The organism is Streptomyces sp. NPDC057428, assembly GCF_042803195.1.
Taxonomy (GTDB): Bacteria; Actinomycetota; Actinomycetes; order Streptomycetales; family Streptomycetaceae; genus Streptomyces.
On record NZ_JBHVCT010000006.1, the window covers coordinates 57,068 to 114,180 of the forward strand.

The following is a 57,113-nucleotide window of genomic DNA, read 5'->3' on the forward strand; positions in this document are numbered from 1 at the left end:
GAAGCCGCCCGGCTCCTCGTCGTCCGCGTCCTCCAGGTACGGCAGCAGCGGGAAGTCCCGGGCCGGTGGTGCCGTCCGGGCCGCGTCCAGGGCCTCCAGCGGGGTCACCCACGCCGACACGGAGGTGGCGAAGGACTTGCCGAGGAACGGGCCCAGCGGCACGTACTCCCATGCCTGGATGTCCCGCGCCGACCAGTCGTTGAGCAGCGAGAGCCCGAAGACGTGCTCCCGGAAGTCGCCGAGGGCGACCGGTGAGCCCTGTTCGGAGGGGACGCCGACGACGAAGCCGACCTCCGCCTCGATGTCCAGCTTCACCGACGGGCCGAACACGGGGGCCGGGTCGGTGGGGGCCTTCCGCTGCCCGGAGGGGCGCACCACGTCCGTACCGGACACCACGACGGTGCCGGCCCGCCCGTGGTAACCGATCGGCAGGTGCTTCCAGTTGGGGGTGAGGGCCACACCGTCCGGCCGGAAGATCCTCCCCACGTTGGTGGCGTGGTGCTCGCTGGCGTAGAAGTCGACGTAGTCGGCGACCTCGTAAGGCAGGTGCAGCCTCACCGCGTCGAGCGGGTGCAGCAGCGGCTCTATGTCCGGGCGGTGCGCCGGGACGGTCACCCACGCGGTCAGGGCCCGGCGGACATCGCGCCAGGCGGTCCGGCCCGCCGCCAGGAGCGGCATCAGGCTGGGCTGCGCCAGCAACTGGGCGTACGGCGAACCGAGCGCGTGTGCGGCAGCGCCGGCGTCCAGCACGTGATCGCCGACGCGGACGCCGACTCTGCGGTCCGCGGGGTGTCCCCGGGTGGAGAACACGCCGTACGGAAGGTTGTGCGGGCCGAAGGGATCGCCCTCGGCCAGATCGAGCGGGCTGCTCTGCTCGGGCATCTGTTGCTGCCTCGCTTTCCAGGTCGCTTGAGGGACACGTTACGTCGGCGCCGATCTTCGGCGGCAGTGCCGTCAAGTAGGCGTAATGCCCGGAAAGTTACGTGATAACCCTGGTCATCCGGCTGTCCGCGGGATGCGTTTCTCCCAGGTCCGGTGGAAGACGATCTCGTCGCCGTCCTTGCAGACGACCTCGTCGGACGTGATGAAGTCGTCCGCGTCCGCGCTCAGCTCCGACCGCGTCTCCACCCGTACGTCCCAGGACATCTCCGGCCGGTGCAGCCGGATCGTCCAGTCGGAGCGGGCCCTGGCGGACAGCGGGTCGTCCTGCTGGACGGTGTACGTCTCCAGGGCGTCCTCGGTGAACTCCAGACCGTCCGGGTGGACGCGCGTGCCGCCGTAGCGCGGACCGACCTCCAGCCGCCACTCGCCCTTCGCGACGTCGCGGACCACCAGGCTCTCCGGCCGCTGCTCGTCGAGCGTGACCGGACGGACGACGCCGAGCGGCTCGGCCTGCTCGGGTTCTCCGAACGTGATGGCAGGGTCCTCGGTGTGCCGGCGCACCGGGAGTTCGACGAGACTGCCGTCCGCGTCGAGCGTGAACCCCGCCGAGCCGGCCTGCGGCCAGATCCACGGCCAGTACGACGACGAGACGGCGATCCTGATCCGGTGACCGGGCGGGAAGGTGTGCCCGATCCCGTTGAGCTCGAAGGTGACGTCCTCGGTCCCGCCGGCCGGCCAGTCATCGGCGCGGTCACGCCCGTGGCGCGCGGCCAGATTGAGGGCGCCGCGGGTCACCAGGGTGGAGGAGCCGTCCGGCGCTACGTCGCAGAGCCGGGCGATGGCCTGGCCGTGCGGTGCGTCCATCCGGACGCGGAGCCGCACCCTGGGCCGGCCGAGGATCTCGATGGGGGACTCCTCGACGGGGAACTCGAAGCACACCGACTTGGCGTCCTCGTCGCGCTGGTCGGGCGGCAGGTCCGCGTCGTTGCCGAAGGGGAGGAACCGGCCCGCGTCCAGCCCGGTCTGCTGCGGCGAGCTGACCGTCTGCTCCCCGCCGGCCAGGGCGTACGCCACCGGGGTGACGTTCTCGGACGGCCACGTGGCGTCGCCGACCCAGCGGCCGGGCAGCGTCGGGTAGACCGTGGCCGGGGGGTGCGAGCCGCTGATCCAGGACCGCAGCAGGGGCTCGTTCATCACCCCGGTGTCCTCGCCCTTGAGGTGCTGGTCCCACCAGCGCAGCGTCTCCTGCAGGAAGCCGATCGCGGGCCCGGGCGGCAGCCCTTGGTCCGGGTACTGGTGCGACCAGGGGCCGATCAGACCCCGTACCCGCGAGGGGTCCAGGTGCTCGACGAGCCTCAGGACGGTGTCGCGGTGGGGGTCGTGCCAGCCGCCCACCGCCAGGACCTTCGCCTTGATCGCGCCGTAGTCCTCGCAGACGCTGCCGCGCGTCCAGTAGTCGTCGCGGGTCTGGTGCGCGAGCCATGTGTGGATGAGCGGCTCCACCGCTTCGAGCCTGCTCAGCCACATGTCCCGCCAGTCGTCGCCCACGTCCGCCGGGTCGGGCGGGCGTGAGACGAAGGCGAGCATCGTGGAGGCCCAGGCGTGCATGTCCACGCCGAGCACGGAGCCGCCCATGTAGTGGACGTCGTTGTCGTAACGGTCGTCGGACGAGCAGACGGTGACGATCGCCTTCAGGGGTTCCGGTGCGAGCGCGGCGATCTGGAGCGAGTTCGACCCGCCCCAGGAGATGCCGAACATGCCGACCCGGCCCGAGCACCACTCCTGCCGGGCGAGCCAGTGCACCACGGCGACCCCGTCGGCGAGCTCCGTCGCGTCGTACTCGTCGCCCGGCATGCCCTGGCTGTTGCCGTGCCCCCGCACGTCCACCCGTACCGAGGCGTAGCCGTGGCCCGCGTACCAGGGGTGGCGCTGCCGGTCGCGCGGGGCCGTCCGGTCGCTGAGCCGGCAGGGCAGGTACTCCAGCAGGGCGGGCACCGGTTCATCGGTGACCGGCCGCCAGATCCGGGCGTAGAGCTGTGTGCCCCCGGCCAGCGGGATGTAGAGGTCCTCGTGGGTGGTCTCGTACGGGAATTCGGTCCGGATCTGCATGGGGGGCCCTCGGTGGACGGGGTGCGTCGTGCGCTTCAGCCAGGGAGCGGCGGCGGTGGCGGCCGGTGTGGCCGCCACCGCCGTAGCGCCGTCGACACCGGAGTGAGCGGGGGTGGAGACCTCGCCGTACAACTTCACGGTCTGTGCCTGGTCCCCGTTGGCGAGGGCCGGGGAGAGGAACCACGGCGCCGTCGTCCGGCTCGCGAACGCCTGGGGGTCGAGCGTCGTGGTCCCAGGTCCTCACCGCCGTGGGTACCGCCATGGCGTAACGACCGCAGGCGATGAGGATGCCGCCGTACGGGACCCCGTCGGCGAAGAAGGGGACCAGGATCGCCTGCATCCCGAGGAGCGAGAACCGCTCCCCGACCTCCAGCCCGGACAGGGGCATCGGACCCCTCTGCCGGCCGAAGAAGGGGTGGTCGTCCTCGGGGGGCGGTCCGGCCGTTCCGGCACCGGTCGTGGCGTGGGACAAAGCGGCAACTCCTGATCGTATGAGCTGAACCCGAACATACCGGCGGTGGCGGGAAGGCGCCCACGGTGATCCAAAGGGGACCGGATACGCTGGCTCGAGTGAGGACAACGACACATCGACATTCCGTGTGATCGTCAGCAGACAGGAGATCCCCTCGTGACCGTCGTCGGGCCGTTCGGACTGCGCGTGCGGGACCAGGCGCTTGAGGCAGATGTCCAGGCCGGTCTGGCCGCTGTCGAGGCGGGCCTGCTGGCTGCCACCAAGAGCGAGGTCCCGTTCATCACGGAGGCCGCACAGCACCTCGTCAGCGCGGGGGGCAAGCGATTCCGGCCGCTGCTGGTCATGCTCGCCTCCCAGTTCGGCGACCCCGACGCACCGGGAGTCGTCCCCTCGGCGGTGGTCGTCGAACTGACGCACCTGGCGACGCTGTACCACGACGACGTGATGGACGAGGCGGACGTACGGCGCGGGGTGGACAGCGCGAACACCCGCTGGGGGAACTCCGTCGCCGTCCTGACCGGTGACTTCCTCTTCGCGCGCGCCTCGCACATCCTGGCCGACCTCGGACCCGAGGCCGTGCGCATCCAGGCCGAGGCGTTCGAGCGTCTGGTGACCGGCCAGATCCTGGAGACCGCGGGCCCGCGGGACGGCCGCGACCCGGTCGACCACTACATGGACGTGCTGAGCGGCAAGACCGGTTCTCTGGTCGCCGTCTCCGGCCGGTTCGGCGCCCTGATGGCCGGCGCCGACGAGTCCGTCGTCGACATCCTCACCCAGTACGGCGAACGCCTCGGTATCGCTTTCCAGCTCGCAGACGACGTCCTGGACATCGCCTCCGACTCCCACGAGTCCGGCAAGACGCCAGGCACCGACCTGCGTGAGGGCATTCCCACGCTGCCGGTGCTCCACCTGCGCGCACGGGCCGCGGCCGACGGCAGGCCGGAGGACCGGGAGCTCCTGGAACTGCTGGACGGCGACCTCGCCGACGACGGCAGGCTGGCCGAGGCACTGCTCGGTCTGCGGGCCCACCCGGCGCTGGAGCAGGCACGACGCGACACCGTCCGCTACGCCCAGGAGGCACGGGCGACGCTGGCACCACTGCCCGCGTGCTACGCGAAGGCCGCGCTGGAAGAACTGTGCGACGCCGTGGTGCACCGCGCGGGCTGACCCCCTAGGGGTGCCCGCACTCTCCGTGCTCCGGGGTCATCCCGGAGAGGTACGCCGAGTTGCTCCCGAGGGCTGACGCTTGTCCTCGCCCGATTTGGTCAGATGGATAACAACCACTCCTGACCACATCGGGTGAGAATGGCGGCGGGGAGTGGACCAGTGCAACGGGATGGCAGCCGCCGACCACGGAGGTAGAGCACACATGGCACCGAACGACAGCGCGGAGACCAACGGCGAGGCCACGGGGACTGTCGTGGGCCGCCGGAAGAAGGCGCGTTACATCGTCCCGTTCGCGGTGGCGGGAGTGGCGGCGGCGACGATCGGGCTCGTCCCGGCCCTCGCCGCGTCCGGCGACCCGGAACTGCCGGACATCACGGCGCAGGAACTCATCGAGAAGATCGCCGCGTCGGACCAGGAGCAGCTCTCCGGCACGCTGAAGATCAGTACCGACCTCGGAATCCCCTCACTCGGCGGTATCGCGAGCAGTTTCGCGCCGGACGCGGGCGGCGGGGACGCGAGCGCCGCACCCGAGAGCAAGCTGATGGAGCTGGCGTCCGGGACGCACACGCTCCGCGTGGCAGCCGACGGACCCGACAAGCAGCGCCTGTCCATCCTCGGCGAGGGCTCCGAGTACAGCCTCGTCCACAACGGGGACGACGTCTGGGGCTACGACAGCGAGAGCAACGAGGTCTACCACGCGAAGGCCGAGGGGGCCGAGCGGCCGGGCGGGAAGCACAAGGCGCCCGAGGGCGTTCCCGCCACGCCGAAGGAGCTCGCCGACAAGGCCCTCGCCGCCGCCGGCGACACCACGTCCGTCACGGTCGACGGCACGGCGCAGGTGGCGGGACGCGACGCGTACCAGCTGCTGATCAAGCCGAAGCAGTCCGGTTCGACGATCGGTTCCATCAGGGTGGCCGTCGACTCGGCGACCGGCGTGCCGCTGAAGTTCACGCTGGCCACGAGCTCCGGGGGCAAGGCCGCCGTCGATGCCGGCTTCACGAAGGTCGACTTCTCGAAGCCCGACGCGTCCTCCTTCTCCTTCACCCCGCCGAAGGGCGCCAAGGTCACCGAGGCCGACGAACTGAAGGCCGCGGCAGGGAAGGACGGCGCGGCCCGCAAGGCGCCGAAGGACCTCGGAGCCCTGGAGGACTTCAAGGGCCTCGACGTGATCGGCGAGGGCTGGAACGCCGTCGCCGAGATCGACGCCCCGGGCGGCGCGGGCCTTCCCGCCCAGGGCTCCGGCGACATGCCGGCCCAGGCGCAGCAGTTCCTCGACGCGCTCGGCGACAAGGTCACCGGCGACTTCGGCTCGGGCACGGTCTTCAAGACGCGCCTGGTCAACGCCCTCCTGACGGACGACGGCAAGGTCTACGTCGGCGCCGTCACCCAGGACACCCTGGTGAAGGCGGCCGACGCCGCCGAGTAGGACGCCCCGGTGAAGGCGGCCGACACCGCCGGACAGTGCACACACAGGGCCGCCGCCCCGCCGTACGCTCCGTGCGGCGGGGCGGACCCGTATACACGGCGGGGGGCCAGGACCGGGAGGGCGCATGACCGACACAGCGGCGGCGACGGCGCGGCCGGACACGGAGCCCGGGCCCGGCACCGTGATCGAGACGCACGGGCTCACCAAGCGCTACCGGGGCGGCCGGTCGGCCGTCGACGGACTCGACCTCACCGTCCCCGCGGGCAGCGTCTTCGGCTTCCTGGGGCCCAACGGCTCGGGCAAGACCACGACGATCCGGATGCTCATGGGACTCATCACCCCGACCTCCGGCACCGCCCACGTCCTGGGCCGGCCCATGCCGGACGCGGCCCGCGCGGTGCTTCCGCATGTCGGGGCGCTCATCGAGGGCCCGGCCCTGTACGGGTTCCTGACGGGCCGGGACAACCTCCTGCGCTTCGACTCCGCCGATCCCGCGGCAGACCCCCGCACCAGGCGGGCGCGGGTGGACGGCGCTCTGGAGCGGGTGGGTCTCGCCGCCGTCGCCGGGAAGAGGGCCAAGGCGTACTCGCTCGGGATGAAGCAGCGTCTCGGGCTGGCCGCGGCGCTGCTCCAGCCGCGCAGACTGCTCGTGCTGGACGAGCCGACGAACGGTCTCGACCCGCAGGGCATGCGCGAGATCCGGGGCCTGGTCCGCGAACTGGCGGCCGGGGGCACGACCGTCTTCCTCTCCTCGCACCTGCTCGACGAGATCGAGCAGGTCTGCACGCACGCGGCGGTCATGGCCCGGGGCCGGCTCGTCGTCCAGGGCCCCGTCACCGCGCTGGCCGCGGGCACCCGCGGCCGGCTCGCCGTGACCACCCCCGACCCGGGCGACGCCGCCCGCATCCTCACGGAACACGGGGCGACCGGCGTCACGGCCGACGGGGACCGGGTGAGCGCCGACGCTCCGCCGGCCGGCGTGGACCTCGCCGACATCAACGAGACCCTGGTGCGCGGCGGTGTACGCGTGCGCGCCTTCGGCGTCGAACGGGCCTCGCTGGAGGACGCCTTCGTCGCACTCACCGGAGAGGGATTCGATGTCGCAGGCTGAACTCACGGCGGTACTCGTGTCCCGCGAGCCCCGGCGCGCGCTGTGGACCCTGGGGATTCTCCGCTCCGAACTGACCGTCACCCTGCGCAGGTGGCGCACCCTGGCCCTGCTCGGTGTGCTGGCAGCCGTCCCCGTGCTCATCGGGGTCGCAGTCCGGATCGAGACGGGTGAGGGCCCGGCCGGAGGTCCGGGTGGCGGGGGCGGCCCGGCGTTCCTCTCGCAGGTCACCAACAACGGGCTGTTCCTGGTCTTCGCCGCGCTCTCCGTGACGCTTCCCGTCTTCCTCCCGATGGCCGTCGGTGTCATCGCCGGTGACTCGGTCGCGGGGGAGGCGGGCGGCGGCACCCTGCGCTATCTGCTGGTCGCCCCGGCGGGCCGCACCCGGCTGCTGCTCGCGAAGTACACGTCGGTGCTGGTGTTCTGCCTGGTCGCCACCCTCGTCGTGGCGGCGTCGGCGCTCGTGACGGGAGCCCTGCTCTTCCCGGTCGGCGAGGTGACGACGATCTCCGGGACGCGCATCGGATTCGGCGAGGGACTCGTGCGGGCCGGCATGATCGCGCTCGCGGTGGCGGTGTCGCTCGCCGGGTTCGCGGCACTGGGGCTGTTCGTGTCCACGCTCACCGACAGCGGGATCGCGGCGATGGCGGCCACGGTCGGGGTGCTCATCACCGTGCAGATCCTGGACACGATGCCGCAGCTGCACGGGATCCATCCGTATCTCTTCCCGCACTACTGGCTGTCCTTCTCGGACCTGCTGCGTGACCCGTTCTACTGGGACGAGATGGTCAGGAACCTCGGTCTGCAGGCGCTGTACGCCGCGGTGTTCGGCTCGGCGGCGTGGGCGCGCTTCACGACGAGGGACATCAGCGTCTGAAGCGGCAGCAGCGTCAGTGTCCGAGTGGTCCGGCACGGGCCGTCCGCGCCGTCGGCCGGTCGAGCCGTCCCCCGATCGGCTCGTCGCGGCCCGAACGGCACGAACGGTGCGGTGCACGGAACGTTACGACACGGTACGTTCCGTTTCCAGCCTGGTCATTGTTCGACTTTTGGCGACGACCTGTCAACAAGCGGTGGGTGGAATCCCCCTATGCTCACCGAATGATCACATCGCAGAGTTCCCTGCGCCGCAGCGAGAGATCGCGACGGGCGACGCTGGACGCCGCTCTGGAGCTGTGCGCGGAGAACGGGTACGGCCGGGTCACCATCGAGGCCATCGCGGCCCGCGGCGGTGTGAGCAAGAAGACGATCTACCGCTGGTGGCCGTCCAAGGGGGCGGTGATGCTGGAGGCGTTCGCCGAGGTGTTCATCGGTGCCACTCCCTTCGTCGACACCGGTGACATCGTTGCCGATCTGCGGACTCACATCGACGGCGTGGTGCGGATGGTCTCCACGCCGCCGTACGGTCCCGTCTACGCGGGAATCCTGTCGGAGCTGCACGACGACGAGGTGCTGGCGCGCGCCGTCCGCGAGCAGCTCGTCGACCCGCGCTTCGACGCCGCCGTGCAGCGCCTGCGCCGGGCCCAGGAACAGGGGCAGGTCCCGGCGGGCGCGGATCTGCCGCTCATGGTGGAGATGCTCTACGGCCCGCTCTACTACCGGAACCTGCTGCGGAAGCCTCCGATGGACGAGGCGAGGGTCGCGACCCTCGTGGCCCACGCCCTGAGGTCCGTGGGCGCGGCGACGGACGGCGTCGCCCCACGCGCCCCGGACGCCGTGGCCCCCGGCGGCGCCGGCTGAGACGTCGGTGATCCGGGCCGGGCGGACCGGGGCGAGCGGGCGCGCGGGCTCAGGCGAAGAGGCGCTCCAGCACCACCGCCACACCGTCGTCGTCGTTCGAGAGCGTGATCTCGTCGGCCGCAGCCCTGAGTTCCGGGTGCCCGCCGGCCATCGCCACCCCGTGGCCGGAAAGGCGGAACATCGGCAGGTCGTTGGGCATGTCGCCGAACGCCACGGCGCCCGCGGGGTCACGGCCGAGCAGTTCCGCGGCCAGGGCCATCCCGGTGCCCTTGTCCACGCCGTAGGGCGCCATCTCCACCGTGCCCGGCCCCGCCATCGTGACGGACGCCAGGTCGCCGACGGCGCCGCGGGCGGCCGCCGCCAGTTCGTCGTCCGTCAGCTCGGGGTGGCGTATCAGGACCTTGATGACCGGTGCCGCCCACAGCTCGGAGCGCCGGTCGGTCCGCTGCGCGGGGAGTGAGGGGTGCGGCATGCGGTACCCCGGTTCGATCAGCGTCCGGCCGTCCGCTCCGTCCTGGTCCACCGCGGCGAACACCTGCCCCACCTCGGCCTCGATCTTGCCGAGCGCGGTGTCGGCGAGTTCCCGGTCCAGGGTCACCGACCTCAGCATGCGGGCCGACCCGGCGTCGTAGACCTGCGCGCCCTGCCCGCAGACCACGAGGCCGTCGTAGCCGAGGTCCGCGAGCAGGGCGCGTATGCCGGGAACCGGGCGGCCCGTGACGATGAGATGGCGCGCGCCGGCCGACGCCGCGCGGGCGAGGGCGGCGCGTGACCGGGCGCTCACGGTGTCGTCGGCGCGCAGCAGCGTGCCGTCGAGATCCGTGGCGACGAGGGTGTGAGCGGCGGGTGGCGTGAACATGAGGTCAGCCTAGAGAGATCGCCGCTCCGCCGTGCGCCGCTGACCTGCGCGGACGGTGTACGGACTCAGTGCACGCAGAACTCGTTGCCTTCGGGGTCCAGGAGTACCTGCCACGAGCCGCCCGGCTCGTCGACGATCCGCAGCACGCTCGCGCCCAGACCCACGAGGCGCTCCACCTCGGCCTCGCGCTGCCCGTGAGCCGTGTGCACGTCCAGGTGGAGGCGGTTCTTGACCGTCTTCGGCTCGGGGACGCGCTGGAAGAGCAGCCGGCGTCCGAGGCCGGTCCCGCTCTTCTCCTCGTAAGGGTCGTCCGGGTGCCGCACGGCGGCGAGATCGCGCCAGGCCCGGCGGCCGTGCGGCTCCACCGTGCTGGACTCGGGTACCGCTCCGGCGGTGAGCAGCTCCTCGATCAGGGCGCTGTTGTCCTCGACGAGGTAGCCGAGGGTCTCGGCCCAGAAGTCGGCCTGGGCGTGCGGTTCTCCCGCATCGATGACGACTTTCCAGTGCAGGGTCATGGAAACCGGTTGTACTGGTTAGCTGATAGGTACGGCAACGGGCGCGCCGGAACCGGGACTTGTTCTCCGTATACCGAGGGCCGCGTCTTCCGGTTCGACCCGGGCGCACCGTGCCCGGGCCGAGGGGAGCGGCGAAGCCGGGGCGTGAGGGCTGCGGCCGTCAGCGGGGCGAACAGGTGGCGCAGACGTGCCCGCCGAGCGACGCCAGCAGTTCCGCGGCCGCCGCGCGCACCGCGGGATCACTGTCCCCGGCCAGCCGCTCGGCGGTTGCCCGCCCGGCCAGGACCGCCAGATGCGCGTCCCTGGTCCACGCCGGCTGATGGGCGTGACCGCCGGCGAGGATCGTCCCCAGCAGACCGAGTACGCCGACCCGCTCCTTCACGGTCTCCATGGCGGCGAGTTCCCACAGGAACGGCACCGTGGCCACCGTCGCGTCGAACACAGCCATCGCTGCTATCCATCGCCCCAGGTCGCTCAGCGCGTCCTCGGCCGATTCGCTGTCGCCCCAGGCGATGCGTGACAGCATGCCCGGGACCTGGGAGGCGGAGCCCTGGGCATGGCGAAGCTCATGCCACTGAACGTGCCTCATGTCCCCCAGGATCGTCCCCATCCGGGCACTCAATCAGCCTTTGGGCCCCCCGTCCACCATGCCTGCCGCACTCGTCGGATCCGACTGTGCAGCCCCGTCCAGCACGTCCAGGTACCGCCGCACCGAGTCGTGTTCGTCCGCCCCCGCGATCAGCCCGACGTGGTTGTCGTACTGGTGGGAGCCGAAGGTGGCATGATCCGGTCATGAGCCTCACCGCGCGACAGCTCGCCCTGGCCATGTTGGACCGTCAGCTTCTGCTCGAGCGCCAGCGCCTCGATGTGGCGGAGGCGGTTCGCCGGGTCTGCGCTCTGCAGGCACAGGCACCAGCGTCGCCGTACCTGGCGCTATGGAACCGTGTGCAGGACTTCGCGCCCAAGGATCTCGACGCAGCGTTCGTGCACGGCCGGATCGTGAAGGCAACCCTCATGCGGATAACGCTGCACGTCGTCCATGCCGAGGACTACGAGCCCTACCGCGCCGCCATGCTGAGCACCCTGCGGGCGTCACGAATTCACGACCGCCGGTTCACCGCAACAGGGCTGACCCCCAACGACGCCGACGCGCTGCTCCCCGAGCTCGCGGGGTTCCTGGAGCGGCCCCGCACCGGCGTCCAGGTAGAGGACGAGGTCACAGGGAGGCACGGCGAGCACGCGCACCGCGTGTGGTGGGCGCTACGTACGTTCGCGCCATTGCATCATGCGCCGACCGGCGGCCCGTGGTCGTTCACACAGCCGAACTCCTACCGCGCCTCGTCGGCGGCCCCTGCGGCCGCGCCGCAGGAAGCCGACGCTGGGGTCCAGCGCCTGCTGCTTGCCTACCTGCGCGCGTTCGGACCCGCGTCAGCTCAGGACTTCGCCCGGTTCACCCTGCTGACACGCACCGCGATAACCAAAGCGCTGCATGAGCTCGGCGACCAGGTGGTGCGGGTTTCAGGCCCCGGCGTCGCCGCCCTGTTCGACCTGGCCGACGCTACTGTGCCCGCCGATGACACCTCGGCGCCGCCGAGGTTGCTGCCGATGTGGGACAGCACGCTGCTGGCTCACGCCGTCCCCGGGAGACTCATGCCCCCGGAGTACCGCCCCCTGGTCGTCCGGCGTAACGGCGATGTGCTGCCCTGCCTGCTCGTCGACGGGCAGGTCGTTGGAGTATGGCGCGCAGCCGACGGCGGGCTGGAACTGACCGCCTTCCGCAGGCTCGGCAAGGTTGCGTGGCAAGGTCTGACCGAGGAGGCGGAAAAGCTGTCAGTGCTGCTCACCGACCGCGATCCAGCCGTCTACCGGCGCTACGGACACTGGTGGGACAAGGGATTTCCCGGGGTCGAGCGGATGATCGTCAAGGGCTGACCGCGCCCGGCGAGCGCGGCCTGGTCGGTGAAACGGCGCTCGTTCTGGTAGCAGGAGCGGCAGATCGCCCCTTCCTCTTCAGAGCGGGTGACTATGTGGCCGTCTTTCCCGCAGCATGAGCACGGCCGGAGCGCGGTCCGGCTGACGCACCAGTCACATGCGCTGCCTTGGGGAGTGGTGCGGCCCCCGAAGCCCTGGAACAGGCGGGGTGGGCGCGACCCGGTCACCGAGTGGTGGCAGGGGGCGTCGGGGCGAGTCAGGGTGCAGGCGTCCGGTCGGGGGCGGCCGCTCCGGCGCCCTTGTCCGGCGGGAGGCCGGGATCCGCGCCCACGGGAGCCCCCGCCTGGGCCGCCTTCACGGCGAGGCGCAGCGCCTCGGCCCTCGTCCGCCGGGCTGTCCGCAGCGCGTCCCAGGTCAGCAGCGTCAGTGCCACCCAGACCAGCCCGAAGCCCGCCCACCGCTCCGGCGGCATCTCCTCGTGGAAGTACAGGATGCCGAGCCCGAACTGGAACACCGGCGCCAGGTACTGCAGCAGGCCCAGCACGGACAGCGGTACCCGGATCGCTGCGGCGCCGAAGCAGACGAGCGGGATCGCGGTGACGAGGCCGGTCGCGGCGAGCAGGGCGCCGTGGCCGCCACCGCCGGCCAGGAACGTCGCCTCGCCGCGCGCCCCGAGCCACACCAGGAAGCCGGACGCGGGCACGAACAGGACCGCGGTCTCGGCGGCCAGGGACTCCAGGCCCCCCATGCCGACCTTCTTCTTCACCAGCCCGTACGTCGCGAACGAGAACGCCAGCACCAGCGAGATCCACGGCGGCTGCCCGTAGCCGATCGCCAGCACGAGCACCGCGGCGAAGCCGGTGCCCACGGCGGTCCACTGCGCGGGGCGCAGCCGCTCGCCGAGCAGCAGAACGCCCATGGCGATGGTGACCAGCGGATTGATGAAGTAGCCGAGCGACGCCTCGACCACATGGCCGTTGTTGACCGACCAGATGTAGAGGCCCCAGTTGACCGAGATCACCGTCGCGGCGACCGCTATCAGCCCCAGCGTCCGGGGCCGGCGCACCAGTTCGCCGATCCACGCCCAGCGACGCAGGGCCAGCAGTGCGATTCCGACGACACCCAGCGACCAGACCATCCGGTGAGCGAGGATCTCCACCGCTCCCGACGGCTCCAGCAGCGGCCAGAAGAGGGGTACGAGGCCCCACATCCCGTACGCGCCGATTCCGTACAGCAGGCCTGCTCGCTGCTCGCTCTTCCCCTCCACGGGCCCTCCCCGGCGCTCCTTCGCCGGCGATCGGCCGACTGCACGAAGGTAGCGCCGGGAAAGCCCCCGTGTCATTGCCGTCTCACGGAAACGGTCGTGACAGGGTGCGGGGCCGGGTCAGGCGGCCACAGCGACGGCGATCGTCAGGCCGCGCCGGACCGCCGGACCTCGTTCGGGACTGACGTCAGGTCAGCCCACCACCGTCCAGGTGTCGTTGCCCGCCAGCAGGGCGCTCAGGTCACCCTTGCCGTGCTGCTCGATCGCGGCGTCCAGCTGGTCGGACATGAGCGAGTCGTAGACGGGGCGCTCCACACTCCGCAGCACACCGATGGGCGTGTGGTGGAGCGTGTCGGCGTCGGCCAGCCGCGACAGCGCGAAAGCGGTCGTCGGGCTGGGGTTGTGCGCGTCGTGGACGAGGATCCGCGACTGGTTCTCCTCGGAGACCGCGACGACCGACAGGTCACCCGTCAGAGGGTCCCGGACGACACCCTTGGAACCCTCGGCGCCGAACCGGATCGGCTTGCCGTGCTCCAGACGGATCACCGCCTCCTCGGCCCGCTCCTTGTTCTTGAGCACCTCGAACGCACCGTCGTTGAAGATGTTGCAGTTCTGGTAGATCTCCACCAGCGCCGTGCCCGGGTGGTCGGCCGCCGCACGCAGCACGCCCGTGAGGTGCTTGCGGTCGGAGTCCACGGTCCGTGCGACGAAAGTCGCCTCCGCGCCCAGTGCGAGGGAGACCGGGTTGAAGGGCGCGTCGAGGGAGCCCATCGGCGTCGACTTGGTGATCTTCCCGATCTCGGACGTCGGACTGTACTGGCCCTTGGTCAGCCCGTAGATCCGGTTGTTGAACAGCAGGATCTTGAGGTTCACGTTGCGTCGGAGGGCGTGGATGAGGTGGTTGCCGCCGATGGACAGCGCGTCGCCGTCACCGGTGACGACCCAGACGCTCAGGTCGCGCCGTGAGGTGGCCAGCCCCGTCGCGATGGAGGGCGCGCGGCCGTGGATGGAGTGCATCCCGTACGTGTTCATGTAGTACGGGAAACGGGACGAGCAGCCGATGCCGGAGACGAACGTGATGTTCTCCCTGGCCAGGCCGAGGTCGGGCATGAAGCCCTGCACCGCCGCCAGGACCGCGTAGTCACCGCAGCCCGGGCACCAGCGCACCTCCTGGTCGGACTTGAAGTCCTTCATGGACTGCTTGCCCTCGGCCTTCGGGACCAGCTGGAGGAGTTCGTTGGTGTCAGGCATCAATGGCCTCCTTGAGGGCTGTGGCGAGCTGCTCGGCCTTGAAGGGCATTCCGTTGACCTGGGTGAAACTCCGGGCGGCCACGAGGTACTTGGCCCGGACGAGGGTGGCGAGCTGGCCGAGGTTCATCTCCGGGATCACGACCTTGTCGTAGCGCGCGAGCACCTCACCGAGATTCCGCGGGAACGGGTTGAGGTGGCGCAGGTGGGCCTGCGCGATGGTCTCGCCGGCCGCGCGGAGCCGCCGGACCGCCGCGGTGACGGGCCCGTACGTCGAACCCCAGCCCAGGACCAGGGTGTCCGCGCCCGCCGGGTCGTCGACCTCCAGGTCGGGGACCACGATGCCGTCGACCTTCGCCTGACGGGTACGCACCATGAACTCGTGGTTGGCCGGGTCGTAGGAGATGTTCCCCGAACCGTCCTGCTTCTCGATGCCACCGATACGGTGCTCCAGCCCCGGGGTGCCCGGCACGGCCCAGGGGCGCGCCAGCGTCTCGGGATCCCGCTTGTACGGCCAGAACACCTCGGTGCCGTCCGCGAGTTCGTGGTTCGGGCCGGTCGCGAACTGCGTCCGCAGATCGGGGAGACTGTCGGTCTCGGGGATCCGCCACGGCTCGGAGCCGTTCGCCAGGTAGCCGTCCGAGAGCAGGAACACCGGGGTCCGGTACGTCAGCGCGATGCGCGCGGCGTCCAGCGCCGCGTCGAAGCAGTCCGCCGGCGTCCTCGGAGCCACGATCGGGACCGGGGCCTCGCCGTTGCGCCCGTACATGGCCTGGAGCAGATCGGCCTGTTCCGTCTTCGTCGGCAGACCGGTGGAGGGGCCACCGCGCTGGATGTCGATGATCAGCAGCGGCAGTTCCAGCGAGACCGCCAGGCCGATCGTCTCCGACTTCAGCGCGACACCGGGCCCCGACGTGGTCGTCACCCCCAGGGAACCGCCGAACGCGGCACCGAGCGCCGCCCCGATCCCGGCGATCTCGTCCTCCGCCTGGAAGGTCCGCACACCGAAGTTCTTGTGCTTGCTGAGCTCGTGCAGGATGTCGGACGCCGGAGTGATCGGATACGAACCCAGGTACAGCGGGAGATCCGCCTGCCGGGCGGCCGCGATCAGTCCGTACGACAGGGCGAGGTTCCCGGAGATATTGCGGTACGTGCCGGACGGGAACGCCTTCGTCGCCGGTGCGACCTCGTACGAGACGGCGAAATCCTCCGTCGTCTCACCGAAATTCCAGCCGGCACGGAATGCCGCCACGTTCGCCTCGGCAATGGCCGGCTTCTTCGCGAACTTCGACCGGAGGAATGTCTCCGTGCCCTCGGTCGGACGGTTGTACATCCAGGAGAGGAGCCCGAGAGCGAACATGTTCTTCGACCGTTCGGCCTCCTTGCGGGAAAGGCCGAACTCCTTCAATGCCTCGATAGTCAAGGTCGTCAACGGAACCGGATGCACGTTGTACGCCTCGAGCGACCCGTCCTCGAGGGGAGAATCGGTATATCCGACCTTCGCCATCGGGCGCTTGGTGAACTCGTCCGTGTTCACGATGATGTCGGCCCCGCGCGGCACATCGGCGATATTCGCCTTGAGCGCGGCTGGATTCATCGCGACCAGCACGTTCGGCGCGTCGCCCGGTGTCAGGATGTCGTGGTCCGCGAAATGCAGCTGGAACGACGAGACCCCCGGCAGCGTGCCGGCGGGTGCCCGGATCTCGGCCGGGAAGTTGGGCAGGGTCGACAGGTCGTTCCCGAACGACGCCGTCTCCGACGTGAACCGGTCACCGGTCAGCTGCATGCCGTCCCCCGAGTCACCCGCGAATCGGATGATCACACGGTCAAGACGACGGATTTCCTTCTCGGTGGCGCCCGTACGATCGATGTGCGGGGCGCGCTGCTCCCCGACGACGGGCTCGCTGGCCTCATCGGACTTTCCGGCTGGGCTACTGACCTGACTGGTCACTGAACTGGACCTCCCTCGGGGCGGCGGCTCGGGACCGGCCGGCCCGCCGGCGGTCCGCGCCCCACCCTACTTCTGTAAGGGTCGCCTTCCTCGGACCGTTCGTATGGCGGACGCGTTTCCGGAACCCGAATTCGTCACGCTCCGCCATATTCCCCGCCCCCGGGTCGCTCGGTGAACGCCTCTGTGGCCCTCATCCTTTCGCCGGAGGCATGGGTATCACTTCATTGCGGGTGGATCGCCGGGGTCACCCCGGACGGATCATCCCGGGAAAGATCGCCGTCTGTCAGGAGTTCAGATAAGTGAGAACGGCCAGAACACGCCGATGGTCACCGTCGCTGGGGGACAGGCCCAGTTTCATGAAGATGTTGCTGACGTGCTTCTCCACCGCCCCGTCGCTCACCACCAGCTGCCGGGCGACGGCCGAATTCGTACGCCCCTCCGCCATCAGGCCCAGGACCTCGCGCTCACGGGGAGTGAGCCCCGCCAGCACGTCCTGCTTCCGGCTGCGGCCCAGCAGCTGCGCCACCACCTCGGGGTCCAGCGCGGTGCCGCCCCGGGCCACCCGCACCACGGCGTCCACGAACTCGCGGACCTCGGCCACCCGGTCCTTGAGCAGATAGCCCACCCCGCGGCTGCTGCCGGCCAGCAACTCGGTGGCGTACTGCTCCTCGACGTACTGGGAGAGCACCAGCACCCCGATCTGCGGGTAGTCCTTCCGCAGCCGTACCGCGGCGCGGACCCCCTCGTCGGTGTGCGTCGGCGGCATGCGCACGTCGGCGACCACCACGTCCGGCAGCGCGCCCTCGGCGGCGAGGTCACCCACCGTCTTCAGCAGCGCCTCGGCGTCGCCCACGCCCGCGACGACGTCGTGCCCGAGATCCGTCAGCAGCCGGGTGAGCCCCTCCCGGAGCAGCACCGAGTCCTCGGCGATGACGACCCGCACTCTTTCCTCCACGGCCTTGCTTCCCCCACTGTCGGTATTCCGTCGGTACGCCGCCGCGCGCGGCGCCCCTGTGTGTCCAGCATTCCAGCATCGGCGCCCCCGCGTGCCCCAGACCAGCGGTTCCGTTCCCCCACGCGGCGAGCCGCAGCGCCCCGGCCGCCGTGGTGGCGGCCGGAGCGCTGCGGCTGCGGCCCGCGCGGGGGCGGGGAGCTCAGCCCCGCCAGGGGAGTTCGGCCGTGACCGTCGTCGGCCCGCCGGCGGGGGAGTCGACGACGAGGACGCCATCCACCGCGTCGAGCCGCTCCGTCAGCCCGGCGAGACCGCTGCCCGCCGACGCGTCCGCCCCGCCGTGTCCGTTGTCGGTGACCTGGAGCATGAGGCGGTCGGTGGTGCGCCGGACGTCGACGGTGGCGCGGGTGGCGCGGGCGTGTTTGCTGACGTTCTGGAGGAGTTCGGAGACGGTGAAGTAGGCGATGCCTTCGATGGCCTGGGCGGGTCGTGCCTGGAGGTCGACGGTGACGTTGACGGGGACGGTGCATCGGGAGGCGATGGCGGAGAGTGCCGCGTCGAGGCCGCGGTCGGTGAGGACGGCGGGGTGGATGCCGCGGGCGAGGTCGCGGAGTTCCTGGAGTGCGACCTTGACCTCTCCGTGGGCTTCGTCGACCATGCGGGCGGCTGCTTCGGGGTCGTCGGTGAGTTTTTCCTTTGCCAGGCCGAGCCCCATGGCGAGGGCGACGAGGCGGGCTTGTGCGCCGTCGTGGAGGTCGCGTTCGATGCGGCGCAGGTCGGCGGCGGCCGTGTCCACGACCACCCCACGGTCCGACTCCAGCTCCGAGACGCGGCTGGCCAGCCGGGACGGGCCCAGCAGCCCCAGCACCATCAGTCTGTCGACGGATGCCAGACCGCGGACGATCCACGGAGTGACGAGGACCAGGACCAGCCCGACCGCGGCGGTGGCCGCCAGTTCGAGGGACGAGTCGAGGTAGACCTGATGCGTGCGGTCGCCGTACAGCTGGATGCCGTCGATACCCACGAAGGCCGGGAAGACCCAGTGCCACAGCGGGTAGGTGAAAGCGGCCCAGCCGTACGTCCAGAACGTCACCGCGACGCTGAACGCGAACACCGCCCACGGCATGTGCAGCAGCGCGTAGAGCAGATGCCGCCAGGACACCCCGCTCTTGAGCACCGCCCCGACCCAGGACATCAGTCCGCCGGTACGGCCGCGCACCGGGGCCGGGTCGGCCACGTCCAGCTTCAGCAGCCCGCGTGCCCGGCCCCGTTCCATCACGCCGAAGCCACGGCACACCACCAGGCCGGCGGCGAGTATCGGAATGCCGAGGAAGGTGATCAGCATGCCCAGGCCCAGCGACGTCATGGTCACCGCGAAGCTGAACAGCATCACGCTGATCGGCAGGCTCAGGAGCAGATAGGCCAGCTCGCGCCAGATGCGGCCCTCGAAGGGCGCACGCAGCGGTGCGGGCAGGAGGTGCTTCGCCGGCGGGTCGCCCCCCGGCCCGGCGGCGGCCCTGTGGCGGTCCCGCGTGTCCGGTCCGTATGCCGTGGCCATCAGTGGCAACCGTCCGTTTCTTCTGGGCGGGAACTCCCCGCGGGCCGGTACAACGGCTGATGTACCAAGACTGCTGTGCGGAGGAATTCCGCACCATGAGGGCGGTCGCCGTATCCGGCAGGGGGTTTTCCCCACCCACGGGAGGCCCCGCCGCGGATCACGGGAACGGACTCGGAGCTCACGGCGCGACCGGGGTGTCCGCGCGGTCGCGCCAGGGCAGCTCCGCGGTGACCGTCGTGGGCCCGCCCTCCGGGGAGTCCACGACGAACAGACCGTCGACCGCGCCCAGACGCTCGGCCAGCCCCGAGATACCCGTACCGCCGTCCAGCCGCGCCCCGCCGTGTCCGTTGTCGGTGACCTGGAGCATGAGGCGGTCGGCGGTGCGCCGGACGTCGACGGTGGCGCGGGTGGCGCGGGCGTGTTTGCTGACGTTCTGGAGGAGTTCGGAGACGGTGAAGTAGGCGATGCCTTCGATGGCCTGGGCGGGTCGTGCCTGGAGGTCGACGGTGACGTTGACGGGGACGGTGCATCGGGAGGCGATGGCGGAGAGTGCCGCGTCGAGGCCGCGGTCGGTGAGGACGGCGGGGTGGATGCCGCGGGCGAGGTCGCGGAGTTCCTGGAGTGCGACCTTGACCTCTCCGTGGGCTTCGTCGACCATGCGGGCGGCTGCCTCGGGGTCGTCGGTGAGTTTTTCCTTTGCCAGGCCGAGCCCCATGGCGAGGGCGACGAGGCGGGCTTGTGCGCCGTCGTGGAGGTCGCGTTCGATGCGGCGCAGGTCGGCGGCGGCCGTGTCCACGACCACCCCGCGGTCCGACTCCAGCTCCTCGATCCGGCGTTCCAGCTCGTCCGAGGGCGAGAGCAGCGCCCGGACCATGGCCCGGTCGGCGTTCGTCAGACCCCGCGCGATGTAGGGGAGCACCGGCCAGAGCACGAACAGGCTCACCAGCGTCACCGTGAACGTCGCCACCCCCCACGGCAGCCTGATGAACGAATACAGCAACGCCCGCCAGGCCACCGGATCCTTCAGCACCGACCACAGCCAGCTGAAGAACCCCCGCTCCCGCCGGCCGCGCATCACCGGGCTCGGCTCCTCGACCCGCACCCCGAGCATCCCCCGAGCCCGGCCGCGTTCGGCCCGGCCGATCCCCCGCGCACCCTGCAGCCCCAGTGCGAGCAACGGCAGCCCGATCACGGTGACGGACAGCCCGGCGCCCACGCCGATCAGGAAGACGGTGTAGACGAACCCGGCGATCGCCACCGGGAGATTCGCCAGGAGATACGCGATCTCCTTCCACGTCCACCGGTCGAAAGCGAAGCGCGCGGGCGGCGGCCGGTCGTCGTCCGGCGAAGAGGAACTCATGGTCATACACCCAGCGTGCCGGGCGGGACAGCCGCACGCCATGGGGTTCGTGGGTGAGGCGCGGTAGGGAAAACCCCACCCCTCGCCCGTAGGGGCCGCTCACCGTTCGTACGAGAGCACCCTCACCCTTTGTACGCATGCGTTGCTTACCGTCTCTTTAACAGGGCCTAGACTCCCGTGCGTACAGACCGTCGAACAGGTTGAGGGAGCGAGGGACGGACGTGGCGGACGTGCCGGGACCGACCGTTCTCGCGTCGGACTACTTCCAGAGCTACTCAGTGGTCGGACTGCTCGCCCTGGTCGGCGTGCTGTTCGTAGCCGTCGCCTTCGGCGCCGGCCGGCTGCTGAGGCCCGTGGTCCCGACGCCGGAGAAACTCCTCACGTACGAATGCGGGGTGGACCCCGTGGGGGAGGGCTGGGCCCACACCCAGGTCCGCTACTACGTGTACGCCTTCCTGTACGTGGTCTTCGCCGTCGACTCGATCTTCCTGTTCCCGTGGGCGACGGTGTTCGCCGCGCCGGGATACGGCGCGACGACGCTGGTGGAGATGTTCATCTTCCTCGGCTTCCTGGCCGTGGGACTGCTCTACGCATGGAAGAAGGGCGTCCTCGAATGGGCGTGACGAGCCGGCCGAACCCGGAACCCCCCGTTTCGCTGCCCGATCCGACGCTGCTGCCGGTGCCGAAGAAACTCGGCGTGCTGTCCCGGCTCGCCCCCGAGCCGATGAAGGTGGTCCTCAACTGGGGCCGCCGCTACAGCCTCTGGGTCTTCAACTTCGGACTCGCCTGTTGCGCCATCGAATTCATCGCCGCCTCCATGGCACGGCACGACTTCATCAGGCTGGGCGTCATCCCCTTCGCCCCCGGCCCCCGGCAGGCCGACCTGATGATCGTGTCCGGCACGGTGACGGACAAGATGGCCCCTGCCGTCAAGCGGCTGTACGAGCAGATGCCCGAACCGAAGTACGTCATCTCCTTCGGCGCCTGCTCCAACTGCGGCGGCCCCTACTGGGATTCGTACTCCGTGACCAAGGGCGTCGACCAGATCATCCCCGTCGACGTGTACGTCCCCGGCTGCCCGCCCCGGCCCGAGGCGCTCCTGCAGGGCATCCTCAAGCTCCAGGAGAAGATCGCCCGCGAATCGCTCGCCGAGCGGTACTCCGGCGAGGACACGGCCCGCCCCTCGACCGCCGCCCTGCGCAGCGGTCTCGTCGAGGCTCCGAAGGCACCCGGGGAGGAGCGGACGTGACCGCCGCCGAGCTCTACGGCCGACTGCCCGACGCCGCCGCCGACATCTTCGGCCCGGAGGCAACCGGCGCGTACGCCTACGACCTGCTGACGGTCGACGTCCCCGCCGCCTCCTGGATCCCCGCCCTCGAAACGGCCCGCGACGAGCTGGGCTGCACCTACTTCGACTGGCTGAGCGCGGTCGACGAGCCGGGCACCGGCTTCCGGGTCTGCGCCCACGTCGCGGCGCTCGGCGAAGGCACCGTCCGGCGTCTGCTGGTCCGCACGACCGTCCCGCACGACGCGGCCACCCTGCCGAGCGCCATCGGCGTATACGCGGGTGCGGCGTGGCACGAACGTGAGACGCACGAGATGTTCGGCATCGGCTTCGAGGACCACCCCCACCTGGTCCCGCTGCTGCTGCCCGAGACTTTCGAGGGCCACCCGCTGCGCAAGGACTTCGTACTGGCCGCCCGGGTCGCCAAGGCCTGGCCCGGTGCGAAGGAGCCGGGCGAGTCCGAACACGGCGGCCCCAAGCGGCGCACGATGCTGCCGCCCGGTGTACCCGACCCGAACGAATGGGGCCCGCTCAAGGGCCAGCTCCCGCCCGCCCCGGCCCGCCCGGCCAGGGGCGCCCGCGCGGCCGGCGACCGGCCGGTGCGCCGGTCTCGCACCGCTGGTGAGGGCTCGGCGGGACAGCGACCGGCCACGGCGCCGGACGCGGTGGGTGCCGCGGAGACCCCGGACGCCGCGGCCCCGCGGACGGCGCCACCGCGCCGCAGCCGCAGCGCATCCCAGGGCTCGGCGAGCCAGGCCACCGGCGCGGCCGAGGCACAGCAGCCGGCCGGGACACCTGGCCCGGACACCGGGTCCGGCACGGGCGCGGGTTCGGACGCCGGTGCGAGGCGGGCCCGTACCGACGCGGCTGCGAGCCCGGGCCCGGGCGAGCCGGAAGCCGGTACACGCGGCGCGGATCGCGCGGGGAGCGGCGGCGGGACTGTACGGCCGAGGGGGGCGGCCGGCAGCGCGGACGCGCCCTGGCACGACGCGCGCCCCGCGTTCGGCACCGCCCCGAAGCAGTCTGAGCGACCGGAGACCGACAGGGTGCCGGAGCCGGACCCGGAAGGGTCGCCGGAGCCAGTTCCTCGTCCGCAGGAGGACACCGAAGGCGGGCCCGGCCCCGACCCGGAACCCGGCCCCGACCCGGAACCCGCGTCCGAGCCGGACCCGGCTCCCGAAGCCGACCCCGCGTCCGAGCCCGGCCCCGACTCCCCGTCCCGAAACGACCGTCCCGCCGGAGGCGATACCGCGTGAACGACGTACTCGACGTCGCCCTCCGCCTCGTCGTCGTCTTTGCCGTGTTCATGGTTGCCCCGCTCGTCGTGGGGCAGGCCGAGCACAAGGTGATGGCGCACATGCAGGGCCGTCTCGGTCCCATGTACGCGGGTGGCTTCCACGGCTGGGCCCAGCTCGTCGCGGACGGGGTGAAGTTCGCGCAGAAGGAAGACGTCGTACCGGCCGACGCGGACCGTCGCATCTTCCAGCTGGCCCCCGCCGTCGCCCTGCTCCCGTACCTCCTCGTGATCGTCGCCGTCCCGATCGGTCCCGGTGAAGGGGCGGTCGGCCAGGTGGTCGACGCGGGCATCTTCTTCGTGCTCGCCGTCATGGGTGTCGGCGTGCTCGGCTCGCTCATGGCGGGCTGGGCCTCGGCCAACAAGTTCTCGCTCCTGGGCGGTCTCCGCACTGCCGCGCAACTGCTCGCATACGAACTGCCGATGCTCCTCGCCGCAGCCTCCGTGGCCATGGCAGCGGGCACCGTGTCGCTCCCCGGCATCCTCGACGCCTTCGAGTGGTGGTGGGTGCCCTGGCAGATCGTGGGCGCCCTGGTCTTCTTCGTTGCGGGGCTCGCCGAACTCCAGCGCCCGCCCTTCGACATGCCGGTCGCGGACTCGGAGATCATCTTCGGCGCGTACACCGAGTACACGGGCCTGCGCTTCGCCCTGTTCCTGCTCGCCGAGTACGCCGGGATCGTCGTCCTGTGCGGGCTGACGACCGTCCTCTTCCTCGGTGGGTGGCACGGGCCGCTCGGCGCCGACGGGCTGGGCTGGGTCTGGACCCTGCTCAAGGCCGCCGTCCTCGCCTTCGTGGTCATCTGGCTCCGGGTCACCTATCCCCGCCTGCGCGAGGACCAGTTGCAGAAGCTCGCCTGGACCACGCTCATCCCCCTCGCCCTCGCGCAGATCGCGCTCACCGGCATCGTGAAGGTGGCGATCAACTAGTGCCCCCGATCCCCGGCTCAGGCCTGGCCAAGGGTCTTGCCGTCACCCTGCGGACCATGACGAAGCGGACCGTCACCGCCCAGTACCCGGACGTCCAGCCCGAACTGCCGCCCCGTACCCGCGGCGTCATCGGGTTGTTCGAGGAGAACTGCACGGTCTGCATGCTCTGCGCCCGTGAATGTCCCGACTGGTGCATCTACATCGACTCCCACAAGGAGACGACACCCGCCGCCGCTCCCGGCGGCCGTGAACGCAGCCGCAACGTGCTTGACCGCTTCGCGATCGACTTCGCCCTCTGTATGTACTGCGGTATCTGCATCGAGGTGTGCCCCTTCGACGCACTCTTCTGGTCACCCGAGTTCGAGTACGCGGAGACGGACATCCACGAACTCACCCACGAGCGCGACAAGCTCCGGGAGTGGATGTGGACCGTCCCCGAGCCACCCGCACTCGACCCGGGAGCCGAGGAGCCCAAGGAGATCGCCGCAGCACGCAAGGCGGCCGAGAAGCTCCAGGTCCAGGAGGCCCAGGGCATACAGGAGGCCCGGGAAGCCGAGCGGACTCAGGGCGCGCCTGAGTCCCGTCCGGGCCGGGCGGCGGAACAGGAGGGGCAGGAGTGATGCTCGCCGCCACTGCCGGCCACTCCGGCTTCCTCTCACCGACCGGGGTCGAGATCGCCTTCGTACTCGTCGGCCTCGCCACCCTCGGCGCAGCCCTGATCACCGTCACGACCGAACAGCTCGTGCACGCGGCGCTGTGGCTCGTGGTCGCTCTCGGCGGCATCGCGGTGGAGTACCTGCTCCTGACGGCCGAGTTCATCGCGTGGGTGCAGGTCCTCATCTACGTCGGTTCCGTCGTCGTCCTCCTTCTCTTCGGGCTGATGCTCACCAGAGCGCCCATCGGCCGGTCCCCGGACGCCGACTCGGGCAACCGATGGGTGGCCCTCGGGGTCGCCGTCGCCGCGGCCTCCGCCCTCGTCTGGGTCGTCGTCGACGCCTTCCGGACCACCTGGATCGATCTCGACGGCCCGGCCCAGGGCTCCACCAAGGTCTCCGGCGAGTTCCTCTTCCGGCACTGGGTACTGCCCTTCGAGGCACTCTCCGTCCTGCTGCTCGCCGCCCTGGTGGGCGCCATCGTCCTGTCCCGCAAGGACCGACAGGACGGACAGGACGGCCAGGGCGGCCAGACCCGGCGGACGAGTCCGGCCGGGCGCACCGGGCAGGACCGGCAGGCCGGTCCGGACCCCGAGCAGCTCGGGGGCGGCAGTGCCGCGAACCGGGAGGCCAAGAGCTGATGCACCTCGCCTATCCGGTCGTACTCGCCGTCCTCCTCTTCTGCACCGGGCTGTACGGAGTACTCGCCCGCCGCAACGCGATCCTCGTCCTGATGTCCGTCGAGCTCATGCTCAACGCCGTCAACCTCAACCTGGTCGCCTTCGACGTCTGGCTGCGCGACGCCCTTCACGCGGGCCAGGCGCTGACCCTCTTCACGATCGCGATCGCCGCCGCCGAGATCGGCATCGGCCTCGCGATCGTCCTGGCCGTCCACCGCAACCGCGGCACCTCGGACGTCGACCGCCTCCGTGACACCGCGGAGACGGACGAAGCCGAAACGTTCCCCGACGAGGCCGACGCGCCCACCTCCGAGACCGCCCCCGGCACCGCTGACCAGGCCACTGCTACGGCAAAGAAGGCAGAGGCCACCGCGTGACCACCACGACCCTCGCCGTACTCGTCCCCCTCCTCCCCTTCCTCGGCGCCGTCGCAGGTCTCTTCCTGGGGCGGACCGCGCCCGGCTTCGTCCGGCCCCTCGCCGTGCTGCCGACCCTCACGGCAGCCGTTTGCGCCGTCGTCGTCGCCGCCCGACAGGGCGGCGGCCCCGCGATCGACGCCTCGACCCGGTACACCCCCACCGGTTCCGTGCCGATCGACCTGGCCCTGCACCTGGACGGCTTCGCCGTGCTCGTAGCCGTCCTCGTAGGGCTCGTCGCCACCTGTGTGCAGATCTACTCGACCGCGTATCTCAAGGGCGACGCCCGCTACCCCTCGTACGCCGCGCTCGTCTCCCTCTTCACCTCCGCGATGCTGCTCGTCGTCTACTCCGGCGACCTGATGGTGCTCCTGGTCGGCTGGGAGATCATGGGCATCTGCTCGTACTTCCTCGTCGGCCACTACTGGGAGACCCCCGAGGCCCGTGCCGCCTCGCTCAAGGCCTTCCTCGTCACCAAGCTCGGCGACGTGCCGTTCCTCATCGGCCTGTTCGCGCTCGCCGTCGACACCGGTACGTTCCGGATCACCGGCATCCTGGCGGCCGTGGGCAACGGCGGGCTCGACCACCCCACCCTCGTCGCGCTGCTGCTTCTCGCCGGTGTAGCCGGAAAGTCCGCGCAGTTCCCGCTGCACACCTGGCTCCCCGACGCGATGGCCGGCCCCACCCCCGTCTCCGCGCTCATCCACGCGGCGACGATGGTCGCCGCCGGTATCTACTTCGTCGCCCGGCTCCTTCCCGTCTTCGCCGCCTCAGGTGCGGCTCTCGTCGTCCTCGCCGTGATGGCGGCCGTCACGATGATCGGCTCCGGACTCGCCGCCCTCGCGCAGGACGACATCAAGCGCGTGCTCGCCTACTCGACGATCGGACAGCTCGGCTACATGTCCGGCGCCCTGGCCGTCGGCGACCGCGGGGCGGCCGTCTTCCACCTGATGTCCCACGGTGCGTTCAAGGCCGTCCTCTTCCTGGCCGCCGGCGTCGTCATCCACGCCACGGGCACCAACTCACTCGCCGCCATGTCCCGCATGGGCGGGCTGGCCAAGCGCATCCCCGATGCCTACTGGACGATGACCATCGCCCTCCTCGCGCTGGCCGCGATCCCTCCGTTCGCCGGCTTCTTCTCCAAGGAGGCGGTCCTCGTCGCCGCCGAACACACCGCCTTCGGAGACCGTGACGTCGCACCGGCGGCAGCCGGCTGGACGGTCCTCGTCGCCGGGCTCGTCGCAGCGGTCCTCACCGCCGCCTATGCCACCCGGCTGTGGCTCCTGGTCTTCCGCGGACGCGGCTCCGAGGCACCGGACCACGGCAAGCAGCCCATCGCGATGACCTCGGTGCTCTGGGCCCTCGCCGTCCCGACGATCGCCTTCGGCCTCACCGTCGGCACGCTCACCGACTGGTTCGACGGCTACAGCCTCACCCCCTCCCTCGCGACCGCCGTCCTGTCCACCGGCGTCGGACTCGTCGGCGGACTCGTCACCTACGGGGCGTGGCGTCACACCACGGCGCTCGCAGGACGGCCCCCGGTCGGCGCGGTGGCGGCACACCCCGACGCCGAACCCGCGCTCGTGGAAGCCGAGGCGATGACCTCGCACACCGCGGCGTACGGCACGATCGCTGACGCCCCGGACCCGTCGGACCCCGGCCGGCTGCTGCTCGGCCCCCTCCACCGCCACGCGGTCACCGGCTTCCACCTGGACGCGCTGTACACCGCCGTGTTCATCCGTCCCGTCCGGGCCGCGGCCCTGCTGGTCCGTTTCCTGGACCGCGAGGTCATCGACACCTACGTACGCGGCTCGGGCAGCATCGCCCGCGGACTCGGCACCCTGGTCCGCCGCGCCCAGACGGGCAACGTGCAGACCTACCTGAGCGCATTGCTCGCCGGAACCCTCGTACTGGCGATCGCCGCCGCCGTCCTTGCCAACGTCTACGCCGGGGCGTGAGCCGTGTTCGATATCAGCGCATCCGTGATGCAGCTTCTTCTGGCGTTCATCCTGGTCGTCCCGCTGCTGGGAGCGGCCGCCGCACTCCTGCCCGCCCCGCCCGGGCTCAAGGGCAGGAACCCCGACCAGGCCGTGCTCCGCCACGGAGTGACCGTCACCGGCGCCGTGCTCGTCGCCGCGCTCGTCCTGGCCGCGGGCTTCGACCACGACCATCCGTCGAAGATGCAGGCCACCACCGACATCAGCTGGATCCCGGCACTCGACGTCCGGATCCACCTCGGCACCGACGGCATCTCGCTCCCCCTTCTCGTACTGACCGCGCTGCTGACCTTCCTCTGCGCGCTCTACAGCTACTTCAAGCTCCCCGCGGGCCCCTCCGCAAAGGCCTTCGTCGCGCTGGTCCTGCTGCTCGAGTCCGGCACCCTCGCGACCTTCGCCGTCCTCGACCTGCTGCTGTTCTTCCTGGCCTTCGAGATGGTCCTCATCCCGATGTACTTCCTCATCGCCCGCTGGGGCGGCGACCGGAAGCAGCCCGCCGCCTGGAAATTCATCCTGTACACCCTGCTCGGATCCGTGATCATGCTGCTGGGGCTGCTCCTCGTCGGGCTGAAGAACGGCACATTCGACATGGTGGCACTCGCCACTGACAACGGCCGCGGTCTCACCACGTCCGTACAGGTCATCGCCGTACTGGCGATCGGGATCGGCCTCGCGGTGAAGACCCCGATGTGGCCACTGCACACCTGGCTGCCCGACGCCCACACCGCCGCCCCGACGGTGGGCTCCGTCCTCCTGGCCGGCGTCATGCTGAAGATGGGTACGTACGGATTCGTCCGCATCCTGCTCCCCGTCGCCCCCGACGGGATGCGGACCTTCGCGCCGTACCTGGCGGCCTTCGCCGCCGTCGGGATCATCTACGGGTCGCTCGCCTGCCTCGCCCTCGCCCGCCCCGGGGCCAAGGGCGACCTGAAGCGCCTGATCGCCTACTCGTCCGTGGGCCACATGGGCTTCGTGCTCCTCGGCATCGCGACGATGACCCCGACCGGCGTGAACGGCGCGCTCTTCGCCAACATCGCCCACGGCCTGATCACCGGCCTGCTCTTCTTCCTGGTCGGTGCCGTCAAGGACCGTTATGGCACTGCGGACCTCGACACCCTGTCCGGTGCCACGGGTGCGGCGCTCTACGGCCGTGCGCCCCACCTCGGCGGCCTCCTCGCCTTCGCCGCTGTCGCCTCGCTCGGACTCCCCGGCCTCGCCGGCTTCTGGGGCGAGATGCTCACCCTGTTCGGCGCCTTCGACCCCGCCGAGGGACTGAGCCGCCCCGCCTTCCTCACCTACATGTCCCTCGGCGCCCTCGGCACACTGCTCACCGCGGCGTACATGCTCATCGTCGTACGCCGCGTCTGCATGGGCGAGAGGCGTGAGCGGACCGAGGCGGTCGCCGACGTCAAGAGCTACGAGCTCGCCGCCTGGACCCCCCTCGCCGCACTGACCGTCCTCGCCGGACTCTGGCCCGCCGTCCTCCTCGGCCTCACCGACCCGGCCGTGCAGAAGCTCCTCGCAGGAGGCAAGTCGTGACCGTGGCAGCCGACAGCGCAACCGGGGCCGCGAGCCTCGTCCAGTCCGTCGACTGGCTCGCGATCGCACCCCCCGTCGTCACGGCGGGGGTGGCACTGCTCGTCCTCGTCGCCGACCTCTTCGTCGGCGAGCGGCGCAAACCGCTCCTCGGCTACGGAGCCGTCGCCGGGCTCGTCGCCGCACTCGCCCTGCTCATTCCCCTACGTGCCGGTGACCGCTCCACCTTCTGCCTCACCGACGGGGCCGACGCCTGCAGCTACACCGCCGACCACTTCGCGCTCGTCATCCAGGCCCTCGTACTCGTCGGAGCCCTGCTCACCGCGCTGCTCTCGATCGGGGACACCGGCAAGCTCCCGGCCGGCGAATTCTGGTTCCTGCTGCTCTCCTCCGCCGCGGGCGCCGCCCTCCTGCCCGCGGCCCGGGACCTCGCCACGCTCGTCGTGGCCCTCGAAGTCGCCTCGCTGCCGGCATTCGCCCTGGTCGGCATCAAGCACGGCGACCGGCGCTCCTCGGAAGCCGCCCTGAAGTTCTTCCTCTCCTCGGTCGTCGCCACCGCCGTCACGCTGCTCGGCGTCAGCTTCGTCTACGCCACCACGGGCACCATGCACCTCACCGAGATCGCCGCCCGGCTCGACGACGTGCCCGGGCAGTTCCAGACCCTCGCCGGGACCGGGGTCGTCCTCACCCTCGTCGGCTTCGCCTTCAAGACGGCCGCGGCCCCCTTCCACTTCTGGGTTCCCGACACCTACGTCGGAGCCCCGCTCCCCATCGCCGCCTACCTCTCGGTCGTCGGCAAGGCGGTGGGCTTCTCCGGACTGGTCCTCGTCACGGTGATCGGCTTCCCGTCCTACGCCGACGTGTGGGGCCCCGTCCTGGCCGTCCTCGCCGCACTCACCATGACCATCGGCAACGTCGCCGCACTCCGGCAGACGGCGACCCGCGCCCGCAGCGCCGTACGCCTCCTCGCCTGGTCGTCCGTCGGCCAGGCCGGATACCTCCTCGTCCCGATCGCCGCGGCCACGCACTCCAGCGACGCCCGGATCGGCTCCACAGTGGCCTACGCGCTCATGTACGCCGTGGTGAACCTCGGCGCCTTCTCGGTGGCCGCCCTCGTCGCCCGCGCCCACCCGGGCAACCGGCTGAGCGACTACCGAGGCCTCTACGCCACACGACCCCTGGCCGCGCTCGCGATGGGCTTCTTCCTGCTCTGCCTGGCCGGCCTGCCGCCCGGGATCATCGGTCTCTTCGCCAAGGTGACCGTCTTCGCCGCGGCGGTCGACGCGGGGCTCGGCTGGCTCGCGGTCGTCATGGCCGTCAACGTGGTGATCGCGCTGTACTACTACCTGCGATGGACCGCCGAACTCTTCAGGACCCCCGGGACCGACGCCGCCACCGAAGAGACGCCGGCCGCTCCCGGGCACCGGGTCCCCGCCCCGCTCACCGTTGCGATCGCCCTCACCGCGGTAACGGGAGTCACACTCTCCGGCGCTCCCCAGCTCATCCTCCGCGTCGCCGCAGGCAGCCTCTTCTGACCGCTGCCGCCCACGCCCGACCGGCTTGCCCGGCGCCCCGCGCTCAGGGCATGGTCGTGCGTGCACACGTCACCCAAGAAGAGCACGCACGAGAGAGCACAGAGGAGCCAGAGCGGTGCTGAACGGGTTCAAGGACTTCATCCTCCGCGGGAACGTCATCTCCATGGCCATCGGCCTCGCCGTCGGGGTCGCCTTCACCGCGGTGGTCACGGGCTTCAGCAAAGCGTTCATCCTGCCGCTGATCGGGCTATTCACCCGCGGGGCCGGTGACTACAGCAAGGCCCACTACACCGTCGACGGCGTGGAATTTCCCTACGGCCTCTTCGTCAGCGCCGCCATCGCCTTCCTCATCACCGCCGCGGTGCTCTACTTCCTGGTCGTACTCCCGATGGCCAAGGTCCAGAACCGCTTCACGGCCAAGCAGGAGCAGGAGAAAGTCGACATCAAGGCCGCCCTGCGCGACTGCCCCCGCTGCTTCACCGAGATCCCGGCCATCGCCAGCCGCTGCGCCCACTGCACCAGCGACGTGGAGCCGGACGCGCAGGCCCGCGCGCTCGCGGGACTGCCCCTCCAGCGCTGACGCATAACGGGCGTCCGGAGCCCGCACGAGCGCGCTTTCCACCCGTACGGCCCAGGGGCGGATCCGATCGGATCCGCCCCTGGGCCGTTGCCCCCGGCGCCCGAGCACAAGGGAACTAGCTTCCGTCGCCTGGCGTTGACCAGTAAGGGAGGCTCCACTGGAGAGTGGAGCACCACTGAGCAAGGGTCCCCCTGCCGCACCATTTGGAGGGCTACCGTGCACCGCCGGCACAACGGGCTGAAAACCGCTGTACTCCTCGGGGGCCTCTCGGCCCTCATCATCGTCATCGGCAGCTTCTTCGGACGCACCGGGCTGATCGTGGCGCTGGTCGTCGCCGTCGCCACCAACGCCTACGCGTACTGGAACAGCGACAAGCTCGCCCTGCGCGCCATGAGGGCGCGCCCGGTCAGCGAGTTCGAAGCGCCGCAGCTCTACCGCACGGTCCGCGAGCTCTCGACCGCGGCCCGCCAGCCCATGCCCCGGCTCTACATCTCGCCGACGCAGGCACCCAACGCCTTCGCGACAGGCCGCAACCCACGGAACGCGGCCGTGTGCTGCACCGAGGGCATCCTCCAGATTCTCGACGAACGCGAACTGCGGGGCGTCCTCGGACACGAGCTGAGCCACGTCTACAACCGCGACATCCTCATCTCCTCCGTCGCGGGCGCCCTCGCCTCCGTCGTCATGTTCCTCGTCAACTTCGCGTGGCTCATCCCCATAGGGCGGTCCGACGACGACGACGGCCCGGGCATCCTCGGGATGCTCCTGGTGCTCATCCTCGGCCCGCTCGCCGCATCGGTCATCCAACTCGCCGTGAGCCGTTCCCGCGAGTACCAGGCGGACGCGTCCGGGGCACAGCTCACCGGCGACCCGCTGGCTCTGGCGAGCGCCCTGCGCAAGCTGGACGCCGGCACCAAACAGCTTCCACTCCCACCCGAACCCCGGATCGAGACCGCGAGTCACATGATGATCGCGAACCCGTTCCGTCCCGGCCAGGGCCTGTCCAAGATGTTCTCCACCCACCCGCCCATGGCCGAACGCATCTCCCGACTCGAGCAGATGGCAGGGTATCGACCGTGAAGACAATCCTGAACGTCATTTGGCTGGTCCTGTGCGGATTCTGGATGTTCCTCGGCTACTTCGCCGCAGGGCTCCTGCTCTGCATCACGATCATCGGCATCCCCTTCGGCCTGGCAGCGTTCCGTATCGGCGTCTACGCCCTCTGGCCCTTCGGCTACAGAGTCGTCGACCGTTACGACGCCGGCAGCCCATCACTCATCGGAAACGTCCTCTGGGTGATCCTCGCGGGCTGGTGGCTGGCCCTCGGCCACATCTTCACCGGCATCGCGCTGTGCGTCACGATCATCGGCATCCCCCTCGGCATCGCGAACTTCAAGCTGATCCCCGTCTCACTGATGCCCTTCGGCAAGGAGATCGTCCGCAGCGACGACCAGCTGTTCGCGGGCCGCTGAACACGACCCGGCCGGCAACCGTACCCGTCCTCCAGGCGTCCTGGCTTGCAGGAACAAGTGACGGGTAGGTAAGCAACATGAGCATCATCAGCTGGATCATCCTCGGGCTGCTGGCCGGCGCAATAGCCAAGCTGCTTCTGCCCGGCCGCGACCCCGGCGGCATCATCGGCACGACCCTGATCGGAGTCGTGGGTGCCTTCCTGGGCGGCTGGTTGTCGTCCCGCTTCCTCGACCGCCCCATCAGCACGGACTTCTACGACACCGCCACCTGGATCGCGGCCATCGCCGGATCCCTGGTCCTGCTGATCGCCTACAGGCTGCTCTTCGGCAACTCCCGCGAACGCCGCTGACCTTCCCACCCGTACGGCTCCGTGTGTCACGCATCAGGCGGCGGACGAGGCGGCCCCGGGCGCCGCAGGGCGTACGAACGAACACAACGGCACCCAGGGGGGCATGAGATCGGGGCGGGCCGTGCCGATCAGGCACACCCCGCCCCGCCCCCGCACCGCTGCACACGGCAGCGAACCGTCTACCGGTAGTTGGCGAACTGCACAGCGAAGTCCAGGTCCTTGCCCTTGATGAGCGCCTGCACCGCCTGGAGGTCGTCGCGACTCTTGGAGCTGACGCGCAGCTCTTCGCCCTGGACCTGCGCCTTGACGCCCTTGGGGCCCTCATCGCGAATGATCTTCGCCACCTTCTTGGCGTTCTCCTGGGAGATGCCCTCTTCGATCGAGGCGAAGATCTTGTACTCCTTGCCGGACAGTTGCGGCTCGCCCGCGTCCAGCGACTTCAGGGAGATCCCGCGCTTGATCAGCTTGGACTGGAAGATGTCGAGGATCGCCTTGACGCGCTCCTCGCCGTTCGCCTCCATCAGGATCTTCTCGCCGGACCAGGAGATCGACGCGCCCGCCCCCTTGAAGTCGTAGCGCTGGGAGATCTCCTTGGCGGCCTGGTTGAGGGCGTTGTCGACCTCCTGCCGCTCGACCTTCGAGACGATGTCGAAACTGGAGTCGGCCATGACGTGTGGCTCCTTGTGTCGTATGCGTTGGGTACGGCACAAAGCCTAGCCACCCCCGCCCGCGCCCGGCACTGATCAATCAGGTGGCGTAGCACCCCTGGGCATCGGGTATCGTTTACGTCGTCGCCAAGGAGCCCGCAAGGCCTTCAAAGCGTCGTTCTAGGCGGTGTGCCCGAGTGGCCAAAGGGAGCAGACTGTAAATCTGCCGGCTCAGCCTACCCAGGTTCGAACCCTGGCGCCGCCACAGGACGCGAAACCCCGTCCGACCTGATTGAACACCAGGTCGGGCGGGGTTTCTGCATGTGCGGAGGCGTGGCCGCGGATGGTGCCGAGCGGCCCGGTGTTCTCACCTTGTCTCACCCGAATCCCACCGTTGACCAGCTTGTGTGGGGCGGGCGTGGGGGCAGGCTCGGCGGCTACCGGCCGCCCCGCAGCGTCGCTTCGATCCGGGGCTTGGCCAGCGGGGAAATCCGCTGGGCCCCGCGGAGCGGCTTCGCCCGGGACGACTTCCATGTCGACTACGACCGCCAGCAGGTGACCTGCCCCCAGGGTCAGGTCAGCCGGGGCTGGTGGAAGACCCGCTACGCGATCCGTTCCGGAGTGGAGGGAACAGTCGACGAATTCGCCCACGGACACGGCATGCGACGCTGCTGCTACCGAGAGGGAGAGGCCCATATCCGACACGTTCTGACGGCCATAGCTGTCGACATCGAGGGCCTCAGCAGACTGCCACCGGCTGAGGACGCACCTGCATCTCGCCGACCGACTGCCTTCCAGAACTACCTCGACCAGCGCGACCTACCCGACCGAAATCCTGGAGAACCCTGGGCACCTGACCTCGACAGCTCCAAGATCCCCGACAGAGTCAAGTCAGCGGGTACGCGGGAGGAGGGCGTCGAGTGCTCGGGCGTCGGGCTTCGCGACGGGTGGGAAGGTCAGCGCGAATGCCTGGTGGGAGCCATCGATCGTCAGGACGGTCTGAAGACCGAGGCCCAGCAGGGCTCTGCGCAGGGGCGCCGTCGACAGCAACTCCCGGGGCAGCTGCATCTGGACCGGGCCGGGTGAGCCGGTCACGGCCTTGAGATCGAAGAACAGCATGCGCTCGCGGGTGAGCGCGAAGTACATCGGTCTCGGCTGGGCGATGGCTATCAGGTGCCCCCCGCTGAGTATCGCTGCTGCCGCGGTGGTGGCGAGCCGGCGCCGCACCGATACCGAACCGATCTTCGTGAGGCCCACGTGGTCGATGGTGTCGGCGGGGTCGAGCAGGGGAAGAGTTGCCTCCTGTACCTGGCGAACGCGGCGCTGGTTCATGTGTAACTCCTGTACGTCGATCGGGTTCGGAGAGAGCCCGACGCGACTTCCGCGTCGGGAGGTAGAGCGTTCCGGAGAACGAATGGGACCGGGGGCGGACGCTTCCCGCGGGTCGCACTGACCGTATTCACCCGCTCTGGAGCGGTTCCGCAGTTCGCACCCCTGGGTGATGTGCGTGGTAAGAAAGGTCCGCCGAAAAGGCGTAACCCCAGCCGCCCCGACGGGGCCTCACATTCTCATGCTGAGCCCGAGCGACCTCACGAAAGATGGCTGCTGCGCGAACCCTATTGCGCAAACTTGGTTCACACATTGCCTCGGCCAGGAGAAGACGGTTCCGCTGAAGCAGAGGCCGGCGCGCGTAATCGCTGAGCACCTCACGGCGGGCGGTTCGGTCCACCCGTGGACGATGCCAAACGCCTTCTCGGTCATGGTGCGTGGTTGAGCTACTCACATGCAGAGGCGCCGCACTCGGCCATGGCGGCCCTGTGCTGGTTTCCGGAGGCGTGCCGAGTGCGGGGCTGAACGGTCACGGCGACCGGTCCGTGCACCTGTGACCGGTCACCGCCGGCAGGGTCCATGCGTCCTGCCGATCAGCCGGTCAGATCGCGCACGCCGGTCACCCAGCGCACCCGGCGTCGCCTGGTGGACAGTTGCTGGAGATGGTCGAGAACGTGGCTGAAGGCCGCGCCGTCGATTCGGACCAGCAGCTTGGAGCACAGCGGCAGCGCAAGTCACCGCAGCGCGGCGGCCAGCACCGTCTTGCGGTCGGCGACGTCGTGGGGCGGTGCGTTGCCGGGCCGCAGCAGCGTCGCGACGTGCTCGCGGGTGTTGGCCACCCATGCCCCCAGCGGCATGTGGCCGAAGCCGCCCCTGAAGGTGCCCACCGCGCCTTCCTTCCTGCCGGTACAGGTGACGACGGTCGCGTCGAGATCGAGAACGTACCAGCCGGTCAGCTCCCGGCCGCACACCGTGATCCAGATGAAGCCGCCGGGGCGCAGGGTGCTGTCGGAGGCGGGCCGCGAAAACAACTTTCGTCAGTGCGGCTGGAGTTGCCCGGCCTCCAGGACGTTCGTCGCGCCGGGCGCGCGATCGCGCACGCCAGCTGGACCAGTACGCCGCCCCGGCCGGGCGTCAGTTCCCCGCGACGTCCTTCACCGCGACCGCCACCGGCTTGTTCCCGCTGATGAGTTCCAGCGTCAGACCCGCCGTCGCCGGGGTGTCCAGCAGTTCCAGCAGCACCGCCGCCACGTCGTCGCGGGGGATCGGGCCGCGGCCCGTCGAGGCGGCGAGCAGGACCCGGCCGGTGCCCGCGTCGTTCGTGAGCATCCCGGGGCGCAGGATCGTCCAGTCCAGGCCGGACCTGGAGCGTACGTACGCGTCCGCCTCGCCCTTCGCCCGCAGGTAGACGTCGAAGACCTCGTCACCGGTGTGGTGGGGGTCGGCGCCCATGGAGGAGACGACGATGTAGCGCCGCACCCCCGCCTGCTCCGCCGCGTCCGCGAAGAGCACGGCCGCCCCGCGGTCCACCGTGTCCTTGCGCGCGGACCCGCTGTTCGGACCCGCGCCTGCCGCGAACACCGCCGCGTCCGCTCCCCGGAGCGCCTCCGCCACCTCCTCGACGGACGCCGATTCGAGGTCGAGCACGACGGGTTCCGCCCCCGCCTCTCTCAGGTCCTCACTCTGCCGCGGGTTGCGGATGACGCCCGCCGCCTCGTCACCGCGCGCGGCGAGCAACCGCTCGAGCCGCAGCGCGATCTGACCATGTCCACCTGCAATGACAATGCGCATGCTTCCGACCGTACGCCGCAGGGCGCGCTCGCGCTCAAGGCCCGCCGCCGTGACCGGAATCCACCCTTCCCTGGCGAGGAAGATCCAGTCCCGAAGCGGCCCCCGAGTCGCGGTACTCACGCACGGCACTGGTCCGCGCGACGACGCGTCCCCGGTGCACCACGATCCGGCTGTAGGCCAGGGAGAGCGCCCCTGCCAGGCCGTCCCCGCGCACGGCGAGCAGCTCCGCCGGGAAGCCGGCCTCGACGCGAACCTCTGGCAGGCTCAGCGCCGCCCTGGCGGAGGCCGAGACGGCGTCGTAGGCCTGCTCCGGAGTGAGGCCCTCCTGCGAGGCGAGCAGGTAGGCGGCCTCCAGGGGATCGCCTCGGCCGACCGGGTTCGAGCCGTCGCGCAGGGCCCCGCTGCCCCCTGCGACCCGTACCCCGGCGGCCCGCAGCAGCCGTACGGGCGGGGTGCCGCGCAGCCGGGAGCCCGAGCACAGGCCCTGGGGGAGACAGACGACCGTCACGGCGGCGGCCGCGAGCCGGTCGGCCGTACGGGCGGCCTCCTCGTCCGGAAGTCGCGAGAGGCCCGCGCAGGGACCCAGGCAGACGCCGGGGCGGAGCCCGCCGGCCATGGCGGCGAGCCTGGCGAGGCGGGCCGGGTCGGCTCCGTCCGTGTGCAGGTCGACCGGACGGCCGTGCGTGGCGGCGAGGTCCAGGACGGCCTCGGTGAAGCCCGCGGGGTCCGGGTCGAGGTCGGGGCAGCCGCCGATGACGTCCGCGCCCATCTCCATGGCATCGCGGAGCCGCGAGAGGCCGTCGGCGCCCGCGACGCCGGTAAGGGTCCGGGGGACGGCGACAGTGGTCAGGTCGGTCAGACCGCGCAGGGACCGTCCGGCCTCCAGCACGGTTTCGAGGGTGCCCATCCCCTGGACGTCGCCGACGCGCACATGGGCGCGCACCGCGGTGGCGCCGTGGCTGAGCTGGAGCAGCGCCGATTCGGTGGCTCGGCGACGGACGTCCTGCGGGCAGTGGGACGCCGGGCCACCCGCGGTGAGTGCCGTGTCGGGATGTGCGTGCGGTTCGGCGGGCGCGGGCAGCAGGAGGTAGCCGCGCAGGTCGAGCCGCCTTCCCCCGGTGCCGAGGCTGCCCACTGTGCCGACCGCCTCGATGCGCGGCCCGCCGATCCGTACGTCGACGGCGCGCCCGTCGGCGAGCCGCGCCCCGCTGAGCAGGAGTGCCGGCGCGTCGCTGGGGCTTTCGGGCATCGCGCCGCTCCTGTTGGAAAAGCAAGATCACGCAGGGTGTGCCGAGCCTAGGCGGGAGCCCGGCCCGCACTGCGGAGGGCAAATTAGTCGTACGAATGTGGTCCTTGGGGCCTGGTGTGGAGCGGGGGTCGCACAGCCTCCGTGGCGTGCCTCGCGGACGCGGCGTACGAGCTGATCAAGAGCCTGATCAGGGGGCCGATCGCGGCGCTCGGCCGAGCGCCTCCGGAGGGTCCGGCGAGGGCGGGGGAAACGGATTTGGGCGTCGGCGACAGACCGTGTAATGTCTTCCTCGCTCGCCCCAATAGCTCAGTCGGTAGAGCGTCTCCATGGTAAGGAGAAGGTCTGCGGTTCGATTCCGCATTGGGGCTCTGGTGATCGGGTGACTCCGCTTCGGCGGGGAAACCCGGCATCAAAGCGGTGTAGCTCAGTCGGTAGAGCAAGCGGCTCATAATCGCTGTGTCACCGGTTCAAGTCCGGTCACCGCTACTAACGGTAGCCGATTGTGGGGTCGGTCCTTCGATCGGCTACTCTTTTATGCGTTCATCCGTCCATCCGTCCGTCCAAGGAGCACTCACGTGGCTGCCACCGACGTCCGCCCGAAGATCACGCTGGCCTGCGTGGAGTGCAAGGAGCGGAACTACATCACCAAGAAGAACCGGCGTAACAACCCGGACCGTCTTGAGATGAAGAAGCACTGCCCGCGCTGCAACTCGCACACTGCGCACCGCGAAACGCGCTGAAACAGGCTCGTACACGAGGCCGTCCCCACTGGGGGCGGCCTCGTGTCGTTTTATTGGGTTGTTCCTCGCCCTATTCGACTTTTCATCAGGAGGTAGCGGGCTCATGGCGCTCGACCAGTCCTTCGTGGGGCGGACCTATCCGCCCACCCCGGCGTACGAGGTCGGCCGGGAGAAGATCCGGGAGTTCGCGGAAGCGGTGGGCGATACCAACCCCGCTTACGTGGACACGGAAGCTGCCAAGGCTCTGGGGCACCCGGATGTGATCGCACCGCCCACGTTCGTCTTCTCGATCACCTTCAGGGCGGCGGGCCAGGTCATCGAGGACCCGCAGCTGGGCCTGGACTACAGCCGTGTGGTGCACGGCGACCAGAAGTTCGCCTACGTGCGCCCGGTGCGGGCGGGGGACCGGCTGACCGTCACCTCGACCATCGAGGCCATCAAGTCGATGGCGGGCAATGACATCGTCGACATCCGCGGCGAGGTCCACGACGAGTCCGGTGAGCACGTCGTGACCGCGTGGACGAAGCTGGTGGCCCGTGCCGCCGAGGAGGCGTGATGACGGCGAGCATCGCCTACGGAGCGGTCGAGGTCGGTACGGAGCTGCCCGCGCAGTCCTTCCCGGTGACCCGCGCGACCCTGGTGCAGTACGCCGGGGCCTCGGGTGACTTCAACCCGATTCACTGGAACGAGAAGTTCGCACGCGAGGTCGGGCTGCCCGATGTGATCGCGCACGGCATGTTCACCATGGCCGAGGCGATCCGGGTGGTCACGGACTGGGCCGGCGACCCGGGCGCGGTCGTCGAGTACGGCGTGCGGTTCACCAAGCCGGTCGTCGTGCCCAACGACGACACCGGGGCGCTGGTCGAGGTCAGCGGCAAGGTGGCGGCGAAGCTGGACGACAACCTCGTCCGGGTCGACCTGACGGCGACGAGCGACGGCAAGAAGGTGCTGGGCATGTCCCGCGCCGTCGTCCGCCTGGCCTGACGTACGGCCGTCCGCGCCGGGCGCGGCGCATCACCCATGTGTCCGGACCGAAGGGCGCTCTCGCGTGAGGGCGCCCTTCGCGCGTCCGCGGCCCCGCCCCGACGGGGCGGCCACGGACCGTACTCTTGTCCCCGTGCAGGAACTCCACGATGCCCCCCTCGCCCCCCTGACCACCTTCCGGCTCGGCGGCCCGGCCGGCCGCCTCCTGACGGCCACCACCGACGCCGAGGTGGTCGCCGCCGTCCGCGAAGCCGACGAGAGCGGCACCCCGCTGCTGGTCATCGGCGGCGGGTCCAATCTGGTCATCGGCGACAAGGGCTTCGACGGGACCGCCCTGCGCATCTCCACCACGGGATTCGAGCTCACCGGTACGACGCTCGAACTGGCCGCCGGTGAGGTCTGGAGCGACGCCGTGGCCCGTACCGTCGAGGCGGGCCTGGCAGGCATCGAGTGCCTCGCGGGGATCCCCGGGTCCGCCGGGGCGACACCGATCCAGAACGTCGGCGCCTACGGGCAGGAGGTGTCCTCGGTGATCACCGAGGTCGTCGCCTACGACCGGCACACGAGGGAGACGGTCACCCTCCCCAACGAGGCGTGCGCCTTCTCGTACCGCCACAGCCGCTTCAAGGCCGAACCCGACAGGTTCGTCGTCCTGCGCGTCCGCTTCGGGCTGGAGGACGCGGACGGGCTGTCCGCGCCCCTGCGGTACCCGGAGACGGCCCGCGTCATGGGCGTCGAGCAGGGGGACCGGGTGTCCGCGCAGGCGGCGCGTGAGACGGTCCTGCGCCTGCGGGCGGGCAAGGGCATGGTGCTCGACCCCGAGGACCACGACACCTGGTCGGCCGGGTCCTTCTTCACCAACCCTGTCCTCGACGAGGCGGAGTACGCCGCGTTCCTCGCCCGCGCGGAGGGCCGCCTCGGCAGCGACGTGAAGCCGCCTGCCTTCCCCGCCGGCGAGGGGCTGGTGAAGACCTCCGCCGCGTGGCTCATCGACAAGGCGGGCTTCACCAAGGGGTACGGCACGGGCCCCGCGCGTATCTCCACCAAGCACACGCTCGCCCTCACCAACCGGGGTGGCGCCACCACCGAGGACCTGCTGGCCCTGGCACGCGAGGTCGTCGCCGGGGTCCACGACGCCTTCGGGGTCACGCTCGTCAACGAACCGGTGACGGTGGGCGTCAGCCTGTAGCCGCACCCACGGTCCTGCGGCGCGTACGCCGCCGCGCGGGCCGCGGGCCGGCCACGGGTCCGCCGTGCGCGTCCCGCCGGGGCGGCGTCAGCCGACGAGCCAGGCGTCGATCCCGCCGAGCATCTTCTCCCGCACCTCGACGGGCGCCACCGAGCCGCGTACGGACTGCCGCGCGAGCTCGGCCAGCTCCTCGTCGGTGAAGGCGTGATGACGGCGTACGAAGTCGTACTGCGCGGCCAGACGCGAACCGAAGAGCAGCGGATCGTCCGCCCCGAGCGCCATCGGCACCCCCGCGTCGAACAGAGTGCGCAGGGGTACGTCGTCGGGCTTCTCGTAGACGCCGAGCGCGACGTTGGACGCCGGGCAGACCTCGCAGGTCACCCCGCGCTCCGCGAGCAGGGACATGAGCCGCGGGTCCTCGGCCGCCCGCACCCCGTGCCCGATCCGGGCGGCGTCGAGGTCGTCCAGGCAGTCCCGGATGCTGGAGGGGCCCGAGAGCTCGCCGCCGTGAGGTGCGGCGATCAGCCCACCCTCACGGGCGATGGCGAAGGCACGGTCGAAGTCGCGCGCCATTCCGCGCCGCTCGTCGTTGGAGAGCCCGAAACCGACCACACCCCGGTCGGCGTACCGCACGGCGAGCCGGGCCAGTGTGCGGGCGTCCAGCGGGTGCTTCATCCGGTTCGCCGCGATCACCACGCGCATCCCGAGCCCGGTCTCGCGGGAGGCACGGTCCACGGCGTCCAGGATGATCTCGATGGCCGGGATGAGCCCGCCTAGGAGCGGGGCGTAGGAGGTCGGGTCGACCTGGATCTCCAGCCACCCGGAGCCGTCAGCGACGTCCTCCATCGCCGTCTCCAGCACGAGCCGCTGGATGTCCTCCGGCTCCCGCAGGCAGGACCGGGCGATGTCGTAGAGACGCTGGAAGCGGAACCAGCCCCGCTCGTCCGTGGCCCGCAGGCTGGGCGGCTCGCCTCCGGTCAGCGCCTCGGGCAGGTGGACGCCGTACTTGTCCGCGAGTTCTAGCAGGGTCGTCGGCCGCATCGACCCGGTGAAGTGCAGATGCAGATGGGCCTTGGGCAACAGCCGTACGTCACGCTCCATCCCTGAATCTTCGCAGGGAATTTCGGCCGGCCGCCCAGGTGGAGGGAACGTCACCCTTTGGTCTGGATTGCGGTTCGAACAAAAAAGGGCCCCCTGGCCAGGGGGCCCTTTTTCAGGTGAGGAGCGTCAGTCGCGGGCCTCGCCCAGCAGCTTCTGGAGCCGGGAGATGCCCTCGACGAGGTCGTCGTCGCCCAGGGCGTAAGACAGCCGGAGGTAGCCGGGCGTGCCGAACGCCTCGCCGGGCACGACGGCGACCTCGGCCTCGTCCAGGATGAGGGCGGCGAGCTCGACTGAGTCCGCCGGGCGCTTGCCCCTGATCTCCTTGCCGAGCAGCTCCTTCACCGACGGATAGGCGTAGAACGCACCCTCGGGCTCGGGGCAGAGCACGCCGTCGATCTCGTTCAGCATGCGCACGATCGTCTTGCGGCGGCGGTCGAAGGCGTTCCGCATCTCGGCGACGGCGTCCAGCGGTCCGGAGACCGCGGCCAGCGCGGCGGCCTGGGCGACGTTGCTGACGTTGGACGTGGCGTGCGACTGCAGGTTCGTCGCGGCCTTCACGATGTCCTCGGGGCCGACGATCCAGCCCACCCGCCATCCGGTCATGGCGTAGGTCTTGGCGACACCGTTGACCACGATGCACTTGTCGCGCAGCTCGGGCACGACCGCGGGGAGCGAGGTGAAGGTCGCGTCGCCGTAGACGAGGTGCTCGTAGATCTCGTCCGTCATCACCCACAGCCCGTGCTCGACGGCCCAGCGTCCGATCGCCTCGGTGTCGGCCCGGTCGTAGACGGCGCCGGTCGGGTTGGACGGCGACACGAAGAGCACGACCTTCGTGCGCTCGGTACGGGCCGCCTCGAGCTGCTCCACCGAGACCCGGTATCCGGTGGTCTCGTCGGCCACGACCTCGACCGGCACACCGCCGGCGAGACGGATCGACTCGGGGTAGGTCGTCCAGTACGGCGCCGGGACGATGACCTCGTCGCCCGGATCGAGGAGCGCGGCGAACGCCTCGTAGATGGCCTGCTTGCCGCCGTTGGTCACGAGGATCTGGGATGCCTCGACCTCGTAGCCGGAGTCGCGTAGCGTCTTCGCGGCGATGGCGGCCTTGAGCTCGGGAAGACCGCCCGCGGGGGTGTAGCGGTGGTACTTCGGGTTGCGGCACGCCTCGATCGCGGCCTCGACGATGTAACCAGGGGTCGGGAAGTCGGGCTCGCCGGCGCCGAACCCGATCACCGGACGCCCGGCGGCCTTGAGGGCCTTGGCCTTTGCGTCGACGGCGAGGGTGGCGGACTCGGAGATCGCACCGATGCGGGCCGAGACCCGGCGCTCGGACGGAGAAGTTGCAGCGCTCATGCCCCCATGCTCGCAGACCGGAAAACCCCGGAGTACAGCGGTTTCAGGGACCGGACAGGACTCGGACAGCATCCGGACAGGACCGGTCGGTTGTTGTCTGTTCGACGCGGCGCCCCTGAGCACGTACACTCACCTGTCGTTGGCCTTCATCAGCCACACCGTCTTCTCAACCGGCCCACCGGTGAAGATGCGGTAGGTTGGTGGAATCCACAAAGGGTCGTAGCTCAATTGGTAGAGCACTGGTCTCCAAAACCAGCGGTTGGGGGTTCAAGTCCCTCCGGCCCTGCTACACACTCCTTCGCCAGGATGTGTGCGCATGTACGTACTTCAATGCACCGCCGTGCGGCTCTACCGGGCGCGGCACGGCCATGACCCGGAATCAGGTGAGTAGCGTGACGGACGCCGTGGGCTCCATCGACATGCCTGATGCCGAGGACGAAGCCCCCGAGTCGAAGAAGAAGACCCGGAAGGGCGGCAAGCGCGGCAAGAAGGGCCCTCTGGGTCGGCTCGCGCTGTTCTACCGCCAGATCATCGCTGAGCTCCGCAAGGTCGTATGGCCGACGCGCAACCAGCTCTCGACCTATACGGCCGTGGTGATCGCGTTCGTGGTCGTGATGATCGGTCTCGTCACCGTGATTGACTTCGGATTCGCGCGGGTCATCAAGTACGTCTTCGGCTGATCCCCGCGGAGGGCGCCTCATCGGCGCCCCTTTCGCATGTTCCACCCATATGTATCCAGGAAGAAGCAGCCATCGTGTCTGACCCGAACCTGAACGACGACGCCGAGCCTACGGCGAGCGCCGTCGAGTCCGCCGAGGACGAGCTCGACATCGTCGAGGCGGCGGATGCCGTGGCCCCGGACCAGGTCGAGGCTGCTGACGCCGTCGAAGGCGAGCCCGCCGAGTCCCACGAGGACGACGCCGCTTCCGACGAGGTTGCTTCCGACGACTCCGCCGAGGACGACGAGTCCTCCGAGGACGACGAAGCGGTCGCCGCCGAGGACGAGGAAGATGTCGAGGAGGCCGAACCGGTCGACCCCGTCACCGCCCTGCGCGACGAACTCCGCGGACTTCCCGGCGAGTGGTACGTCATCCACACGTACGCCGGTTACGAGAAGCGCGTGAAGGCCAACCTGGAGCAGCGCGCCGTCTCGCTCAACGTCGAGGACTTCATCTACCAGGCCGAAGTGCCCGAGGAAGAGATCGTCCAGATCAAGAACGGCGAGCGCAAGAACGTCCGCCAGAACAAGCTCCCCGGCTACGTCCTGGTGCGCATGGACCTGACGAACGAGTCGTGGGGCGTCGTCCGCAACACGCCCGGCGTCACCGGCTTCGTCGGCAACGCCTACGACCCGTACCCGCTGACGCTGGACGAGATCGTCAAGATGCTCGCCCCCGAGGCCGAGGAGAAGGCGGCCCGCGAGGCGGCCGAGGCCGAGGGCAGGCCGGCTCCCGCCCGCAAGGTCGAGGTCCAGGTGCTGGACTTCGAGGTGGGCGACTCGGTCACCGTCACCGACGGGCCGTTCGCGACGCTGCAGGCGACGATCAACGAGATCAACGCCGACTCGAAGAAGGTCAAGGGCCTCGTCGAGATCTTTGGCCGCGAGACCCCGGTCGAGCTCAGCTTCGACCAGATCCAGAAGAACTGACGCCTTTCCGCCAGCTTCTGGACACATGCCTACCGAGCAGGTCAGACCGGCTTCACAGCTGGCCTGACCTGCTCGTTTTCGGTCGTGCAGCTATACCCGTTATTGTTGTGCGGTATGCCCCCATCCGGATGACCGGAATGGCGGCGAAACACTCTCACTAGGACCCGGAGAGAGCAATGCCTCCCAAGAAGAAGAAGATCACGGGGCTTATCAAGCTCCAGATCAACGCCGGTGCGGCCAACCCGGCACCGCCGGTCGGCCCCGCGCTGGGCCAGCACGGCGTCAACATCATGGAGTTCTGCAAGGCCTACAACGCCGCGACCGAGTCGCAGCGTGGCATGGTCGTGCCGGTGGAGATCACGGTCTACGACGACCGCTCCTTCACCTTCATCACGAAGACTCCGCCGGCCGCCAAGCTGATCCTCAAGGCCGCGGGTGTGGACAAGGGCTCCGGCGAGCCGCACAAGACCAAGGTCGCCAAGCTGACGGCCGCCCAGGTCCGCGAGATCGCCACGACGAAGCTCCCCGACCTGAACGCCAACGACCTCGACGCCGCGTCGAAGATCATCGCTGGCACCGCCCGTTCCATGGGCATCACGGTCGAAGGCTGAGTCAGCCCCGCAGCCCCTCAGTGGTAGGACCAAGCGCTGGTCCGCACCACGACTCCACACTCTGAAAACCACAGGAGTAGAAGTGAAGCGCAGCAAGAACCTCCGCGCTGCGGACGCGAAGATCGACCGGGAGCGCCAGTACGCCCCGCTCGAGGCCGTCCGTGTCGCCAAGGACACCGCCACCACGAAGTTCGACAGCACCGTCGAGGTCGCGTTTGCCCTGGGTGTAGACCCGCGCAAGGCCGACCAGATGGTCCGTGGCACCGTGAACCTCCCGCACGGCACCGGCAAGACCGCCCGGGTCCTGGTCTTCGCGACCGGTGACCGTGCTGCGGCCGCGGAAGCCGCGGGCGCCGACATCGTCGGCGCCGACGAGCTCATCGACGAGGTGGCGAAGGGCCGTCTGGACTTCGACGCCGTCGTCGCCACGCCGGACCTCATGGGCAAGGTCGGCCGCCTGGGCCGCGTGCTCGGTCCGCGTGGTCTGATGCCGAACCCGAAGACCGGCACCGTCACCCCCGATGTCGTCAAGGCCGTCAACGACATCAAGGGCGGAAAGATCGAGTTCCGCGTCGACAAGCACTCGAACCTGCACTTCATCATCGGAAAGACCTCTTTCGATGACACGCAGCTGGTCGAGAACTACGGCGCGGCCCTGGAGGAGATCCTCCGTCTGAAGCCGTCCGCCGCGAAGGGTCGCTTCATCAAGAAGGCGACCATGAGCACGACGATGGGCCCCGGTATCCCGCTGGACGCCAACCGCGTGCGCAACCTCCTCGTCGAGGAGGACCCGGCCGCCGTCTGAGCCCCCGTGCTCGGCCGGTAGTCACGGCATCGGGACGGGCCCCGCAGCCTCTTCGGAGGGTGCGGGGCCCGTCCGCGTACCAGGGCGGCCGGCCACCCTTCGGGAGCCGTCCCGACAGGCTGCTAAACCTCTCGCAGGGGTCGAACCGGGACGGATTTGCTCCTGACGGCCCCGGTCGCGTACTCTCCATAAGAAGCCAAAGACCGCTGGTCGTTGCCGCGCTCTCGCAAGAGGCACGGTGACCGAAGGTTCCGCTAGATCGGACGACCTGCGCAGGTGACTGTGGATCGCTCCCGGACTCTGTCCGGTCGAGCTGCGCCCTGGCACCTGTGCTGGGGCGTTTCGTCTTTCCCGGCCCCTTCTGAGCGGTCCTCATCACCCGGAAGGAGGCCGACGCTCATGGCAAGGCCCGACAAGGCTGCCGCGGTAGCCGAGCTGACGGACCAGTTCCGCAGCTCGAACGCCGCCGTGCTGACCGAGTACCGGGGTCTCACCGTGGCGCAGCTCAAGACGCTGCGTCGTTCGCTCGGTGAGAACGCCCAGTACGCCGTGGTGAAGAACACGCTGACCAAGATTGCGGCCAACGAGGCCGGGATCGACACGCTGGACGACCTCTTCGCAGGTCCGACGGCGGTTGCCTTCATCACCGGTGACCCGGTGGAGTCGGCGAAGGGTCTTCGTGACTTCGCCAAGGACAACCCCGATCTCGTCATCAAGGGCGGTGTCCTTGACGGTAAGGCGCTGTCCGCCGACGAGATCAAGAAGCTCGCGGACCTCGAGTCCCGCGAGGTGCTGCTCGCCAAGCTGGCCGGCGCCATGAAGGGCAAGCAGACTCAGGCTGCGCAGCTCTTCCAGGCTCTGCCGTCGAAGTTCGTCCGCACCGCGGAAGCGCTTCGCGCCAAGAAGGCCGAGCAGGGCGGTGCCGGTACGCCGGCTCCCGCCGAGGCCGCCGAGTAATTTCGCTCAGCGGTCCAGCGGGCTCCATGTACGCCCGCCGACATATACCTCCGGCACCAGCCGAATAGTGGAAGGACGCCATCATGGCGAAGCTCAGCCAGGAAGACCTGCTCGCCCAGTTCGAGGAGCTCACCCTCATCGAGCTCTCCGAGTTCGTTAAGGCGTTCGAGGAGAAGTTCGACGTCACCGCCGCCGCCGCGGTCGCCGTCGCCGGTCCGGCCCAGGGTGGCGGCGACGCCGGTGCCCAGGCCGAGGAGCAGGACGAGTTCGACGTCATCCTCACGGGTGCCGGCGAGAAGAAGATCCAGGTCATCAAGGTCGTGCGTGAGCTGACCTCGCTGGGTCTCAAGGAGGCCAAGGACCTCGTGGACGGCGCCCCGAAGCCCGTCCTCGAGAAGGTCGCCAAGGAGGCCGCCGAGAAGGCTGCCGAGTCCCTCAAGGGCGCGGGCGCTTCCGTCGAGGTCAAGTGACTTCGAGAGTCTCCTGACTCTCCCGAGGCCGCTCGCACCGTAAGGCGCTGAGTGTCCTCACCGAAGGGCGATCACCCATCCGGGTGGTCGCCCTTCGGCATGCCCCCGGAGGCTGCCTTGATCTTCCGCCCGCGGCGAGTAGGGTGATCTTCGCCGTGCGTTTCTCCGGGGCGTGCCATGGGGCGTCAACAGGCGTCCTCCGGGCGCAGGTGAAGATCGGTGGACGTCCGCCGGGGTCTCAGGGCCTTGACGAACCGCACGCGGCGCGCAATTCTCAGGACGCGTCGTCATCTCGATCCGCATCCGAGGCATGGATCGAGAGCGAAGAGGGCAGTAAAGAAGAGCGCACACCGCGCGAGGGCTATTCATAGGTGTTGAGAACAGCTGTTGAGAGCAACGTGGGTCTCTGAGAACCCCGACTGGACATCAGTGTGCCGCTTGGCTACACTGACCCTTTGCGCTGCCTGTTAGCTGCCTCCTGCCCGTCACCAGGGGCATGCCCACGCTCAGCACCGATGGCCGGATATTCCTTGATCTTGGGATTCCTGTCTCTGTGTGCGGCTTGGGGGCCGGTACGCGCGTAGTGAGTCCGAGCCCTCGGAAGGACCCCCTCTTGGCCGCCTCGCGCAACGCCTCGACCTCGAATACGAACAACGGTGCCAGCACCGCCCCGCTGCGCATCTCTTTTGCAAAGATCAAGGAGCCCCTCGAGGTTCCGAACCTCCTCGCGCTGCAGACCGAGAGCTTTGACTGGCTCCTCGGCAACGCCGCCTGGAAGGCTCGCGTCGAGGCAGCTCTGGACAGTGGACAGGACGTCCCCACCAAGTCCGGCCTGGAGGAGATCTTCGAGGAGATCTCACCGATCGAGGACTTCTCCGGGTCGATGTCGCTCACGTTCCGCGACCACCGCTTCGAGCCCCCGAAGAACTCGATCGACGAGTGCAAGGAGCGCGACTTCACGTTCGCGGCCCCGCTCTTCGTCACGGCCGAGTTCACCAACAACGAGACCGGCGAGATCAAGTCCCAGACGGTCTTCATGGGCGACTTCCCGCTCATGACCAACAAGGGCACCTTCGTCATCAACGGCACCGAGCGTGTCGTCGTGTCGCAGCTCGTCCGCTCGCCGGGTGTCTACTTCGACTCCTCGATCGACAAGACGTCCGACAAGGACATCTTCTCCGCCAAGATCATCCCGTCCCGGGGTGCCTGGCTGGAGATGGAGATCGACAAGCGCGACATGGTCGGTGTCCGCATCGACCGCAAGCGCAAGCAGTCCGTCACCGTCCTCCTGAAGGCTCTCGGCTGGACCACCGAGCAGATCCTCGAGGAGTTCGGCGAGTACGAGTCCATGCGTGCCACCCTGGAGAAGGACCACACCCAGGGCCAGGACGACGCGCTGCTCGACATCTACCGCAAGCTGCGTCCGGGCGAGCCGCCCACCCGCGAGGCCGCTCAGACGCTGCTCGAGAACCTCTACTTCAACCCGAAGCGCTACGACCTCGCGAAGGTCGGCCGCTACAAGGTGAACAAGAAGCTCGGTGCCGACGAGCCGCTCGACGCCGGTGTGCTCACCAGCGACGACATCATCGCCACGATCAAGTACCTGGTGAAGCTCCACGCCGGTGAGCTCGAGACCGTCGGTGAGTCCGGCCGGACGATCGTCGTCGAGACCGACGACATCGACCACTTCGGCAACCGCCGTCTGCGTAACGTCGGCGAGCTGATCCAGAACCAGGTCCGTACGGGTCTCGCCCGTATGGAGCGCGTCGTGCGTGAGCGCATGACGACCCAGGACGTCGAGGCGATCACGCCGCAGACCCTGATCAACATCCGGCCGGTCGTCGCCTCCATCAAGGAGTTCTTCGGCACCAGCCAGCTGTCGCAGTTCATGGACCAGAACAACCCGCTGTCGGGTCTCACCCACAAGCGCCGCCTGTCGGCTCTTGGCCCGGGTGGTCTCTCCCGTGAGCGGGCCGGCTTCGAGGTCCGTGACGTGCACCCGTCCCACTACGGACGCATGTGCCCGATCGAGACCCCTGAAGGCCCGAACATCGGTCTGATCGGTTCGCTCGCCTCGTACGGCCGCGTCAACGCGTTCGGCTTCATCGAGACGCCGTACCGCAAGGTCGTCGACGGCCAGGTCACCGACGAGGTCGACTACATCACCGCCGACGAGGAAGACCGCTTCGTGATCGCCCAGGCGAACGCGACGCTCTCCGAGGACATGCGGTTCACCGAACCGCGTGTCCTGGTCCGCCGTCGTGGCGGAGAGGTCGACTACATCCCCGGTGACGACGTCGACTACATGGACGTCTCGCCGCGCCAGATGGTGTCCGTCGCCACCGCGATGATCCCGTTCCTGGAGCACGACGACGCCAACCGTGCCCTCATGGGCGCGAACATGATGCGTCAGGCGGTGCCGCTCATCAAGTCCGAGGCGCCGCTCGTCGGCACCGGCATGGAGTACCGCTGCGCCACCGACGCCGGTGACGTGCTCAAGGCCGAGAAGGACGGTGTGGTCCAGGAGGTCTCCGCGGACTACGTCACCGTCACCAACGACGACGGCACGTACACCACGTACCGGATCGCCAAGTTCTCGCGCTCCAACCAGGGCACCTCGGTCAACCAGAAGGTCGTCGTCTCCGAGGGCGACCGCGTCATCGAGGGCCAGGTCCTCGCCGACGGGCCGGCCACCGAGAACGGTGAGATGGCGCTGGGCAAGAACCTGCTCGTGGCGTTCATGCCGTGGGAGGGTCACAACTACGAGGACGCGATCATCCTGTCGCAGCGCCTCGTGCAGGACGACGTCCTCTCCTCGATCCATATCGAGGAGCACGAGGTCGACGCCCGTGACACCAAGCTCGGCCCGGAGGAGATCACCCGGGACATCCCGAACGTCTCCGAAGAGGTCCTCGCCGACCTCGACGAGCGCGGCATCATCCGTATCGGTGCCGAGGTCGTCGCCGGCGACATCCTCGTCGGCAAGGTCACGCCCAAGGGTGAGACCGAGCTGACCCCGGAGGAGCGTCTGCTCCGCGCGATCTTCGGTGAGAAGGCGCGCGAAGTCCGTGACACCTCGCTGAAGGTCCCGCACGGCGAGATCGGCAAGGTCATCGGCGTCCGCGTCTTCGACCGCGAAGAGGGCGACGAGCTGCCGCCGGGCGTGAACCAGCTGGTCCGCGTCTACGTCGCGCAGAAGCGCAAGATCACCGATGGTGACAAGCTCGCCGGCCGCCACGGCAACAAGGGCGTGATCTCCAAGATCCTCCCGATCGAGGACATGCCGTTCCTTGAGGACGGCACCCCGGTCGACATCATCCTCAACCCGCTGGGTGTCCCGTCCCGAATGAACCCGGGACAGGTCCTGGAGATCCACCTCGGCTGGCTCGCCAGTCGCGGCTGGGACGTCTCCGGCCTCGGTGACGAGTGGGCCAAGCGCCTGCAGGTCATCGGCGCCGACCAGGTCGCCCCCGGCACCAACGTCGCGACCCCGGTCTTCGACGGTGCCCGTGAGGACGAGATCACCGGCCTCTTCAAGGCCACGATCCCGAACCGCGACGGCGACCGGCTGGTCCAGCCCTCCGGCAAGGCCCAGCTGTACGACGGCCGCTCCGGCGAGCCGTTCCCGGAGCCGGTCTCGGTCGGCTACATGTACATCCTCAAGCTGCACCACCTGGTCGACGACAAGCTCCACGCCCGTTCGACCGGCCCGTACTCCATGATCACGCAGCAGCCGCTGGGTGGTAAGGCGCAGTTCGGTGGGCAGCGATTCGGCGAGATGGAGGTGTGGGCCCTTGAGGCTTACGGCGCCGCATACGCCCTCCAGGAACTGCTGACGATCAAGTCCGACGACGTGACCGGCCGCGTGAAGGTGTACGAGGCCATCGTCAAGGGCGAGAACATCCCCGAGCCGGGCATTCCCGAGTCCTTCAAGGTGCTCATCAAGGAAATGCAGTCGCTCTGCCTCAACGTGGAGGTGCTGTCCTCGGACGGCATGTCCATCGAGATGCGCGACACGGACGAGGACGTCTTCCGTGCGGCGGAGGAGCTCGGTATCGACCTGTCCCGGCGAGAGCCGAGCAGCGTCGAAGAGGTCTGACGGGTTGGCCGGCCGGATCCCAGTGATCCGGCCGGCTCTCCCCGGACCCGTTCAGACCATTGCTGAAGTGCCCCGATTTCTCGCATGACGCGAGGGGGCTCGAACCCCCGAAAGAGGGATTGACGACAAGTGCTCGACGTCAACTTCTTCGACGAGCTGCGGATCGGCCTTGCCACCGCGGACGACATCCGGACCTGGTCCCACGGCGAAGTGAAGAAGCCGGAGACCATCAACTACCGCACGCTCAAGCCCGAAAAGGACGGACTCTTCTGCGAGAAGATCTTCGGTCCGACCCGGGACTGGGAGTGCTACTGCGGCAAGTACAAGCGTGTCCGTTTCAAGGGCATCATCTGTGAGCGCTGTGGCGTCGAGGTCACTCGCGCCAAGGTGCGCCGTGAGCGCATGGGCCACATCGAGCTTGCCGCTCCCGTCACCCACATCTGGTACTTCAAGGGTGTCCCGTCGCGTCTGGGCTACCTGCTGGACCTCGCGCCGAAGGACCTCGAGAAGGTCATCTACTTCGCCGCGTACATGATCACGTTCGTCGACGAGGAGCGCCGCACGCGCGACCTCCCGTCGCTGGAGGCGCACGTCTCCGTCGAGCGTCAGCAGGTCGAGAACCGCCGCGACTCGGACCTCGAGAACCGTGCCAAGAAGCTCGAGACCGACCTGGCCGAGCTCGAGGCCGAGGGTGCCAAGGCCGACGTGCGCCGCAAGGTGCGCGAAGGTGCCGAGCGTGAGATGAAGCAGCTGCGTGACCGTGCGCAGCGCGAGATCGACCGTCTCGACGAGGTGTGGAGCCGCTTCAAGAACCTCAAGGTCCAGGACCTCGAGGGCGACGAGCTGCTCTACCGCGAGCTGCGTGACCGCTTCGGCACGTACTTCGACGGCTGCATGGGCGCCGCGGCGCTGCAGAAGCGCCTGGAGTCCTTCGACCTCGACGAGGAGGCCGAGCGCCTCCGCGAGATCATCCGTACCGGCAAGGGCCAGAAGAAGACCCGTGCGCTCAAGCGCCTCAAGGTCGTCTCCGCGTTCCTGCAGACCAGCAACAAGCCCAAGGGCATGGTGCTCGACTGCGTGCCGGTCATCCCGCCGGACCTGCGTCCGATGGTGCAGCTGGACGGTGGCCGCTTCGCGACCTCCGACCTGAACGACCTGTACCGCCGTGTGATCAACCGCAACAACCGCCTCAAGCGTCTCCTTGACCTCGGTGCCCCCGAGATCATCGTGAACAACGAGAAGCGGATGCTGCAGGAGGCCGTCGACGCGCTGTTCGACAACGGCCGCCGTGGTCGCCCGGTCACCGGTCCCGGTAACCGCCCCCTGAAGTCCCTCAGCGACATGCTGAAGGGCAAGCAGGGCCGTTTCCGTCAGAACCTCCTCGGCAAGCGCGTGGACTACTCCGCGCGTTCCGTGATCGTCGTCGGCCCGCAGCTCAAGCTGCACCAGTGCGGTCTGCCGAAGGCGATGGCGCTGGAGCTCTTCAAGCCGTTCGTGATGAAGCGCCTGGTGGACCTGAACCACGCGCAGAACATCAAGTCGGCCAAGCGCATGGTCGAGCGTGGCCGCACCGTCGTGTACGACGTCCTCGAAGAGGTCATCGCCGAGCACCCGGTGCTGCTGAACCGTGCGCCCACCCTGCACCGCCTCGGCATCCAGGCCTTCGAGCCCCAGCTGGTCGAGGGCAAGGCCATCCAGATCCACCCGCTCGTCTGCACCGCGTTCAACGCGGACTTCGACGGTGACCAGATGGCCGTTCACCTGCCGCTCTCCGCGGAGGCGCAGGCCGAGGCCCGCATCCTGATGCTGTCCTCGAACAACATCCTGAAGCCGGCCGACGGTCGCCCCGTCACCATGCCGACCCAGGACATGGTGCTGGGCCTCTTCTTCCTCACCACGGACGAAGAGGGCCGCAACGTCAAGGGCACGGGCCGCGCGTTCGGCTCCACGGCCGAGGCCACCATGGCCTTCGACGCCCGCGAGCTGTCGCTCCAGGCGAAGGTCGACATCCGCTTCCCGGTGGGCACCATCCCGCCGCGTGGCTGGGTGCCGCCGGTCGCCGAGGAGGGCGAGCCCGAGTACCAGCCGGGTGACACCTTCCGGCTGCGTACGAGCCTGGGCCGCGCGCTCTTCAACGAGCTGCTGCCCGAGGACTATCCGTTCGTCGACTACTCGGTGGGCAAGAAGCAGCTCTCCGAGATCGTCAACGACCTGGCGGAGCGCTACCCCAAGGTCATCGTGGCGGCGACGCTCGACAACCTGAAGGCTGCGGGCTTCCACTGGGCGACCCGTTCCGGGGTCACCGTCTCTGTTGCCGACATCGTCGTCCCCGAGGCCAAGAAGGCCATCGTCAAGGGCTACGAGGAGCAGGACGAGAAGGTCCAGAAGCAGTACGAGCGCGGTCTGATCACCAAGGACGAGCGCACGCAGGAGCTCATCGCGATCTGGACCAAGGCGACCAACGAGGTCGCCGAGGCGATGAACGCGAACTTCCCGAAGACGAACCCCATCTTCATGATGGTCGACTCGGGTGCCCGAGGAAACATGATGCAGATGCGTCAGATCGCGGGTATGCGTGGTCTGGTGTCTAACGCGAAGAACGAGACCATCCCGCGTCCGATCAAGGCGTCCTTCCGTGAGGGCCTCACCGTCCTGGAGTACTTCATCTCCACGCACGGTGCCCGTAAGGGTCTGGCGGACACCGCCCTGCGTACCGCCGACTCGGGTTACCTGACCCGTCGTCTGGTGGACGTCTCGCAGGACGTCATCATCCGCGAGGAGGACTGCGGCACCGACCGTGGCCTCAAGCTGAAGATCGCCGTCAAGGGCGCCGACGGTGTCCTGCGCAAGACGGACGACGTCGAGACCTCGGTCTACGCCCGCATGCTGGCCGAGGACGTGGTCATCGACGGCAAGGTCATCGCGCCTGCCAACGTCGACCTCGGTGACGTCCTGATCGACGCCCTCGTGGGCGCCGGCGTCGAGGAGGTCAAGACCCGTTCGGTCCTGACCTGTGAGTCCGCGGTCGGCACCTGTGCCTTCTGCTACGGACGCTCGCTCGCCACCGGCAAGCTGGTCGACATCGGTGAGGCGGTCGGCATCATCGCCGCCCAGTCCATCGGTGAGCCCGGTACCCAGCTGACGATGCGTACCTTCCACACCGGTGGTGTGGCGGGTGACGACATCACGCAGGGTCTGCCGCGTGTCGTCGAGCTCTTCGAGGCGCGTACCCCCAAGGGTGTCGCCCCGATCTCGGAGGCCAAGGGCCGGGTCCGCATCGAGGAGACCGAGAAGACCAAGAAGATCGTCGTCACGCCGGACGACGGCAGCGAGGAGACGCCGTTCCCGATCTCCAAGCGTGCCCGTCTGCTGGTCGGCGAGGGCGACGCGGTCGAGGTGGGCCAGAAGCTCACCGTCGGTGCCACGAACCCGCACGACGTGCTGCGGATCCTCGGTCAGCGCGCGGTCCAGGTCCACCTGGTCGGCGAAGTCCAGAAGGTCTACAACTCGCAGGGCGTGTCGATCCACGACAAGCACATCGAGATCATCATCCGGCAGATGCTGCGCCGCGTGACGATCATCGAGTCCGGCGACGCGGAGCTGCTGCCGGGCGAGCTGGTCGAGCGGTCGAAGTTCGAGGTCGAGAACCGTCGTGTGGTCACCGAGGGCGGTCACCCCGCCTCCGGCCGTCCGCAGCTGATGGGTATCACCAAGGCCTCGCTCGCCACTGAGTCGTGGCTGTCGGCGGCGTCCTTCCAGGAGACGACCAGGGTCCTGACCGACGCGGCGATCAACGCCAAGTCGGACTCCCTGATCGGCCTCAAGGAGAACGTCATCATCGGTAAGCTCATCCCGGCCGGTACGGGTCTGTCCCGCTACCGCAACATCCGGGTCGAGCCGACCGAGGAAGCCAAGGCCGCGATGTACTCGGCCGTCGGCTACGACGACATCGACTACTCGCCGTTCGGCACGGGCTCCGGCCAGGCCGTTCCGCTGGAGGACTACGACTACGGTCCGTACAACCAGTAAGCGAGTCGCTTGATACGACCGAAGGGCGGTCACCCCGTTGCGTACGGGGTGACCGCCCTTCGGCGTGCCGAAGCGGAGGCGCGGTGAGGTCGGTCACCCGGGGTCCCGGCGACCTGGCCGGTGCCGCGCCGCCCGGACGGAGAGGTCCGGGCTGCCGCCGGAGTCGTTTATGCTGGTCAGAGAGGTTGTGTCGGCCGCAGCGCCGGCACTGCGGACGTTCCGCGGGCTGGGCTGGGGCGCGCCTCGGGTTCCGGGGCCCGAGGGCGTACAGCATTTGTTTTGACCCAGCTCCGTGAGGTAGGTACGCTCAAGCCTTGTGCCTGGGGTGTGCCTGGGCTCGCGTGCGTGTCCTCAACCGCACGGCGAGTCCGTAAGTGGCCACCGCAATCTGTTCTCCTCTGCGTCACCGCGGGGGCGTGCAGTATTCGACACACCCGACCGCGTGGGTCGGCGAGTGTTCCAGGTTAGTTTCACGAACGGCACACAGAAACCGGAGAAGTAGTGCCTACGATCCAGCAGCTGGTCCGGAAGGGCCGGCAGGACAAGGTCGAGAAGAACAAGACGCCCGCGCTCGAGGGTTCGCCCCAGCGTCGCGGCGTCTGCACGCGTGTCTTCACGACCACCCCGAAGAAGCCGAACTCGGCGCTCCGTAAGGTCGCACGTGTGCGTCTGACCTCTGGTATCGAGGTCACGGCCTACATCCCGGGTGAGGGGCACAACCTGCAGGAGCACTCCATCGTGCTCGTGCGTGGTGGCCGTGTGAAGGACCTGCCGGGTGTTCGTTACAAGATCATCCGCGGTTCGCTCGACACCCAGGGTGTCAAGAACCGCAAGCAGGCCCGCAGC

Annotated in this window: 51 protein-coding genes, 4 tRNA genes and 1 pseudogene (2 of these 56 running past the window's edge); 37 read left to right on the forward strand and 19 right to left on the reverse strand. The window is 69.4% G+C overall.

Translation table 11 applies throughout. The features are described from left to right. The 3 genes and pseudogenes from fahA to ACFU5K_RS04080 all read right to left on the reverse strand — a co-directional run. Positions 1-882 carry the 5' portion of a fumarylacetoacetase gene (fahA, locus tag ACFU5K_RS04070; protein WP_384056498.1) on the reverse strand. 345 nt of this gene lie to the left of the window's left edge, so the window shows 882 of its 1,227 coding nt (coding positions 1-882); it begins with the start codon at positions 880-882; its stop codon lies off the left edge, out of view. A gap of 114 nt (positions 883-996) precedes the next feature. After that, on the reverse strand, positions 997-2,991 hold the full coding sequence (locus ACFU5K_RS04075) for a CocE/NonD family hydrolase (RefSeq protein WP_384056670.1): 1,995 nt from the start codon (positions 2,989-2,991) through the stop codon (positions 997-999). A gap of 12 nt (positions 2,992-3,003) precedes the next feature. Then, positions 3,004-3,222: pseudogene (locus ACFU5K_RS04080) on the reverse strand (MFS transporter); the annotation flags it as partial. A gap of 397 nt (positions 3,223-3,619) precedes the next feature. Between ACFU5K_RS04080 and ACFU5K_RS04085 the strand changes: the two are divergent. The 5 genes from ACFU5K_RS04085 to ACFU5K_RS04105 all read left to right on the forward strand — a co-directional run bounded on the left by ACFU5K_RS04085 (position 3,620) and on the right by ACFU5K_RS04105 (position 8,901). Next, positions 3,620-4,630: a polyprenyl synthetase family protein gene (locus ACFU5K_RS04085; protein ID WP_384056500.1), complete on the forward strand. Its 1,011-nt coding sequence runs from the start codon at positions 3,620-3,622 to the stop codon at positions 4,628-4,630. Positions 4,631-4,832: 202 nt separating this feature from the next. After that, positions 4,833-6,056, forward strand: coding sequence for an outer membrane lipoprotein carrier protein LolA (locus tag ACFU5K_RS04090; RefSeq protein WP_384056503.1), 1,224 nt, complete (start codon positions 4,833-4,835; stop codon positions 6,054-6,056). Positions 6,057-6,180: 124 nt separating this feature from the next. Then, positions 6,181-7,167: an ABC transporter ATP-binding protein gene (locus ACFU5K_RS04095; protein ID WP_384056505.1), complete on the forward strand. Its 987-nt coding sequence runs from the start codon at positions 6,181-6,183 to the stop codon at positions 7,165-7,167. Then, positions 7,154-8,041, forward strand: a complete 888-nt coding sequence (locus tag ACFU5K_RS04100; RefSeq protein WP_384056508.1) for an ABC transporter permease — start codon at positions 7,154-7,156, stop codon at positions 8,039-8,041. The genes ACFU5K_RS04095 and ACFU5K_RS04100 overlap by 14 nt, the downstream gene beginning before the upstream one ends. Before the next feature lie 221 nt (positions 8,042-8,262). After that, positions 8,263-8,901 carry a TetR/AcrR family transcriptional regulator gene (locus tag ACFU5K_RS04105; protein ID WP_384056511.1) on the forward strand — a complete coding sequence of 213 codons (639 nt, stop codon included), beginning with the start codon at positions 8,263-8,265 and terminating at the stop codon, positions 8,899-8,901. Between the two features lie 49 nt (positions 8,902-8,950). Here the strand turns inward: ACFU5K_RS04105 and ACFU5K_RS04110 are convergent, their stop codons facing one another. The 3 genes from ACFU5K_RS04110 to ACFU5K_RS04120 all read right to left on the reverse strand — a co-directional run bounded on the left by ACFU5K_RS04110 (position 8,951) and on the right by ACFU5K_RS04120 (position 10,885). Further along, complete coding sequence (locus tag ACFU5K_RS04110) at positions 8,951-9,760, reverse strand: HAD-IIB family hydrolase (protein ID WP_384056513.1); 810 nt, start codon at positions 9,758-9,760, stop codon at positions 8,951-8,953. A gap of 65 nt (positions 9,761-9,825) precedes the next feature. Beyond that, positions 9,826-10,275 (reverse strand): VOC family protein, encoded by a 450-nt coding sequence (locus tag ACFU5K_RS04115; RefSeq protein WP_384056516.1) that lies wholly within the window; start codon positions 10,273-10,275, stop codon positions 9,826-9,828. A 160-nt stretch (positions 10,276-10,435) separates the two neighbouring features. Beyond that, a complete protein-coding gene (locus ACFU5K_RS04120; protein ID WP_384056519.1) occupies positions 10,436-10,885 on the reverse strand; it encodes a hypothetical protein in 450 nt (149 codons plus the stop codon). 182 nt (positions 10,886-11,067) lie between these two features. Between ACFU5K_RS04120 and ACFU5K_RS04125 the strand changes: the two genes are divergently transcribed. Continuing rightward, a complete protein-coding gene (locus ACFU5K_RS04125) occupies positions 11,068-12,207 on the forward strand; it encodes a winged helix DNA-binding domain-containing protein (RefSeq protein WP_384056522.1) in 1,140 nt (379 codons plus the stop codon). A gap of 256 nt (positions 12,208-12,463) precedes the next feature. Here ACFU5K_RS04125 and rarD read toward each other — a convergent pair whose 3' ends face one another. The 6 genes from rarD to ACFU5K_RS04155 all read right to left on the reverse strand — a co-directional run bounded on the left by rarD (position 12,464) and on the right by ACFU5K_RS04155 (position 20,546). Beyond that, positions 12,464-13,474: an EamA family transporter RarD gene (gene rarD / locus ACFU5K_RS04130; RefSeq protein WP_384056525.1), complete on the reverse strand. Its 1,011-nt coding sequence runs from the start codon at positions 13,472-13,474 to the stop codon at positions 12,464-12,466. Positions 13,475-13,663: 189 nt separating this feature from the next. Further along, positions 13,664-14,722 carry a 2-oxoacid:ferredoxin oxidoreductase subunit beta gene (locus ACFU5K_RS04135; RefSeq protein ID WP_384056527.1) on the reverse strand — a complete coding sequence of 353 codons (1,059 nt, stop codon included), beginning with the start codon at positions 14,720-14,722 and terminating at the stop codon, positions 13,664-13,666. Further along, entirely contained in the window at positions 14,715-16,670 is a 1,956-nt protein-coding gene (locus ACFU5K_RS04140) for a 2-oxoacid:acceptor oxidoreductase subunit alpha (protein WP_384056529.1), read from the reverse strand. The genes ACFU5K_RS04135 and ACFU5K_RS04140 overlap by 8 nt, the downstream gene beginning before the upstream one ends. A 283-nt stretch (positions 16,671-16,953) precedes the next feature. Further along, a complete protein-coding gene (locus ACFU5K_RS04145; RefSeq protein ID WP_327122265.1) occupies positions 16,954-17,613 on the reverse strand; it encodes a response regulator transcription factor in 660 nt (219 codons plus the stop codon). 211 nt (positions 17,614-17,824) lie between these two features. Then, positions 17,825-19,180, reverse strand: a complete 1,356-nt coding sequence (locus ACFU5K_RS04150; RefSeq protein ID WP_384056532.1) for a sensor histidine kinase — start codon at positions 19,178-19,180, stop codon at positions 17,825-17,827. Between the two features lie 178 nt (positions 19,181-19,358). Continuing rightward, positions 19,359-20,546 (reverse strand): sensor histidine kinase, encoded by a 1,188-nt coding sequence (locus tag ACFU5K_RS04155; protein ID WP_384056535.1) that lies wholly within the window; start codon positions 20,544-20,546, stop codon positions 19,359-19,361. Positions 20,547-20,761: 215 nt separating this feature from the next. Here ACFU5K_RS04155 and ACFU5K_RS04160 point away from each other — a divergent pair, with 215 nt between their 5' ends. The 14 genes from ACFU5K_RS04160 (at position 20,762) to ACFU5K_RS04225 (ending at position 33,265) form a co-directional block, all read left to right on the forward strand. Continuing rightward, the gene (locus tag ACFU5K_RS04160) at positions 20,762-21,163 is read left to right on the forward strand and encodes an NADH-quinone oxidoreductase subunit A (protein WP_384056538.1); all 402 of its coding nucleotides are present in this window, start codon (positions 20,762-20,764) and stop codon (positions 21,161-21,163) included. Then, positions 21,154-21,789: an NADH-quinone oxidoreductase subunit B gene (locus ACFU5K_RS04165; protein ID WP_384056540.1), complete on the forward strand. Its 636-nt coding sequence runs from the start codon at positions 21,154-21,156 to the stop codon at positions 21,787-21,789. Before ACFU5K_RS04160 ends, ACFU5K_RS04165 begins: the two co-directional genes overlap by 10 nt. Further along, positions 21,786-23,081 (forward strand): NADH-quinone oxidoreductase subunit C, encoded by a 1,296-nt coding sequence (locus ACFU5K_RS04170; protein ID WP_384056542.1) that lies wholly within the window; start codon positions 21,786-21,788, stop codon positions 23,079-23,081. Before ACFU5K_RS04165 ends, ACFU5K_RS04170 begins: the two co-directional genes overlap by 4 nt. Next, positions 23,078-24,046: an NADH-quinone oxidoreductase subunit H gene (locus ACFU5K_RS04175; protein ID WP_384056545.1), complete on the forward strand. Its 969-nt coding sequence runs from the start codon at positions 23,078-23,080 to the stop codon at positions 24,044-24,046. The genes ACFU5K_RS04170 and ACFU5K_RS04175 overlap by 4 nt, the downstream gene beginning before the upstream one ends. After that, positions 24,046-24,666: a NuoI/complex I 23 kDa subunit family protein gene (locus ACFU5K_RS04180; protein ID WP_384056547.1), complete on the forward strand. Its 621-nt coding sequence runs from the start codon at positions 24,046-24,048 to the stop codon at positions 24,664-24,666. Before ACFU5K_RS04175 ends, ACFU5K_RS04180 begins: the two co-directional genes overlap by 1 nt. Next, positions 24,666-25,340, forward strand: a complete 675-nt coding sequence (locus ACFU5K_RS04185; protein WP_384056550.1) for an NADH-quinone oxidoreductase subunit J — start codon at positions 24,666-24,668, stop codon at positions 25,338-25,340. The genes ACFU5K_RS04180 and ACFU5K_RS04185 overlap by 1 nt, the downstream gene beginning before the upstream one ends. After that, the gene (gene nuoK, locus ACFU5K_RS04190) at positions 25,340-25,756 is read left to right on the forward strand and encodes an NADH-quinone oxidoreductase subunit NuoK (protein ID WP_384056553.1); all 417 of its coding nucleotides are present in this window, start codon (positions 25,340-25,342) and stop codon (positions 25,754-25,756) included. The genes ACFU5K_RS04185 and nuoK overlap by 1 nt, the downstream gene beginning before the upstream one ends. After that, positions 25,753-27,753, forward strand: coding sequence for an NADH-quinone oxidoreductase subunit L (locus ACFU5K_RS04195; RefSeq protein WP_384056555.1), 2,001 nt, complete (start codon positions 25,753-25,755; stop codon positions 27,751-27,753). The genes nuoK and ACFU5K_RS04195 overlap by 4 nt, the downstream gene beginning before the upstream one ends. Positions 27,754-27,780: 27 nt before the next feature. After that, the gene (locus tag ACFU5K_RS04200) at positions 27,781-29,331 is read left to right on the forward strand and encodes a NuoM family protein (protein ID WP_384056673.1); all 1,551 of its coding nucleotides are present in this window, start codon (positions 27,781-27,783) and stop codon (positions 29,329-29,331) included. Further along, positions 29,328-30,863 carry an NADH-quinone oxidoreductase subunit N gene (locus ACFU5K_RS04205; RefSeq protein ID WP_384056558.1) on the forward strand — a complete coding sequence of 512 codons (1,536 nt, stop codon included), beginning with the start codon at positions 29,328-29,330 and terminating at the stop codon, positions 30,861-30,863. The genes ACFU5K_RS04200 and ACFU5K_RS04205 overlap by 4 nt, the downstream gene beginning before the upstream one ends. A 115-nt stretch (positions 30,864-30,978) precedes the next feature. Then, on the forward strand, positions 30,979-31,443 hold the full coding sequence (locus ACFU5K_RS04210; RefSeq protein ID WP_384056560.1) for an MscL family protein: 465 nt from the start codon (positions 30,979-30,981) through the stop codon (positions 31,441-31,443). A gap of 216 nt (positions 31,444-31,659) precedes the next feature. Beyond that, the gene (gene htpX, locus ACFU5K_RS04215) at positions 31,660-32,523 is read left to right on the forward strand and encodes a zinc metalloprotease HtpX (RefSeq protein WP_384056563.1); all 864 of its coding nucleotides are present in this window, start codon (positions 31,660-31,662) and stop codon (positions 32,521-32,523) included. Then, positions 32,520-32,915: a YccF domain-containing protein gene (locus ACFU5K_RS04220; RefSeq protein ID WP_384056566.1), complete on the forward strand. Its 396-nt coding sequence runs from the start codon at positions 32,520-32,522 to the stop codon at positions 32,913-32,915. The genes htpX and ACFU5K_RS04220 overlap by 4 nt, the downstream gene beginning before the upstream one ends. A gap of 77 nt (positions 32,916-32,992) precedes the next feature. Then, complete coding sequence (locus ACFU5K_RS04225; protein WP_384056569.1) at positions 32,993-33,265, forward strand: GlsB/YeaQ/YmgE family stress response membrane protein; 273 nt, start codon at positions 32,993-32,995, stop codon at positions 33,263-33,265. A gap of 179 nt (positions 33,266-33,444) precedes the next feature. On the opposite strand, the gene ACFU5K_RS04230 is transcribed toward ACFU5K_RS04225, so the two are convergent. Continuing rightward, positions 33,445-33,933 (reverse strand): YajQ family cyclic di-GMP-binding protein, encoded by a 489-nt coding sequence (locus ACFU5K_RS04230; protein WP_384056571.1) that lies wholly within the window; start codon positions 33,931-33,933, stop codon positions 33,445-33,447. 162 nt (positions 33,934-34,095) lie between these two features. Here ACFU5K_RS04230 and ACFU5K_RS04235 point away from each other — a divergent pair. Beyond that, a tRNA-Tyr gene (locus tag ACFU5K_RS04235) sits at positions 34,096-34,177 on the forward strand. Between the two features lie 626 nt (positions 34,178-34,803). Here ACFU5K_RS04235 and ACFU5K_RS04240 read toward each other — a convergent pair. The 4 genes from ACFU5K_RS04240 to ACFU5K_RS04255 all read right to left on the reverse strand — a co-directional run bounded on the left by ACFU5K_RS04240 (position 34,804) and on the right by ACFU5K_RS04255 (position 38,281). After that, positions 34,804-35,244, reverse strand: a complete 441-nt coding sequence (locus ACFU5K_RS04240; protein WP_384056573.1) for a hypothetical protein — start codon at positions 35,242-35,244, stop codon at positions 34,804-34,806. Positions 35,245-35,975: 731 nt separating this feature from the next. Then, positions 35,976-36,272 carry a hypothetical protein gene (locus ACFU5K_RS04245; RefSeq protein ID WP_384056576.1) on the reverse strand — a complete coding sequence of 99 codons (297 nt, stop codon included), beginning with the start codon at positions 36,270-36,272 and terminating at the stop codon, positions 35,976-35,978. Positions 36,273-36,375: 103 nt separating this feature from the next. Further along, on the reverse strand, positions 36,376-37,032 hold the full coding sequence (locus tag ACFU5K_RS04250; RefSeq protein WP_384056579.1) for an SDR family oxidoreductase: 657 nt from the start codon (positions 37,030-37,032) through the stop codon (positions 36,376-36,378). Positions 37,033-37,066: 34 nt separating this feature from the next. Continuing rightward, positions 37,067-38,281, reverse strand: a complete 1,215-nt coding sequence (locus ACFU5K_RS04255; protein WP_384056581.1) for an amidohydrolase family protein — start codon at positions 38,279-38,281, stop codon at positions 37,067-37,069. Positions 38,282-38,576: 295 nt separating this feature from the next. Here ACFU5K_RS04255 and ACFU5K_RS04260 point away from each other — a divergent pair. The 6 genes from ACFU5K_RS04260 (at position 38,577) to ACFU5K_RS04285 (ending at position 41,194) form a co-directional block, all read left to right on the forward strand. Beyond that, positions 38,577-38,649 (forward strand) — tRNA-Thr (locus ACFU5K_RS04260). A gap of 45 nt (positions 38,650-38,694) precedes the next feature. Continuing rightward, positions 38,695-38,767, forward strand: a tRNA-Met gene (locus ACFU5K_RS04265). Positions 38,768-38,856: 89 nt separating this feature from the next. After that, positions 38,857-39,021 carry a 50S ribosomal protein L33 gene (gene rpmG / locus ACFU5K_RS04270; RefSeq protein ID WP_003956487.1) on the forward strand — a complete coding sequence of 55 codons (165 nt, stop codon included), beginning with the start codon at positions 38,857-38,859 and terminating at the stop codon, positions 39,019-39,021. Between the two features lie 103 nt (positions 39,022-39,124). Then, on the forward strand, positions 39,125-39,577 hold the full coding sequence (locus ACFU5K_RS04275) for a MaoC family dehydratase N-terminal domain-containing protein (RefSeq protein WP_384056583.1): 453 nt from the start codon (positions 39,125-39,127) through the stop codon (positions 39,575-39,577). After that, the gene (locus ACFU5K_RS04280; protein ID WP_384056586.1) at positions 39,577-40,005 is read left to right on the forward strand and encodes a MaoC family dehydratase; all 429 of its coding nucleotides are present in this window, start codon (positions 39,577-39,579) and stop codon (positions 40,003-40,005) included. Before ACFU5K_RS04275 ends, ACFU5K_RS04280 begins: the two co-directional genes overlap by 1 nt. A 133-nt stretch (positions 40,006-40,138) precedes the next feature. Beyond that, entirely contained in the window at positions 40,139-41,194 is a 1,056-nt protein-coding gene (locus ACFU5K_RS04285) for a UDP-N-acetylmuramate dehydrogenase (protein WP_384056589.1), read from the forward strand. A gap of 87 nt (positions 41,195-41,281) precedes the next feature. Here the strand turns inward: ACFU5K_RS04285 and ACFU5K_RS04290 are convergent, their stop codons facing one another. After that, positions 41,282-42,295 (reverse strand): adenosine deaminase, encoded by a 1,014-nt coding sequence (locus ACFU5K_RS04290; protein WP_384056592.1) that lies wholly within the window; start codon positions 42,293-42,295, stop codon positions 41,282-41,284. Positions 42,296-42,421: 126 nt separating this feature from the next. Next, entirely contained in the window at positions 42,422-43,648 is a 1,227-nt protein-coding gene (locus ACFU5K_RS04295; RefSeq protein ID WP_384056595.1) for a pyridoxal phosphate-dependent aminotransferase, read from the reverse strand. A gap of 213 nt (positions 43,649-43,861) precedes the next feature. On the opposite strand from ACFU5K_RS04295, the gene ACFU5K_RS04300 reads away from it, so the two are divergent. From ACFU5K_RS04300 to rpsL, 10 genes are all read left to right on the forward strand, one after another. Continuing rightward, a tRNA-Trp gene (locus ACFU5K_RS04300) sits at positions 43,862-43,934 on the forward strand. 106 nt (positions 43,935-44,040) lie between these two features. After that, on the forward strand, positions 44,041-44,328 hold the full coding sequence (gene secE / locus ACFU5K_RS04305) for a preprotein translocase subunit SecE (RefSeq protein ID WP_384056597.1): 288 nt from the start codon (positions 44,041-44,043) through the stop codon (positions 44,326-44,328). Positions 44,329-44,402: 74 nt separating this feature from the next. After that, a complete protein-coding gene (gene nusG, locus ACFU5K_RS04310) occupies positions 44,403-45,296 on the forward strand; it encodes a transcription termination/antitermination protein NusG (protein WP_384056600.1) in 894 nt (297 codons plus the stop codon). Between the two features lie 176 nt (positions 45,297-45,472). Next, a complete protein-coding gene (gene rplK / locus ACFU5K_RS04315) occupies positions 45,473-45,907 on the forward strand; it encodes a 50S ribosomal protein L11 (RefSeq protein WP_073740413.1) in 435 nt (144 codons plus the stop codon). 82 nt (positions 45,908-45,989) lie between these two features. Further along, positions 45,990-46,712, forward strand: coding sequence for a 50S ribosomal protein L1 (gene rplA, locus ACFU5K_RS04320; protein ID WP_384056604.1), 723 nt, complete (start codon positions 45,990-45,992; stop codon positions 46,710-46,712). A gap of 399 nt (positions 46,713-47,111) precedes the next feature. Further along, positions 47,112-47,669 (forward strand): 50S ribosomal protein L10, encoded by a 558-nt coding sequence (gene rplJ / locus ACFU5K_RS04325; RefSeq protein WP_384056607.1) that lies wholly within the window; start codon positions 47,112-47,114, stop codon positions 47,667-47,669. Positions 47,670-47,752: 83 nt separating this feature from the next. After that, entirely contained in the window at positions 47,753-48,139 is a 387-nt protein-coding gene (rplL, locus tag ACFU5K_RS04330) for a 50S ribosomal protein L7/L12 (protein WP_384056611.1), read from the forward strand. Positions 48,140-48,752: 613 nt separating this feature from the next. After that, on the forward strand, positions 48,753-52,238 hold the full coding sequence (rpoB, locus tag ACFU5K_RS04335) for a DNA-directed RNA polymerase subunit beta (protein WP_384056614.1): 3,486 nt from the start codon (positions 48,753-48,755) through the stop codon (positions 52,236-52,238). 129 nt (positions 52,239-52,367) lie between these two features. Further along, the gene (locus tag ACFU5K_RS04340; RefSeq protein ID WP_384056617.1) at positions 52,368-56,267 is read left to right on the forward strand and encodes a DNA-directed RNA polymerase subunit beta'; all 3,900 of its coding nucleotides are present in this window, start codon (positions 52,368-52,370) and stop codon (positions 56,265-56,267) included. Positions 56,268-56,768: 501 nt separating this feature from the next. Next, positions 56,769-57,113, forward strand: partial view of a 30S ribosomal protein S12 gene (gene rpsL / locus ACFU5K_RS04345; protein ID WP_003948652.1) — the 5' portion only. It continues 27 nt past the right edge of the window; the window shows 345 of its 372 coding nt (coding positions 1-345); its start codon is at positions 56,769-56,771; its stop codon lies beyond the right edge, outside the window.

Bases quoted from the DNA above. Each gene is read 5' to 3' on its own strand.
- ACFU5K_RS04135 (WP_384056527.1), bottom strand. From the start codon at position 14,722: ATGCCTGACACCAACGAACTCCTCCAGCTGGTCCCGAAGGCCGAGGGC.
- ACFU5K_RS04150 (WP_384056532.1), bottom strand. From the start codon at position 19,180: ATGGCCACGGCATACGGACCGGACACGCGGGACCGCCACAGGGCCGCC.
- ACFU5K_RS04155 (WP_384056535.1), bottom strand. From the start codon at position 20,546: ATGACCATGAGTTCCTCTTCGCCGGACGACGACCGGCCGCCGCCCGCG.
- ACFU5K_RS04105 (WP_384056511.1), top strand. From the start codon at position 8,263: ATGATCACATCGCAGAGTTCCCTGCGCCGCAGCGAGAGATCGCGACGG.
- ACFU5K_RS04075 (WP_384056670.1), bottom strand. From the start codon at position 2,991: ATGCAGATCCGGACCGAATTCCCGTACGAGACCACCCACGAGGACCTC.
- ACFU5K_RS04185 (WP_384056550.1), top strand. From the start codon at position 24,666: ATGCTCGCCGCCACTGCCGGCCACTCCGGCTTCCTCTCACCGACCGGG.
- ACFU5K_RS04125 (WP_384056522.1), top strand. From the start codon at position 11,068: ATGAGCCTCACCGCGCGACAGCTCGCCCTGGCCATGTTGGACCGTCAG.
- ACFU5K_RS04225 (WP_384056569.1), top strand. From the start codon at position 32,993: ATGAGCATCATCAGCTGGATCATCCTCGGGCTGCTGGCCGGCGCAATA.
- ACFU5K_RS04280 (WP_384056586.1), top strand. From the start codon at position 39,577: ATGACGGCGAGCATCGCCTACGGAGCGGTCGAGGTCGGTACGGAGCTG.
- ACFU5K_RS04275 (WP_384056583.1), top strand. From the start codon at position 39,125: ATGGCGCTCGACCAGTCCTTCGTGGGGCGGACCTATCCGCCCACCCCG.
- ACFU5K_RS04230 (WP_384056571.1), bottom strand. From the start codon at position 33,933: ATGGCCGACTCCAGTTTCGACATCGTCTCGAAGGTCGAGCGGCAGGAG.
- ACFU5K_RS04240 (WP_384056573.1), bottom strand. From the start codon at position 35,244: ATGAACCAGCGCCGCGTTCGCCAGGTACAGGAGGCAACTCTTCCCCTG.
- nuoK (WP_384056553.1), top strand. From the start codon at position 25,340: ATGCACCTCGCCTATCCGGTCGTACTCGCCGTCCTCCTCTTCTGCACC.
- rplL (WP_384056611.1), top strand. From the start codon at position 47,753: ATGGCGAAGCTCAGCCAGGAAGACCTGCTCGCCCAGTTCGAGGAGCTC.
- ACFU5K_RS04290 (WP_384056592.1), bottom strand. From the start codon at position 42,295: ATGGAGCGTGACGTACGGCTGTTGCCCAAGGCCCATCTGCATCTGCAC.
- ACFU5K_RS04255 (WP_384056581.1), bottom strand. From the start codon at position 38,281: ATGCCCGAAAGCCCCAGCGACGCGCCGGCACTCCTGCTCAGCGGGGCG.
- ACFU5K_RS04095 (WP_384056505.1), top strand. From the start codon at position 6,181: ATGACCGACACAGCGGCGGCGACGGCGCGGCCGGACACGGAGCCCGGG.
- ACFU5K_RS04250 (WP_384056579.1), bottom strand. From the start codon at position 37,032: ATGCGCATTGTCATTGCAGGTGGACATGGTCAGATCGCGCTGCGGCTC.
- ACFU5K_RS04100 (WP_384056508.1), top strand. From the start codon at position 7,154: ATGTCGCAGGCTGAACTCACGGCGGTACTCGTGTCCCGCGAGCCCCGG.
- ACFU5K_RS04165 (WP_384056540.1), top strand. From the start codon at position 21,154: ATGGGCGTGACGAGCCGGCCGAACCCGGAACCCCCCGTTTCGCTGCCC.
- ACFU5K_RS04110 (WP_384056513.1), bottom strand. From the start codon at position 9,760: ATGTTCACGCCACCCGCCGCTCACACCCTCGTCGCCACGGATCTCGAC.
- ACFU5K_RS04090 (WP_384056503.1), top strand. From the start codon at position 4,833: ATGGCACCGAACGACAGCGCGGAGACCAACGGCGAGGCCACGGGGACT.
- ACFU5K_RS04120 (WP_384056519.1), bottom strand. From the start codon at position 10,885: ATGGGGACGATCCTGGGGGACATGAGGCACGTTCAGTGGCATGAGCTT.
- rplJ (WP_384056607.1), top strand. From the start codon at position 47,112: ATGGCAAGGCCCGACAAGGCTGCCGCGGTAGCCGAGCTGACGGACCAG.
- ACFU5K_RS04200 (WP_384056673.1), top strand. From the start codon at position 27,781: ATGCAGCTTCTTCTGGCGTTCATCCTGGTCGTCCCGCTGCTGGGAGCG.
- ACFU5K_RS04115 (WP_384056516.1), bottom strand. From the start codon at position 10,275: ATGACCCTGCACTGGAAAGTCGTCATCGATGCGGGAGAACCGCACGCC.
- rplK (WP_073740413.1), top strand. From the start codon at position 45,473: ATGCCTCCCAAGAAGAAGAAGATCACGGGGCTTATCAAGCTCCAGATC.
- ACFU5K_RS04295 (WP_384056595.1), bottom strand. From the start codon at position 43,648: ATGAGCGCTGCAACTTCTCCGTCCGAGCGCCGGGTCTCGGCCCGCATC.